General features: G+C 59.8%; 65 protein-coding genes (1 of these 65 cut by a window edge). 58 read left to right on the plus strand and 7 right to left on the minus strand.

Going from position 1 to position 56,149, the window contains the following annotated elements; translation table 11 throughout:
* The first annotated feature begins 280 nt into the window (after positions 1-280).
* From JQ604_RS30685 to JQ604_RS30700, 4 genes are all read left to right on the plus strand, one after another.
* Positions 281-1,033: a DUF4261 domain-containing protein gene (locus JQ604_RS30685; RefSeq protein WP_212364441.1), complete on the plus strand. Its 753-nt coding sequence runs from the start codon at positions 281-283 to the stop codon at positions 1,031-1,033.
* A gap of 83 nt (positions 1,034-1,116) precedes the next feature.
* Positions 1,117-1,743 (plus strand): imm11 family protein, encoded by a 627-nt coding sequence (locus JQ604_RS30690; protein WP_212364442.1) that lies wholly within the window; start codon positions 1,117-1,119, stop codon positions 1,741-1,743.
* 100 nt (positions 1,744-1,843) lie between these two features.
* On the plus strand, positions 1,844-2,482 hold the full coding sequence (locus tag JQ604_RS30695; RefSeq protein WP_212364443.1) for an imm11 family protein: 639 nt from the start codon (positions 1,844-1,846) through the stop codon (positions 2,480-2,482).
* Positions 2,483-2,837: 355 nt separating this feature from the next.
* On the plus strand, positions 2,838-4,505 hold the full coding sequence (locus JQ604_RS30700) for an AHH domain-containing protein (RefSeq protein WP_212364444.1): 1,668 nt from the start codon (positions 2,838-2,840) through the stop codon (positions 4,503-4,505).
* Positions 4,506-4,949: 444 nt separating this feature from the next.
* Here the strand turns inward: JQ604_RS30700 and JQ604_RS30705 are convergent, their stop codons facing one another.
* Positions 4,950-5,774 carry a hypothetical protein gene (locus JQ604_RS30705; protein WP_212364445.1) on the minus strand — a complete coding sequence of 275 codons (825 nt, stop codon included), beginning with the start codon at positions 5,772-5,774 and terminating at the stop codon, positions 4,950-4,952.
* 434 nt (positions 5,775-6,208) lie between these two features.
* Between JQ604_RS30705 and JQ604_RS30710 the strand changes: the two genes are divergently transcribed.
* From JQ604_RS30710 to JQ604_RS30750, 9 genes are all read left to right on the plus strand, one after another.
* On the plus strand, positions 6,209-7,387 hold the full coding sequence (locus JQ604_RS30710; protein WP_212364446.1) for a hypothetical protein: 1,179 nt from the start codon (positions 6,209-6,211) through the stop codon (positions 7,385-7,387).
* 526 nt (positions 7,388-7,913) lie between these two features.
* Positions 7,914-8,078 (plus strand): hypothetical protein, encoded by a 165-nt coding sequence (locus JQ604_RS30715; RefSeq protein WP_212364447.1) that lies wholly within the window; start codon positions 7,914-7,916, stop codon positions 8,076-8,078.
* A 1-nt stretch (position 8,079) separates the two neighbouring features.
* Positions 8,080-8,367 carry a hypothetical protein gene (locus tag JQ604_RS30720; RefSeq protein ID WP_212364448.1) on the plus strand — a complete coding sequence of 96 codons (288 nt, stop codon included), beginning with the start codon at positions 8,080-8,082 and terminating at the stop codon, positions 8,365-8,367.
* 402 nt (positions 8,368-8,769) lie between these two features.
* Positions 8,770-9,240 (plus strand): hypothetical protein, encoded by a 471-nt coding sequence (locus JQ604_RS30725; protein WP_212364449.1) that lies wholly within the window; start codon positions 8,770-8,772, stop codon positions 9,238-9,240.
* A gap of 123 nt (positions 9,241-9,363) precedes the next feature.
* Positions 9,364-10,650 carry a PBSX family phage terminase large subunit gene (locus JQ604_RS30730; RefSeq protein WP_212364450.1) on the plus strand — a complete coding sequence of 429 codons (1,287 nt, stop codon included), beginning with the start codon at positions 9,364-9,366 and terminating at the stop codon, positions 10,648-10,650.
* 664 nt (positions 10,651-11,314) lie between these two features.
* Positions 11,315-12,229, plus strand: a complete 915-nt coding sequence (locus tag JQ604_RS30735) for a hypothetical protein (protein WP_212364451.1) — start codon at positions 11,315-11,317, stop codon at positions 12,227-12,229.
* A gap of 240 nt (positions 12,230-12,469) precedes the next feature.
* The gene (locus tag JQ604_RS30740) at positions 12,470-12,703 is read left to right on the plus strand and encodes a hypothetical protein (RefSeq protein ID WP_212364452.1); all 234 of its coding nucleotides are present in this window, start codon (positions 12,470-12,472) and stop codon (positions 12,701-12,703) included.
* Between the two features lie 241 nt (positions 12,704-12,944).
* The gene (locus JQ604_RS30745; RefSeq protein WP_212364453.1) at positions 12,945-13,265 is read left to right on the plus strand and encodes a hypothetical protein; all 321 of its coding nucleotides are present in this window, start codon (positions 12,945-12,947) and stop codon (positions 13,263-13,265) included.
* Positions 13,258-14,466 (plus strand): hypothetical protein, encoded by a 1,209-nt coding sequence (locus tag JQ604_RS30750; RefSeq protein ID WP_212364454.1) that lies wholly within the window; start codon positions 13,258-13,260, stop codon positions 14,464-14,466. Before JQ604_RS30745 ends, JQ604_RS30750 begins: the two co-directional genes overlap by 8 nt.
* 51 nt (positions 14,467-14,517) lie before the next feature.
* On the opposite strand, the gene JQ604_RS30755 is transcribed toward JQ604_RS30750, so the two are convergent.
* Positions 14,518-15,396: a hypothetical protein gene (locus JQ604_RS30755; protein ID WP_212364455.1), complete on the minus strand. Its 879-nt coding sequence runs from the start codon at positions 15,394-15,396 to the stop codon at positions 14,518-14,520.
* Positions 15,397-15,920: 524 nt separating this feature from the next.
* On the opposite strand from JQ604_RS30755, the gene JQ604_RS42220 reads away from it, so the two are divergent.
* Positions 15,921-16,226: a hypothetical protein gene (locus tag JQ604_RS42220; RefSeq protein ID WP_433996300.1), complete on the plus strand. Its 306-nt coding sequence runs from the start codon at positions 15,921-15,923 to the stop codon at positions 16,224-16,226.
* A 414-nt stretch (positions 16,227-16,640) separates the two neighbouring features.
* Here the strand turns inward: JQ604_RS42220 and JQ604_RS30765 are convergent, their stop codons facing one another.
* Positions 16,641-16,955: a hypothetical protein gene (locus JQ604_RS30765; RefSeq protein ID WP_349631160.1), complete on the minus strand. Its 315-nt coding sequence runs from the start codon at positions 16,953-16,955 to the stop codon at positions 16,641-16,643.
* A gap of 220 nt (positions 16,956-17,175) precedes the next feature.
* Between JQ604_RS30765 and JQ604_RS30770 the strand changes: the two genes are divergently transcribed.
* Positions 17,176-18,084 carry a hypothetical protein gene (locus tag JQ604_RS30770; protein WP_212364456.1) on the plus strand — a complete coding sequence of 303 codons (909 nt, stop codon included), beginning with the start codon at positions 17,176-17,178 and terminating at the stop codon, positions 18,082-18,084.
* 70 nt (positions 18,085-18,154) lie between these two features.
* Here JQ604_RS30770 and JQ604_RS30775 read toward each other — a convergent pair whose 3' ends face one another.
* Positions 18,155-18,484, minus strand: a complete 330-nt coding sequence (locus JQ604_RS30775; protein ID WP_212364457.1) for a hypothetical protein — start codon at positions 18,482-18,484, stop codon at positions 18,155-18,157.
* 125 nt (positions 18,485-18,609) lie between these two features.
* Here JQ604_RS30775 and JQ604_RS30780 point away from each other — a divergent pair, with 125 nt between their 5' ends.
* From JQ604_RS30780 to JQ604_RS30790, 3 genes are all read left to right on the plus strand, one after another.
* Positions 18,610-19,755, plus strand: a complete 1,146-nt coding sequence (locus JQ604_RS30780; RefSeq protein WP_212364458.1) for a hypothetical protein — start codon at positions 18,610-18,612, stop codon at positions 19,753-19,755.
* Positions 19,756-20,846: 1,091 nt separating this feature from the next.
* The gene (locus JQ604_RS30785) at positions 20,847-21,422 is read left to right on the plus strand and encodes a portal protein (protein WP_212364459.1); all 576 of its coding nucleotides are present in this window, start codon (positions 20,847-20,849) and stop codon (positions 21,420-21,422) included.
* Positions 21,423-21,630: 208 nt separating this feature from the next.
* A complete protein-coding gene (locus tag JQ604_RS30790; RefSeq protein WP_212364460.1) occupies positions 21,631-22,053 on the plus strand; it encodes a hypothetical protein in 423 nt (140 codons plus the stop codon).
* A gap of 304 nt (positions 22,054-22,357) precedes the next feature.
* Here the strand turns inward: JQ604_RS30790 and JQ604_RS30795 are convergent, their stop codons facing one another.
* A complete protein-coding gene (locus tag JQ604_RS30795; protein ID WP_212364461.1) occupies positions 22,358-22,771 on the minus strand; it encodes a hypothetical protein in 414 nt (137 codons plus the stop codon).
* 460 nt (positions 22,772-23,231) lie between these two features.
* Between JQ604_RS30795 and JQ604_RS30800 the strand changes: the two genes are divergently transcribed.
* From JQ604_RS30800 to JQ604_RS30980, 37 genes are all read left to right on the plus strand, one after another.
* The gene (locus tag JQ604_RS30800) at positions 23,232-24,887 is read left to right on the plus strand and encodes a portal protein (RefSeq protein ID WP_249158912.1); all 1,656 of its coding nucleotides are present in this window, start codon (positions 23,232-23,234) and stop codon (positions 24,885-24,887) included.
* Positions 24,880-25,704, plus strand: coding sequence for a hypothetical protein (locus JQ604_RS30805; RefSeq protein ID WP_212364462.1), 825 nt, complete (start codon positions 24,880-24,882; stop codon positions 25,702-25,704). Before JQ604_RS30800 ends, JQ604_RS30805 begins: the two co-directional genes overlap by 8 nt.
* Before the next feature lies 1 nt (position 25,705).
* Positions 25,706-26,311, plus strand: coding sequence for a hypothetical protein (locus tag JQ604_RS30810; RefSeq protein WP_212364463.1), 606 nt, complete (start codon positions 25,706-25,708; stop codon positions 26,309-26,311).
* A gap of 126 nt (positions 26,312-26,437) precedes the next feature.
* Positions 26,438-27,148 carry a portal protein gene (locus JQ604_RS30815; RefSeq protein WP_249158913.1) on the plus strand — a complete coding sequence of 237 codons (711 nt, stop codon included), beginning with the start codon at positions 26,438-26,440 and terminating at the stop codon, positions 27,146-27,148.
* Complete coding sequence (locus JQ604_RS30820) at positions 27,141-28,406, plus strand: hypothetical protein (RefSeq protein ID WP_212364464.1); 1,266 nt, start codon at positions 27,141-27,143, stop codon at positions 28,404-28,406. Before JQ604_RS30815 ends, JQ604_RS30820 begins: the two co-directional genes overlap by 8 nt.
* Positions 28,407-28,778: 372 nt before the next feature.
* Entirely contained in the window at positions 28,779-29,084 is a 306-nt protein-coding gene (locus JQ604_RS30825) for a hypothetical protein (RefSeq protein WP_249158914.1), read from the plus strand.
* A 174-nt stretch (positions 29,085-29,258) separates the two neighbouring features.
* Positions 29,259-29,735, plus strand: coding sequence for a hypothetical protein (locus tag JQ604_RS30830; protein WP_212364465.1), 477 nt, complete (start codon positions 29,259-29,261; stop codon positions 29,733-29,735).
* Between the two features lie 218 nt (positions 29,736-29,953).
* A complete protein-coding gene (locus JQ604_RS30835; protein ID WP_212364466.1) occupies positions 29,954-30,856 on the plus strand; it encodes a hypothetical protein in 903 nt (300 codons plus the stop codon).
* Positions 30,853-31,752, plus strand: coding sequence for a M23 family metallopeptidase (locus JQ604_RS30840; RefSeq protein WP_212364467.1), 900 nt, complete (start codon positions 30,853-30,855; stop codon positions 31,750-31,752). Before JQ604_RS30835 ends, JQ604_RS30840 begins: the two co-directional genes overlap by 4 nt.
* Before the next feature lie 316 nt (positions 31,753-32,068).
* Positions 32,069-33,031, plus strand: a complete 963-nt coding sequence (locus JQ604_RS30845; RefSeq protein ID WP_212364468.1) for a DUF5309 domain-containing protein — start codon at positions 32,069-32,071, stop codon at positions 33,029-33,031.
* A gap of 66 nt (positions 33,032-33,097) precedes the next feature.
* Positions 33,098-33,460, plus strand: a complete 363-nt coding sequence (locus JQ604_RS30850) for a hypothetical protein (RefSeq protein ID WP_212364469.1) — start codon at positions 33,098-33,100, stop codon at positions 33,458-33,460.
* A complete protein-coding gene (locus JQ604_RS30855; protein WP_212364470.1) occupies positions 33,460-33,771 on the plus strand; it encodes a hypothetical protein in 312 nt (103 codons plus the stop codon). The genes JQ604_RS30850 and JQ604_RS30855 overlap by 1 nt, the downstream gene beginning before the upstream one ends.
* The gene (locus JQ604_RS30860) at positions 33,771-34,103 is read left to right on the plus strand and encodes a hypothetical protein (RefSeq protein ID WP_212364471.1); all 333 of its coding nucleotides are present in this window, start codon (positions 33,771-33,773) and stop codon (positions 34,101-34,103) included. The genes JQ604_RS30855 and JQ604_RS30860 overlap by 1 nt, the downstream gene beginning before the upstream one ends.
* A complete protein-coding gene (locus JQ604_RS30865; RefSeq protein WP_212364472.1) occupies positions 34,100-34,753 on the plus strand; it encodes a phage adaptor protein in 654 nt (217 codons plus the stop codon). Before JQ604_RS30860 ends, JQ604_RS30865 begins: the two co-directional genes overlap by 4 nt.
* Before the next feature lie 15 nt (positions 34,754-34,768).
* A complete protein-coding gene (locus tag JQ604_RS30870) occupies positions 34,769-35,200 on the plus strand; it encodes a hypothetical protein (protein ID WP_212364473.1) in 432 nt (143 codons plus the stop codon).
* A gap of 1 nt (position 35,201) precedes the next feature.
* On the plus strand, positions 35,202-36,023 hold the full coding sequence (locus tag JQ604_RS30875) for a hypothetical protein (protein WP_212364474.1): 822 nt from the start codon (positions 35,202-35,204) through the stop codon (positions 36,021-36,023).
* The gene (locus JQ604_RS30880) at positions 36,023-36,457 is read left to right on the plus strand and encodes a hypothetical protein (RefSeq protein ID WP_212364475.1); all 435 of its coding nucleotides are present in this window, start codon (positions 36,023-36,025) and stop codon (positions 36,455-36,457) included. The genes JQ604_RS30875 and JQ604_RS30880 overlap by 1 nt, the downstream gene beginning before the upstream one ends.
* Before the next feature lies 1 nt (position 36,458).
* Positions 36,459-37,064 carry a hypothetical protein gene (locus JQ604_RS30885; RefSeq protein ID WP_212364476.1) on the plus strand — a complete coding sequence of 202 codons (606 nt, stop codon included), beginning with the start codon at positions 36,459-36,461 and terminating at the stop codon, positions 37,062-37,064.
* A 77-nt stretch (positions 37,065-37,141) separates the two neighbouring features.
* Entirely contained in the window at positions 37,142-38,617 is a 1,476-nt protein-coding gene (locus JQ604_RS30890) for a hypothetical protein (protein ID WP_212364477.1), read from the plus strand.
* On the plus strand, positions 38,614-38,928 hold the full coding sequence (locus tag JQ604_RS30895) for a hypothetical protein (RefSeq protein ID WP_212364478.1): 315 nt from the start codon (positions 38,614-38,616) through the stop codon (positions 38,926-38,928). The genes JQ604_RS30890 and JQ604_RS30895 overlap by 4 nt, the downstream gene beginning before the upstream one ends.
* Positions 38,929-39,316: 388 nt before the next feature.
* The gene (locus tag JQ604_RS30900; RefSeq protein ID WP_212364479.1) at positions 39,317-39,751 is read left to right on the plus strand and encodes a hypothetical protein; all 435 of its coding nucleotides are present in this window, start codon (positions 39,317-39,319) and stop codon (positions 39,749-39,751) included.
* Between the two features lie 145 nt (positions 39,752-39,896).
* The gene (locus tag JQ604_RS30905) at positions 39,897-40,298 is read left to right on the plus strand and encodes a hypothetical protein (protein ID WP_212364480.1); all 402 of its coding nucleotides are present in this window, start codon (positions 39,897-39,899) and stop codon (positions 40,296-40,298) included.
* Between the two features lie 99 nt (positions 40,299-40,397).
* Positions 40,398-41,468: a tail fiber domain-containing protein gene (locus JQ604_RS30910; protein WP_212364481.1), complete on the plus strand. Its 1,071-nt coding sequence runs from the start codon at positions 40,398-40,400 to the stop codon at positions 41,466-41,468.
* Positions 41,468-42,019 carry a hypothetical protein gene (locus tag JQ604_RS30915; RefSeq protein WP_212364482.1) on the plus strand — a complete coding sequence of 184 codons (552 nt, stop codon included), beginning with the start codon at positions 41,468-41,470 and terminating at the stop codon, positions 42,017-42,019. The genes JQ604_RS30910 and JQ604_RS30915 overlap by 1 nt, the downstream gene beginning before the upstream one ends.
* Complete coding sequence (locus tag JQ604_RS30920) at positions 42,009-43,208, plus strand: hypothetical protein (RefSeq protein WP_212364483.1); 1,200 nt, start codon at positions 42,009-42,011, stop codon at positions 43,206-43,208. Before JQ604_RS30915 ends, JQ604_RS30920 begins: the two co-directional genes overlap by 11 nt.
* Positions 43,209-43,234: 26 nt before the next feature.
* Entirely contained in the window at positions 43,235-43,498 is a 264-nt protein-coding gene (locus JQ604_RS30925) for a hypothetical protein (RefSeq protein ID WP_212364484.1), read from the plus strand.
* A 5-nt stretch (positions 43,499-43,503) separates the two neighbouring features.
* Positions 43,504-44,052, plus strand: coding sequence for a hypothetical protein (locus JQ604_RS30930; protein WP_349631161.1), 549 nt, complete (start codon positions 43,504-43,506; stop codon positions 44,050-44,052).
* 206 nt (positions 44,053-44,258) lie between these two features.
* A complete protein-coding gene (locus JQ604_RS30935; RefSeq protein WP_212364485.1) occupies positions 44,259-45,230 on the plus strand; it encodes a phage tail protein in 972 nt (323 codons plus the stop codon).
* Between the two features lie 163 nt (positions 45,231-45,393).
* Positions 45,394-46,098 carry a hypothetical protein gene (locus tag JQ604_RS30940; protein ID WP_212364486.1) on the plus strand — a complete coding sequence of 235 codons (705 nt, stop codon included), beginning with the start codon at positions 45,394-45,396 and terminating at the stop codon, positions 46,096-46,098.
* Positions 46,099-46,100: 2 nt separating this feature from the next.
* Complete coding sequence (locus tag JQ604_RS30945) at positions 46,101-46,256, plus strand: hypothetical protein (RefSeq protein ID WP_212364487.1); 156 nt, start codon at positions 46,101-46,103, stop codon at positions 46,254-46,256.
* Positions 46,257-46,265: 9 nt separating this feature from the next.
* The gene (locus tag JQ604_RS30950) at positions 46,266-46,502 is read left to right on the plus strand and encodes a hypothetical protein (protein ID WP_249158915.1); all 237 of its coding nucleotides are present in this window, start codon (positions 46,266-46,268) and stop codon (positions 46,500-46,502) included.
* 1 nt (position 46,503) lies between these two features.
* Complete coding sequence (locus JQ604_RS30955) at positions 46,504-46,887, plus strand: hypothetical protein (RefSeq protein WP_212364489.1); 384 nt, start codon at positions 46,504-46,506, stop codon at positions 46,885-46,887.
* Between the two features lie 5 nt (positions 46,888-46,892).
* Positions 46,893-47,186, plus strand: a complete 294-nt coding sequence (locus tag JQ604_RS30960) for a hypothetical protein (RefSeq protein ID WP_212364490.1) — start codon at positions 46,893-46,895, stop codon at positions 47,184-47,186.
* Between the two features lie 53 nt (positions 47,187-47,239).
* A complete protein-coding gene (locus JQ604_RS30965) occupies positions 47,240-47,668 on the plus strand; it encodes a GNAT family N-acetyltransferase (RefSeq protein ID WP_212364491.1) in 429 nt (142 codons plus the stop codon).
* 198 nt (positions 47,669-47,866) lie between these two features.
* Positions 47,867-49,096, plus strand: coding sequence for an acyl-CoA dehydrogenase family protein (locus JQ604_RS30970; protein WP_212364492.1), 1,230 nt, complete (start codon positions 47,867-47,869; stop codon positions 49,094-49,096).
* Between the two features lie 10 nt (positions 49,097-49,106).
* Positions 49,107-49,661: a flavin reductase family protein gene (locus JQ604_RS30975; protein ID WP_212364493.1), complete on the plus strand. Its 555-nt coding sequence runs from the start codon at positions 49,107-49,109 to the stop codon at positions 49,659-49,661.
* Positions 49,658-50,344 (plus strand): TetR/AcrR family transcriptional regulator, encoded by a 687-nt coding sequence (locus JQ604_RS30980; RefSeq protein ID WP_212364494.1) that lies wholly within the window; start codon positions 49,658-49,660, stop codon positions 50,342-50,344. The genes JQ604_RS30975 and JQ604_RS30980 overlap by 4 nt, the downstream gene beginning before the upstream one ends.
* A gap of 6 nt (positions 50,345-50,350) precedes the next feature.
* Here the strand turns inward: JQ604_RS30980 and JQ604_RS30985 are convergent, their stop codons facing one another.
* The gene (locus tag JQ604_RS30985) at positions 50,351-51,226 is read right to left on the minus strand and encodes a polysaccharide deacetylase family protein (protein ID WP_212364495.1); all 876 of its coding nucleotides are present in this window, start codon (positions 51,224-51,226) and stop codon (positions 50,351-50,353) included.
* A 24-nt stretch (positions 51,227-51,250) separates the two neighbouring features.
* Positions 51,251-52,339 carry an LLM class flavin-dependent oxidoreductase gene (locus tag JQ604_RS30990; protein ID WP_212364496.1) on the minus strand — a complete coding sequence of 363 codons (1,089 nt, stop codon included), beginning with the start codon at positions 52,337-52,339 and terminating at the stop codon, positions 51,251-51,253.
* Positions 52,340-52,513: 174 nt separating this feature from the next.
* Between JQ604_RS30990 and JQ604_RS30995 the strand changes: the two genes are divergently transcribed.
* The 3 genes in view from JQ604_RS30995 to JQ604_RS31005 are tightly spaced (each overlapping or abutting the next) and all read left to right on the plus strand, a layout consistent with a single transcriptional unit that may run on beyond the window.
* Positions 52,514-53,395 (plus strand): FAD binding domain-containing protein, encoded by an 882-nt coding sequence (locus JQ604_RS30995; protein ID WP_212364497.1) that lies wholly within the window; start codon positions 52,514-52,516, stop codon positions 53,393-53,395.
* Complete coding sequence (locus JQ604_RS31000) at positions 53,392-53,877, plus strand: (2Fe-2S)-binding protein (protein ID WP_212364498.1); 486 nt, start codon at positions 53,392-53,394, stop codon at positions 53,875-53,877. The genes JQ604_RS30995 and JQ604_RS31000 overlap by 4 nt, the downstream gene beginning before the upstream one ends.
* Positions 53,874-56,149, plus strand: the 5' portion of a protein-coding gene (locus JQ604_RS31005) for a xanthine dehydrogenase family protein molybdopterin-binding subunit (protein ID WP_212364499.1). 118 nt of this gene lie beyond the right edge of the window; the window shows 2,276 of its 2,394 coding nt (coding positions 1-2,276); it begins with the start codon at positions 53,874-53,876; its stop codon lies beyond the right edge, outside the window. Before JQ604_RS31000 ends, JQ604_RS31005 begins: the two co-directional genes overlap by 4 nt.

The following is a 56,149-nucleotide window of genomic DNA, read 5'->3' on the forward strand; positions in this document are numbered from 1 at the left end:
ATCATCGCGAAATCCATCAAGCCCGCAGCGGAGCCATCCGCCGCGGGCTTTTTGTTTGCAGTTTACCCGATCGGACGGCGGCCGCTTCTGCGATGCCGCACCTCCCGCCGCCCCAGGGCGTCCGGGGCGCGCCGTCGTCCGAACCTTGTCTTTGGAAGCGGGCGGTCGGTGCAGGACCGTCCGTTCAACCGAAGCGGGAAACAGCGGTCGCGGCACGCGTTGACATTGTTCCTCTTTTGTTCTAAATGCTCTGACGATGTGAATTGAGGATGTGATCTTGATGAGCAACTCCTTGCTCGCAATTGTCTTGCTGGAAAATCCGGCGACACCAGACATGTCGGTGATCGCCAAAGCTCTTCGCACCCGATATCCAGGATTGCCGGTGGAGATGAGCGGCGATCCACGAAGCTCGCCGCTCATTCAGTGCGGCGGTGAACTTGTCGCAGTGATGTCGATGCCGGCCCCGATGCCCGATGATCCCGGCTTGTGGGCACGAACCGCATCGATCTGGCCGGAGGGCAAGACGATTGCGGCGCGATCTCGCGGTCATCTGATCGTTTCGGTGCTCGGGAAGGATCGGCCGCCGTTGGTCACCGCGCGTCTCAATACCGCCGTCGTCGGCGCATTGATTGCGACGATTCCGGGATGCTGCGGCGTCGTATGGGCTGGTAAGGTCGCGCGTCCTGCAAAGCTGTGGCTCGATATGTCCACGCAGTCGTTCGCGCCGTTTCCCGACTATCCCTTCACGCTGTGGGTCGACATCCTGCCGTTTCGTTCGGATCGAGGCATCGGTGCCGTCACGATGGGGCTCGATGCATTTGCCGGACGCGAGATCGAATTCGAGACTGCCAGGCTTCCACTGTCGGAGTTGATCGACAAGGTGACGGGCCTCGCCGCCTATCTCGTGGAGCACGGCAACGTGGTCAAGGACGGCGACACATTCGGCGGCGACGAGCGCGAGCGATTTACAGCGCGCCACAGGAAGTCCGAGCGGTTTGGTGGAATGCCTGTCCTCTTCTGCGCGACGGACTAATCTCAGGGGGCGGCGCATGCCGCTGGCGAGACCTCCTGAATGGATGTGCTATCAACTGGGCGTCCCAAAGCGCAGGCCAGTCCATGATCGCACTTTCCAATGAGAAGCGTCCTCGGAAAGCAAGGGCGCGAAAGTTCTATATCGTCGGTCCCAATGTTCGTCTCGGCAAGGGCGGCTGGGAAATGGAAAACCTTCCAGCCCTGTTGATGGGACCGCGCATACTGGCACCTACGCCAGGACAACGAGGGTTTCCGAACGTTCCTGAGATGCCATATCTCGTGTTCGACAAGAGAACGGGACGAGATCCCCGCGACGTCGAACAATTCCACGACTACTGGCTTGTGTCCGACCGGATCAAGACGGTGCTTGCGCGGCTGGATCCAGACGGCGTCGCATTCGTCAAATGTCATTCGAGTTGCAAGCACGGCGGGCCGGCGCCCACATACTGGCTCTGCGATGTCCTCCGGCTTCTGGAAGCTGTTGACGAAGAGAAGTCGCGCCTGACCATCAAGGGCGATTCACAAGGACACAAATGGTACAGTTTTGTCGGTGGCGCATCGCTGGTTATCAGAGAGGATGTCGTAGCTTCGGCCCACATCTTCCGACTTAGCTTTTCATTGTCCAACATAGTTTGCGATCAGGAACTGAAGGACGCGTGCAAGGACGCGGGCCTGAAGGGTATCACATTCGACGACGCTGCCGACTTCTAGTTGCGGCAGCAGGGGGGCCGCCGAAAGATATTGATTCACGCATGAATCGAATGCCGCTACGATCTGACCAACGAGCGTAAGTTAAGAAGAGCTGACTACAATGGCGGACAGAGCGTCGAATTCGATTGCAAACCGTACCAAAGCACACAAGCGTAGGTTTTACGAGATAAGCTCAAATTACCGCAGAGAAGCGGCGCCGGGCTTCTATTTGCAAGACGAGAGCGTGATCAAATATGAGGTGGATCGCCTCTCCGAAATAGCCGAGCAGCCATGCTATGTATTCGATAAATCAGCGGGGGCGCTTCCTCAGGATCTAGAGGAAGACGGTGCATTTTGGCTAGTTTCCGACCGAGCAAAGGTCGTATTCGAGGCGGTCGATCCGGGAGGATTTGTATTTTTGCCCTGTGCGGTGCGGGTGCCGCGAGGGGTTTGGGAGGGGCCGCGCTACTGGCTCTGCGAGGTTGTCCGCGTTCTCGATGCATTGGACGAGGTGCACTCGCGCTTTGTGAAGATCGGTATCGGCGACGATCCTAGCCATCGAGATTTCGGCAAGAAGTTTTACAATTTCTCCATGAGAACCCAGCTGGTCTTTGACGAAGAACGGGTTGGAGATGCGCGCGCGTTTCGCATGGCCTACTACGAATATTGTGTCATATGCAATCAGGACATGAAGGATGCCTGCAAGCGCGCGGGCCTCAAGGGGATATTGTTTCGGGACGTTCTGAAGTCGGCGTACTGATGCAGCCGATGGCGATTGCCATAACGTCAAGTATGCTCGTAGTTGTGTCTGTCCGGCCGCACCATCCTGTTGTTACGTAAGCTGGCCACACAAGCGCGGCTGTGACATTGGCGTTGCCACGTCACATTCTGCATTTTTTAGCAACAGCTCCTGCGCGATCTACATAGATCGCGAGATATTTTCCGTTTTCTCGATCTCTTAGATCTCTCCCTTCGAAGGCACTGATCGGTACGTCTGCCGCGCCGCCTCAAGTCCAATCGAAGGGGAGGCCTTCTCCCATGTCTGAGCTATTTCGCTCGATAGACCCCGCGCGGCCGAATTCTGCCTCGTCGGGAAGTAAAATATTGGATACACAATGGCGATACTTGCCGATCACCACATCATTTCGAAGCGTTTCAAGAGCCATCGTGCGTTTCGGGGTATCGACAAAGAGACATTTGAAATCAACTCTGCGCAAAATCGAATCTTTCTACCTAAGGATGTTCGCTTGGCTGAAGGTATGCGCATATCGGCTCATCCTGGCGGCCACGTGTCGACATACTACGGTGCCATTCGTCGAGTGCTGAACCAAATTGCAAAAGATCCCGACCCGATCGTCCGAGCCACGAAAATAGAGACTCTAGTTGATGCGATGCGCATCGGTTTCGATAATGGCGATCTCCACACGAATGAATCAGATGGAAGGTCTCGTCTGGTTGTGGATCAAGGCATCGAACAAGTCATAGATAATTACGAGTCTTATGTTGGAGCTCGTAAGGACCAGTTGAAGGCCATCAGAGAACGCAAACAGAGATGGCTTGATTCCGGACAGGGTCATCTGATCAAATTTTCTGCCATTCTCGGAAATGCCGACAGGGAAAGGTTGCTGGACGAGGAGATTGCAAAAAGGCCCGGTGAGAATATCACATCCGGCAACAGGGACTTGGGTGGAACAAGCTGGGCCGCCAAGTTTATAGCGGCTGATCCCGCTGGCGACCTCTTTACAACGCCAGGGCGGACGCCGATCAACCCAGCGGACTTTCCCTCGTCGCCGGGTCTTCGTGCACCGTCACTCGACAACTTGAATTACCGAGAGGGATACACTCAAAGTGATCCACATTGGGCTGAGGGACCGCGCGGATTTCCGGTGCCCGACCCAGCTTTGGCACAGCTTGGTCGACTACCCCCGAGCACGGCAACGCGGCAGGACCCGCTGGTCCTCAAATTCGATCCGGCCACCGGGGCGCCTCTCCCATTTTCCGAGCGCTCACCGATACTCGAACCTGAGGCTCCCTCAACCGGCACACCGCCAGCTGGTTTTTACCCCGCAGCGGGACTCGCCGCTCTTGCGGCAGTCGCTCCCGCACTCTCACCTCTATTGCTAAGGGTGATCGGCGGCATGGTGAGTGCTAGCGCCGTTCCAGCCTCTGCGGCCAGAGGTGCAAGCGATACCGGAATTCCTGGCAGGACCGTCGTTTCTGGCTCTCCTCACAACGGCGGGATCGATCCGCGTGCGTTCGCTTCCGACACGAAAGTCGGTGGCGGCTCAATTCTGGGATATCCGCCGGCGCCAATGCCGATCGGAAACGATCCGTTTGAGCAAAGAGCGGATCGTGCCTCGACCTTCGCCGACCGCTTTGGCAACTGGCCCGAGACCTCCGCGCGTACGATGCCTGATCGCGTGCCAGCCGAGGTCGACGAGCCTGACAGGCGATCGGCGCCAAGTGTTGCTCGTGAAGATGTTCGCCGTCTCGTGCGCGAGAACCCGCCGGCGTCGGCCAACGCGTTCGTGTCCGGAACATCGCCAATTCCTTACTTGTCTTCCTCCGAGTTCAACGACCGCTTTGGCGATTGGAGCGCGACGCCTGGTGGGCCACGGCTTTCTCAAGCGAGCAGGCCGGTGAGCCCATTCGCCGGCGAACCAACCTATTCCATCCCGCCGCCGATCTGGGGTGGCGAGCATCCAGGCGATCCGCAGAGCGATGCCGAGGAGTGGTTCTCGCGCTGGATACGACCACTTCTGCGGGAGAATCGCGTGGAGTGATTGTCGTCGAGCGTATGTGCTTCAGGCTAGGTTGCGCGTCCCTGAAAGTCGTTATCGATTTTTCAGAAATATCTCTTGACCCGTCGGGCAAATCAGCGCTATAACATGATCATCGCGAAATCCATCAAGCCCGCAGCGGAGCCATCCGCCGCGGGCTTTTTGTTTGCAGTTTACCCGATCGGACGGCGGCCGCTTCTGCGATGCCGCACCTCCCGCCGCCCCAGGGCGTCCGGGGCGCGCCGTCGTCCGAACCATATTTATCCATCACCCATTGTCCGGCACGCGCGAACGTGCCGGTCCATCGGCGCGGGCGCCGCGCGCGGCCCCGGTGTCCGGGATAAGGTTCGCGCCCCAAAGAGATGGACCGGCGAGGCGCCGATGTCGGCCTGTTTGATATCGTCCGTGCTCGGCAGGATGGCAGCGTTTGACCGATCGGATCGATGTTCAAGGCCGCGACGAGTTCGGAGGCCATCTGTGCAGTTGCCATTTCCCATTCACGCGCACAACTTCAGCAGGCCAGGTGGCAAGCTCGGGATCAGAGCCGACACGCCAAGTCACCTTCACCGATAGACGATCGTCGCTTTCCCAACCGACATACTCCCAAAGCTCATAGCCCTCAGACCTGTAGTGAAAGGCTTGCTCAATCGACTCGCCGCTCGCTGGCAGGATGTCGATTCCGTTGTTTCCGTCACTGGGGCCATCGGTCCAGAAGACCGACGCGAGCCATTTCCTGTCTGGTGAGTAGCGCGGTGGCGCGACGATCTGCTCCTGCCGGCCGTCTTGCTGTCGGACCAGCAGCCATTCGTCACTTTCGTAATACATCACGTGCACAAGCAGTAACCCATGTTCGGGGAAATAGTCATAGAGCATGTAGCTCTTGCAGCTCTCGTAGGACGCTCCAGCGCATGCTGCCTTGGTCTGATTATCTTTGTAGAGTTTCATTGCGCCGTTAGCCAATTTAAGACGAAGTTCGCCGCCTCGACGAGCCGTCAATGACTTGGTCTTCGCAATGCAGGCCTTTTCGGATGCGCGCGAGTAGGGGTCGCTCGCATAGCTTCCCGTTTTCGCCTTTTCGTCGAGAACGATCGCGGGATGCTGACAGGCACCGTCCTGCGGATAAGGCTTAACACAACTGAAACCCGGTGGACATGTTGTGCTCGAGACGGTTTCCGCGAAGACGGTACGTCCTCCTATCGACGAGAACAGAGCGCCAAGGAGAATTGCGGTCGTCGGCGAAACCAACGCGCGAATGGCCAAAACTGATCTCAACTTTGTCACCCCCCAAAGACTTTGAATTGAAGCGCGTTGCAGGTGCATAGGGCGACGCAATGGCCTGGCGTCCGGACGCAGCCGGAATATGACAACTGAAGCCAATGCTTCAGCTAGAGCAACTCAGAGTAGCAGCCAGCCGTTTCGGATATCAAGTCTGATTGTGCTGGGCCGCCGGCCTCGGAAGTCCAATCCAAGCAGCGTTAATAATCGAAGAGATCGAAAAATGCCCGAATACAAGTATCCTGGCTACGGACCAACCGGAGGAAATTGGTTGACGCCGCGCGCGAACACCAAAGGAGGTTATCACGGCGGAAGCGACAATCCGGCTAAGCCCGGAACACCGGTCTATGCCCAGCACAGTGGAGAAATATTCAGAAGCGGTAACATCGATGGATACGGCATGTCCGTTGTCGTGAAATCGAGAGCACCGGATGGTACAGTATTTTATCAGCTCTATGGCCATCTGGGTCCGGATCGTTACCGGCTCCGGGCACACGGATCACGGCGGATCAGCCGATACCGGGTGCATTCATCGGCCCAAAGAATATGTTAAGGGGCTGGGAGGTTTGACAACCGGTCCGCATCTGCATCGTGAGATCATTTCCGGCAGGGCGCGCTTGAATGCAGATCCGAACGAGAAGTTCGGAATCTATTCCAGCGACATCACATACAAGGCAGATCCGGACACGTTTGACATCAACAAGCCGGTCTTCCCGTACCAAAACGGAGAGCCAAAGCCGGCTCTTCAATCTGGTCAGACATCGCAGCCTCGATCTCCACAGGTGCGACCGTCGCTTCCTGGCAGCGCACTGTCGCCCGACAATCCCAAGCCGGTAGTTGCGCCTCGGCCCTTGCCCGATACGGGTATTCCCGGCGCAGGAGGCCCGACGTCGGTCGGTGGGCCGAATGGTCCAGCGCCATTGGTGCCTCCTGTTCGCTCGCGTTCACCGGCCCCTCCGAGTCCCGCGCCAGTTGCTGATCCGACTCTGCCGCCGCTACATTTCGCTCCTGAGGAGCCCCGGAATTTCAGTCCGTTCGCGTTGCCAAAACTGTTTCGCTCCGATGCTCTCGGCGGGTCCGACGTCGCGTCGGCGGTATTCGGGTCGAACGCGCCGGCTCTGATCACCTCATCGTTCGGTGCACCACGCGTGGCGCCGGAGGCGACGTCGCCTGCCGTGTCGGGCATCGATCCGATCGGAGACGGCAACGGGATCGGCGACTGGAAGACCAGTGTTGCACTGGCACCGTCTTCGAATCCTGCGCAGGCGCCGGTTCGCATGCTCGTCCGGCTTCCGAGCAGTCCGTCAATTGATCCAGGCCAGTCGGGTGAGGCTGCAGCGGCGCCGGCGATCACCGATCGTGCGCCATCGTTTCCTCCTGTGCGATTTCCACTCGAGGCGCTGCTTGCGCCCGACCGCAATCGTGCCTTGGATCAATGGGCCTCGTCCTCGCGGCGGAAAGATGCGCCTCCACCCACGCAACGTGCTTCCATCGGCCTGCCAGGTCTGTTCGCTTCGCTCCAAGGGGGCGATCCATCCAATCGCGATCAGCCGCCGGTCGGTGGATTGCTCGGCATGATCGAGGACTACATGCGCACGAACGGCTATTAGCCGCTGCTTGCCGATCAAACCAGGTACGCTCGCTTGCCCGCGTGGACGAACGGCCAGATCGTTTTTACAGAAATAACTGTTGACCCGTCGGGCAAATCAGGGCTATAACATCATCATCGCGAAATTCATGAAGCCCGCAGCGGAGCCATCCGCGGCGGGTTTTTTGTTTGCACCTCACCCGATCGGACGGCGGCCGCCTCCACGACGCCGCACCTCCGCCCACCGCCCGGGCGTCGAGGCGTGCCGTCGTCCGAACCATGTCGATCCATCATCCTTTGGCCGGTACGCGCGAACGTGCCGGTCCCGTGGCGCGGGCGAAAGCCCGGCGCCGCACGCGGCCCCGGCATCAGGGATAAGGTTCGCGCCCCAAAGATCGCGTCGTCGGCGATCTGCCGCACATTTAATTCGCGCAGCGTGAGGCTGCGATTTGCACATCAACACCAAACGGCGAGGCTTCGATGACCGCGTATCTGATATCGCTCGCGCTCGCAGGTCTCCTTGCCATCGTATTGTGGGAGACGTTCAATTGAGCGCAGAGACCATTCAATTCATCTCGCAGCCGCGCCGTCGACGTGATGACACGGATTTTCCGACCATCGCGTTCCGCTCGGCGCTCCCGGATGACGCGCGGCCGGATCCGCTCGATACCGCGCCGAGCGAATATCTGCCGTCCGACTGGCAGGAGAAGTAGATTGGCGAAGTCGATCACCCAAATTCGTTCTCTGGCGCGGGGCCATACCAGGACGGCGATCAACGTATTGGCCGGGATCATGCGATCCAAGGAAGCGACGCCGGCCGCGCGCGTCTCCGCCGCCAACGCCATTCTCGATCGCGGCTGGGGCAAGGTACCGCAGGCGATCGAGAACGGTGACGGCGCGCTGGAGCTGATCCATCGGATTGAGCGCGTGATCGTCGAGCCGGAGAATTCGGACAGCGAGGGGAGTGAGATCAGACAAGACCAGAGCGAGTCTCTCCGATAGCTGTTCGTTGTGAGTTGATCGCGGAGCCACACGGGCGAAGCGTCATTTGATGTTGTGCTTGTTTTGTTCTAATCTATCAAAGATGGTGGGTGGAATGCACGTGCTCCCAAGTCGCGAACGCTGTTGCGGGCATCGCAATGCTCCTGTGTTACGAACCGTGCAGAGTAGGCAATTTCTCGCGGCGGAGAAATGTATCTCCACCAACGCAACGTGCTTCTCCAGGGATATAAGGGCTCCTAGATGGCACGTGCGCGATGGGGCAAGCATTCCGACATCGTATCTCTCCCCCTTTGCCTGCTGCCCGATACTCGGCGGCCACCACGCTTTCTTGAGCGAGTATGCTGGCTGAGAATTTGGGAGTTAAAAGCTGCGAGCTGGCTCCGCTTGAGGAAATATTCAAGCATGCCTTGGTGTCTTCTTGCCGCCGTATATCTAGCAACGCTGGTCGTCCTGCCTGCACGCGGCAAGAGTTTGCCATCACCCGGTCAGACTATACTCGCCGTCACAACCTATGGCGACTTTATTACAAACGACGACGTCGAGCAGCGTACCAAGCTTGATTTCCTGATCACGCAAAAGCAGGCCAGTCAGGAAGAGGTGATCCGTCAATTGTCCATGGATATGGCCAAAAGTCACGAAGCTGAGGGCGCTGGTTTGCAGGCGGAGACCGAAGTCGACAAGGCCTTCGCAGATTTGTGCACGCGATTGAATGTCACGCCAGAACAACTGACGGAGTCCTTGAAAGACAAAGGCATCGGCTTCGATATTCTGAGAGAGCGCCTCAAGGCCGAAGTCGCTCGCGAAAGTCTAGCGCGAAAGAAAAGCCATGGCTTCGAAGACCGACTGGATCGACCTCTCATACCCCAAAAGTGAACGAGTCGCCGCATCATCGAAGGGCGAGTTAGCGCCGCTACGTCGTCTCAACTATATTGCCTTGATGCAACGGCCGCCTTGTGCGGACAAGCGGGCAGCCAACTCGTTTCTTCGAGAACAGCCTTGTCGATCCTGAAAATTCCAACCGCAAAAGTGTTCGAGCCGCTGCTGCAGCCCGCGCGCTACAAGGGCGCATTCGGGGGCAGAGGATCCGGCAAGTCGCACTTCTTTGGCGAACTCCTGGTCGAGATGTGCCAGGCTGAGCGCGGCATGCTTGCGGTCTGTGTCCGCGAGGCGCAACGCACGCTGGCGCAATCCTCCAAGCGGCTCATCGAAAGCAAGATCGCCTCGCTCGGCGTCGGAGCAGGCTTCAAGCTCTACTCCGACAGGATCGCAACGCCCGGTGATGGCCTCATCATTTTCCGCGGTATGCGGGATCATACCGCCGACTCGATCAAGTCGCTGGAAGGCTTCCGCATCGCCTGGATCGACGAGGCGCACAGCCTGAGTTCGCACAGCCTCTCGCTGTTGCGCCCGACGATCCGCGCCCGAAATTCCGAGCTCTGGGCGTCGTGGAATCCGCGTCGCAAGTCGGATGCGATCGACGACTTTCTGCGCGCGCGCAAGCCGCCGGGGGCCATCGTCGTCAACGCCAACTGGCGCGACAATCCGTGGTTTCCCGCGGTGCTGGCGGAGGAGCGCCAGGTTGATCTCGCGCTCTATCCGGATCGCTATGAGCACATCTGGGAAGGAGACTATGTGAGAGCCTTCGAGGGCGCCTATTTCGCCGACCTGCTCGCGCAGGCGCGCAAGGACGGGCGCGTCGGCAAGGTCGCGGCCGACCCGCTGCTGCCGCTGCGCGCCTTCATCGACATCGGCGGCGCAGGTGCAACGGCCGACGCCTTCACGATCTGGATCGTGCAATGGGCCGGCAACGAGGTCAGGGTGCTGGACTATTATGAGAGCGTCGGCCAGGTGCTGGCGTTCCACGTCAACTGGCTGCGCTCATACGGCTACCAGAACGCGATCCTGTATCTGCCGCACGACGGCGTCGCCACCAACAACGTCACCGGCAAGCGCTACGAGGATCATCTGCGCGAGGCCGGCTTCACCGTCGAGCCGCCGGTGAAGAACCAGGGTCTGGGTGCCGCCATGATGCGCATCGAGGCGCTGCGCCGGCTCGGTCCGCAAATCTGGTGGAACGAAGCGACCACCGAAGCCGGCCGCGATGCGCTCGGCTTCTATCACGAGCGCAGGGACGAGGCGCGCAATGTAGGATTGGGCCCCGAGCATGATTGGTCGAGCCACGCTGCCGACGCGCTTGGGCTGATGGCGATCTGCCACGAAGCGCCGGGGAGGGCGGCGAGCTTCAATCGCGTGATCCAATATCGGGAGCAAGGGTGGGTGTGAGGACGTTCTGGCCCTGAAAGTCGCGGTGCTAATAGCCACGACACCCACGTGATCGACAAATCCCCCAGTTCAAGAAGCCGGTTTCTCCTGCACAAAATATCCTGAGCCTCTGCGCAACAAATACTAGGGCGGCAAGAAACTGCCGCTGCTATTGCTGTTCATGCCGGGATAGAGCGCCACGATGCATTGACGGAAACGGACATACTTGGCACTACCACGAGAAGCTGCATTCCACGCATACACCTCGCGGATCTCATTCATGGACGCTTGCCGATTTCCCTATGCACTGGTTGAGATCAATGATCTCTCAACAGTTGTCTCCGTTGGATGCGTGCTTCCAACATACTTTATTCATCTTCGCCCTGCGACCTATAGATTCATCTTGTTCCTCGGCATCGTTTTCGGTCTTTCGACGTGGCTGATCGAGATCGCGGGCGCAATCTTGTGTCCGTTCTATCCCTTTTCGATATTGATGTTTTCGCCACTCAATATTGTCTTGATCGCGATACTCACGGGCATCACTCGGGTGACCCGCGTTGGCTTGTGGAGCACAGTGGTTTTGGTATGCGTCATTTTCGATTGGGTGGGAATTCGCGCTCTCGTCTGGTCTCTCTCGTAAATCACCAATCGATCTGAAACTCGTACCTCAACGAAGAGATCAACCATGGCTCCTGTTCCGTCATACAGCAAGAAAACTCTGGCTCTGGTTCAATCGATGGCGCCCGAGATCGCTGCAGCGGCAGCGAGGTACGGGGTACCAGCTGAAGCGATTGCCGGAAGTTTGGCTCAGGAGCAATTCGACCAGACCGCAAGCTCATGGAATGAGATGAAGGCGCGCCTCTCATCTTTCAATGCGGATGGATTTCTTGCTGCGGCGTACGCGGTAGGTCGGGCAACGAACCCGTCTAATCCGGAACAGGGAGCGTCGGATTTCATTCTTGGTCGATATAACAGCGACCCAAATGCGATAACGGTTGGATCGGATGTGCTCAAGAAAAGTACACATCCTCTGCTTGTCGACTATGGCCCGGCTGGCATGAAGTTCCACAATGCCATTCAGGAAATTCTAAAGAATCCAGATGATCCCGCTTTCAAGCCCTACGTGAAGAATCTGTATTCCGCGGGTGTCGCTTTGCATAAGGGCAGTGACAAAGCCCTCATGGCATCAGCGATGGCCGCATATTTGCGGCAGGGGCTTGAAGCTTATCAATCCAATATGAGCATCAACGGAGACCTCAAGACCGGGATCAACTCCTGGCATGGCTTGACTCCGGAACTCCAACGAGCATTGCTTGTTCAGTATTACAAGCAAGGCCCGACTCCAGAGCGGGTGAAGGCGCGACAGGAGATTGCTGCACAGAACGGCGTCCCCTATGTTCCGCAGATTGGCGTAGACGGCGCCGGTGCGACATACCTCGCAAATCAAGGTGCAATCACCAAGGCGCTGGCGGACGCGCCGGCCGACTTTGCAAGCCGCTGGGAAGCGATCCCGACATCCGGTTCGAAGAACGGTTCGGCACCACCCATTCCATTTCCGGGCATCCCTCAGCTCGCTGAGCGGCTCGCCACCGATCGGTAATTCGGGAGTTACACTTCAGAGTCTGACAGAGGGGGCGACACGCCAGTCGGCCTCGCCCGATTCGAGTCCCCTCGGAGCGCAACCTCCGGCCCCATCCCGTATCTAGACTCGGCAAACTCCGCGCAGCGGCTTTTTGCAAACGTGCCACCGTCGGACTTTCCTGCCTTTCCATCGTGGGCGAGCCCTAGTCGGACGAACGCTGCTGACCCGCGGCCTCCCAACGCTCGTCCAGGGGCTCCGTTGCTGGAAAAGCGATCGGCAGTTCCAGACAATTCGTCGCGGGCTTCTTCGCCGCAGCCAAATAAGGAATTTCGTTACCTCGCCCGAGTTGATGCCGGCAATCCGCAAGCGGCGGTGTTCGACGCCGGCGCGCCGGCCTTGCCCTTCGTCCGTTCGGATGACTTCAACGATCAAGAGGCCGTGGGCGGATTGCCGGGTTTGCTCGCCGCGGTGTTGGCGCGTCGCTCCGCATAGGATTCGAGCGAGCAAGGACGCTTGAACTAATTGACGCTGTTCCTATTTTGTTCTAGCAATTGGCCTTGCGCTTCAGTGCAACTCAGGGGTGTCTTGCTGCGCGTTTCCGAGATATTCGAGAAAGCAGTTGAGCAGCGCCAAGCCCGTCCAAGGAAGGTCGCTTTAGCCAGTGTCCAAATTGCTGCTACGACTGTCCGTCGTCCTCTCACTTCTTGTGCTCTGTCTCGCGGGCGCTGGAATATTGTACAGCCGTTACTTCGACGAGCCGGGTGGCGCGTTTTGTGGTGTGCAGCACGAGGCTGTGCAGCTTCAAAATGTGAGGATCTGCAATTGGACGGGAATGAGCTTCCCGGTGCTAAATTTGCTGCGCACCGATCTCCGTCATACCGGCGATTCGAGCAAAATCCTGATCAAATACACCAGCGGCATCGTCTACCAATGCTTTTGGTTTGACGACCGGGAGTTCGACTATTGGATCGACGGAATGAAGTCACCTGTTGCTGACGGTTGCGCGGATCATCCGCGCAATCTGATCATGAAACGGAAGACCAAGAATGACTGACTACATCGGGCTTATCCAGGGGCGACGGGCGACGACGGATGCGATCCTTGGCCAAGTGCTCTCTTGGTTGAACGACGTGCAGCCTGGAACAGCGAATCTGAGCGGTCACGGCGATCATATCGATGCTTGGCGACATGGTGGTACAGCCGCCCTTCTTGCGTATCATCATGGCTACGACAATGTGAAGCGCTGGGGCGATGCGCTCGAAGACTATAAGCCTGATAACGAGCAGGAATCTAGGCAGGACGCCTGGAACAATGAGGTCGGAGCCAAGATCGGCGCGCTTGCGCGGATCACCGGGATGACAGTCGACGAATTGGGAGATGCCGTAAAGGCTGCGTTCAAGGCCGGAGCCTTCCAACCCGATGCTTATGCTCCCTATTCACGCAACGCAACCTTTCGGGTTGGAGATATGACACTGTCACCTGATTCGGGTGTCGTTACTCTGCGCGACGGCTCGCGCTTCGATCTTACGAAGTCCGCTATCCTGTCGGCCGATGGTGTCGAATATCCGTTGCTTCATGTCATGCGAAGGGACGGAGGCACTCAAAACAATTGGACCAATATGGAGGATAGCCGCACGCTGTTTCGGAGCGGAATCGGAAAGTGGGATCCGCCGCCTGAGGCGACGCTCCCAAACTCCCCGATGATGTCATCACCAACCGGTCCCGTCGTGACGCAGCCCGTTCCATTTCCCGATGTCGCCCAGCAAGCTCAGCGGCTGACCACAGACCATTACTTTCGAAACTTCGCGCCAGCTCCCGGCACCGGAAGCGGTCCTGTCCCGTTGGCATCTCAACCAAATGATGCCACGGGTTCAATTCCATATGTTGGCCTGACGAATGCCGCGCAGCGGCTCTTCGCAAACGTGCCTCCGTCGGACTTTCCTGCCTCTCCATCGTGGGCGAGCCCCAATCCGACGAATGCTGCTGACTCGCATCCTCTGAACGCTCGTCCAGTGGCTCCCTTGCCGGAAAAGCGATCCGCAGCTCCTGGCAATTCGTCGTGGGCTTCTGCGCCGCAGACAAATAAGGAATTTCGTTACCTCGCCCGCGTTGATGCCGGCAATCCGCAAGCGGCGGTGTTCGATGCTGGCGCGCCAGCCGTGCCCTTTGTCCGTTCGGATGACCCAGATGATCAGAAGGCTATCGGCGGCTTGCCGGGCTTGCTCGCGGCGGTGTTGGCGCGTCGCTCGACATAGGATTCGAGCGAACTATCGTCCCACGTGATCGAGCGCCGATGACTGCAATCGCTATCTGCCCTTCCTGGATACAAGATACGCGCGCTGTGCTGTGTCCGGACAATAGGCAAGTGGTCCGCCGGCATCCTTCGTCTCCCCATTCTGCATTTTTTGTAACAGAACGGTCCTGTCGTCGCCCCTCTTCAGGATCACGGTTGCCGGACTTGGCGGCGTGTTGCAGGTGACGAAGACTTGAATGTTGTCGAGATTGTCGCGAATGGAGGTCACGCTGCACTTGTCAGCGCCGATGGTCACCGATCGTTCATCGAGGTCGATAACGGCGTCGCCCGCGTTTGCGCAGCGTTCGCTGAATGTAGCGCCCTGCGCTGCATAGACGCCCGGCTTCGGCCGCCAAGGGTTGCGCATGTAATCCTTCTCAGCAGCCTCTCGCTTGGCGGTGACCTTGTTTTCGGCATAGGTGCGCTGAAGCTCGACCGGACAGAAATCCGCCCGCCAAGCTGCCCCCTTGAATTTTCCGTTGACGGTCTTTCTGACTGATATCGACTGATCGCTCCTTTTGCTCAGTATCATGGTCTCCTTGAAGGTCCGTTCTTCGGCCTTTGGATCTTTCGGATAGAGCGTTTCGGCAAGATTGTAATCACTGCAGGTCATCTCGAGCTTGATGGCCGTCGGCGTGACGTCCGTAATTCTATTGATCTTGCAGCCCCACTCGTACCCGCTGACAGATTTCTCGGCGAGTTCGATCGTCAAGATCCCTGCCTCTGGGCATTGCTCCTCCGAGGCGGTCTTCGGATCTCCATAGAGACCGTCCGTCGGGCGCCACTTCTCGGCAGCGGGCTTGCCATCTTCCGCCGGCCACGCCGAGGCGCCGGTCAACAGGAAGAGGACGCCAGCGGTCGTCCGGGCAAGCGTTCGTTCTGTACGGCTCAAGGATGTTCTCTTGGATCGATGTTGAACCATGACGCGCCAGTTCGACTGGATATTCTTCGACGATAATATCGAAGCAGCTCCAGGTTGAGCAAGAGACACTCTGATGGCTTTCTCTGCTCGCGTTCGGCGGCCGGAAAACCAACTCTCGAGCAACTGCGGCGGGGCTTGCGCGAAATGCCACGACCTCGCGGCTCCTAAATCGTCCCAATACGTAGGAAGCCCATCATGTCGTGGAACGATATCATGTTGCGTATGCTGACTCCCATCGGAAGAGTTCAGCCGCATATCACCAGTCCATATGGCGACACGAACAGACCGGCGGGGTCGTCAAATCCTCATAAGGGGGTAGATTTCAACTACTTTGGCGGGCGGACGTCGCCGTTCAATCTAAGTCATCAGGCAGTGCGTGCGCCGATCGACGGCATTGTCGAGAACGCGGGCACCGGCACGGCTGGCCGAATAGCGATCCGGGACAAAACGGTTTCCTCCACGAAGTTCTGCACACACACAGTCGGCACGTCGCGGTGGGTGACCCAGTCGCCGCCGGACAGATCATCGGGACCATGGGCAATACCGGAGTTAAAGCTGCCAATGTGGAGAGTGGCGATCATCACGTCCACTATCAATTGAAGGATCCCGCGGGAAACGGAATCAGTCCGAGCGACTTCTGGGATGAACAAGGTCCGATCGATCCCAACCCGGCGCCACCGGCTTATCTTGATCAGCAGCAGCGATATCTGCGGGGCGTCGGCGGATACGCGGGGAATGCCATTGCTGCATCCCCAGGGGGGACGCATCCCCTGACGATCGCAAGAATGTCCGTCGTTTAGTGCGTGTGACGCCACCGACCGCGACCTTTCTCGCCGATCAGGGGACAAGACCGGTGGTTATGCCCAACGAGATTCCGTCCCGTCGTCCATCCTCGTTCGACGAACGCTTTGGGGATTGGACATCTTCGTCCAGCGGCACCGCACCACGCGGCCCATATCAGCCCAGGCCGCCGTCGGGAGCCAATCGGCCCCTCGGAATCGTCACCGGTGAGCCGATGCCTGACTGGCCTTTTCCTCCGCCGATCTGGGACTTTCCGAACAAGGAGGCCGCGACCGGCAGCGAAGAATGGACCGCAGGGAAGCGCAAGCGCGTCGATTGGGATAGGACGGGGCGATAGTGGGTAATCGTGCAGTCGGCCCGGCCCGAAAAGAAACTCAAAGCTCCAGCGGCCAGTCGGCAAACAACCGTGCCCCTCAGTTCAGCTTCGAGCCGCCGACCGGATTGGGATTCGGTTGCTCCAGCATCTTCAGCGATGCATCGATCGCGTTGCGCAGATGCACGGCCGCGGTCGCGCTGCACCGGAGGCGGCCGCACGAGACGAAGCGGACATCCACGGAGTCGTCGCCATGCGGGATCAGGATGCGCGCGCCCAGCTCGATCTGCACGATCCCGCTCATGACGCCGTAGGCCGGTGCGATATCGAAATAGATCGTCGGGACGTCGTTGCTGTTGTCGAAGGCTGGCACCGTCCCCTTGTCGGGTCGGTCGATATCGGCAGGGTCGGCCACGCGCGCACTCCCAGATCAGGATGGTGGATCGGAGCTTAGCCTAGCCGAGTCGGGTCGATCGATGCGACTGGCTTGTTCCGGTTCCGACAGGGCTGCAGGACCCGGCCTCGAGGCTGCGCCGAACCCGTGGTGTTGCCGACACGCGAACGGTCGGCCGCAGCGGGTAGCGCCCGTTCGACGGTTAGAAGCAAGCGCGAATCATGGACAAGGAATTGCGGTGATGGGTACGATCAATTTTCGCAGCGGGTATCAATTCGATCCCGAAACCTACGCGACGGGCGGCGGCCTGCTCGCCATGCTGAAGCGAGCCATTCAAGAGCAGGACTTGCAGCAGCAGGGAGGCGATTTCGGCTCAGCGCAGAGCCCTGGCGGACGAGCAGCTTCTCTGCCGCGAGATCCGGATTTCAGGTATTTTGCTCGACTTTCGAGCAATGATCCGCCGGTGGCATCTGACTCTTCTGGGTTGCCCACATCACCCTCACGATCAACCCAACAGCTCGAGGCCGATCAGGCGCAGCAGGCAAGAGAGGTTGCGGCCGCGCGACTGGCGCGCGGAGTTCGAAGCGCGGCCCGAGCGGCCGCAGAGCCGCCAGACTCGGTCGATATCGCGAGGTCGGCGGGCATTGGCGTTGCCCATGGTGTCATCAACACGCTGGGTCTGCCCGGCGAGATTCTGACGGGATTTGGATATCTGCCGAACAACCTGGCTGCAAATGCTGTTGGACGCACGATCGGAGTTGGGCAATTCGCCCCCGACAGGCCGGACTGGATCAGGCCGTACGCGGTCCCGGACGCCATTCAGCAAGGAATCGAAGGGAACGTCACGGGGGAGTTCTATCAACCGAAGACGAGGACTGGACGCTTCGCCGAGACGATTGGCGAGTTCGTGCCGGCTCTCCTTGGTGGGGCGGGGCTGGCGGCGGCTCGCGGCGGGCCTGCTGCGGCTGCGGCCCTCCGCGAATTGCCGGCGACGATCGCCAAGCATGCGGTCGCTCCCGGAGTTGTCGTGCAAGGCCTCGAGGAAGCCGATCCGGACGGCTGGGCGGGAAAGGCGCTGCAGAAAGGCTATGCCGTGGCGCGGCGCGTACTCCCGACCGTGCTTGCTGCGAAAAAGTACTTCGGTCGTTGAAACAGCAGTCTGTACAAGTGCGATCGATTTTCCGACCGCGCGTCACTTAAATCGAGCTGCGTGCGCCAACTCAATGGTGGTGCAGGAATGACTTTAGGAGAGAACTCAGGACTGCCCTGATGCCTTTGGCTGCCGGCCAGCGTGCTTCAGCCATCCTGAAAAGCTCATCGTAGATCCAGTACGCGGCCACGAGCCACGCCAGCCCTCCGAAAACAAGAAAGAGAAGTGCTGAGAGGGAGGGACCGGCGTCCGCATCGAAATCAGTCGTAAGAACGATGATTAATACCCACAAGACATGAAAGCTACAGAACCATACGACGGCGATCCAGAACGCCACGCGGCGGAAGATTGAGCTTTGCGGGAGCTGTCGCGGCGGTGCCTCCTGTGATTCGATCGTCATCCTTCGCACCAGCATCTGCCCCGTTTCACTGGACGGTGGACCATACAGACTCATCGTTGCGATTGACAATGTTCTTGTTATGTTCTAGAGAACTTTCTCTCAACTCGTTTGGTCAGGGCGGTTGAATGTCATTGGTAGCGCGCTGTCGAGAAACTCGAAAGACGCTGGCAATCGTCGGGATTGTCGCTGTTACCATTCTCCTGGCCGTTACGATCGCGAGCCCAGCTGCGTTGCAACTCGAGCAGCGTCCGCGGCAGGTGCAGGACACGTTTCGCATTGGTCTTGAGCGGTGGCCGTCGTCACCGGCAAGCGAGCAGAGCTGGATCGGTTATCGCATTGGCATGCTCGAGGGGTTGTCGTTCCGCGAGCAGCATCTGAATCAGGACGCGCTCGCCAGGCTGTTGAGTGAAGATGCGAGCCAGCTTCCCGAAATCAGGCCGTGTGGATTTAAGGTGCAATACAGCGACCCGTTCGGTCGTTTCGCAATCGGGGTAAGCCACCCCGATCTGGCGCGGCGCATCGCATGTCTTCGCGGTGTGGTCGCCTATCTGTTGCGACAGCCGATGAATGAGTTCGACTTCCGCGCGGCCCACATCGAGAACGCCTATGGGAATCGCATGGGATTCTCTTCGCTTGCTTACGCTCAGCAACTGGCTCTCCTGGAAATCTACCAAAAAGGATCCCCGCTTTTTCAGCTTCATTCGGTAGGTGCACGGGATTTCGCAGCGCTCGAGTTTGACGACTTCGCACGATGGCTGCGCCGTAGTCGTGAAAAGAGGCTGATCAGCTTCAATGGCAATCGTGCCCTTCTCGAGGCGGTCGGCCTGCCGGTCCCCGACCCGATGGTCATTCGGCCTGTCGCTTCATTGGACTCGCCGCGAGTTCCTGGCGGCGTTCTGTCTTTCGAAGGCGACGCGATCGGAGTACCCGGGCTCATCATGGTGAAGCTCGCTGAAAATGATCCGAGCTCGGTCGATCGGCAGGCAGCACAGCGCCTTGGCTGCATCGGGAACGACGAGGAGCCGCGTCACGGCTTGAATCCCGGCGGCAGCGCGATCTCTCACGTGTCCTGCGAAGTCTACGACTGGTACGGAGAGGTCTGGTTGAGCCTGGCCGTGCTCAAGTCTGACACGGCAAGCGATCAGGATTTTTGTCGGCAGGTGCCGGAGCTGATTGGAGATCCGATCGTCGCAGCCTTTGTGCGCAGCACGCCGGAAGGCAAGAACGGACTGTACGTCCTGCTGCCGCGACGTTGCGAAGTCCAACGCTAAAGCGCGATGAGATTAGGTTGAATCGTCATCGCGCTTTAGCTCTTTCTTTGAGCATGATCTTATCGGAAAACCGCGTCACACTTTTCCGGATCATGCTCTAGCTAGACATTACGCAATCGAGTCTGATCGATCGACGTCAGCTCTAAGCTGAAAGGTATTTCTCATGGTTATTGACGAGCCCTTTGAAGCCACCGACGACAAAGGAAACACGGTGACTGGGACTGGTCAGCGTGAATCGCGATCGCGACGGTGTACTACAATCCCGCGAAACCGGAATTCTATAAGAATAAGAGATTTGCAAATGCCCGTTTCGATTTTTTCAACACGAGGGATGTCGGCACGATCGATCGCGACGTGCTCCGCAGGGCCATGGAGGGAGCCCTCGCAACAGCCCTGACGAGATCCAGTTGAGATTGCGAAGCAAGTTGATGCGGCAATCAACGGAACGAGGGAGCAGTGTGCCCGGAACGGGGACAAGTACGTCTCCAATGAGACATCTCTTCCGCAAGCGCAGGCCTTGGCAGCGTCCCCGCCAGAATTTGACGGGTCTCAATCCAGCGCTGAACAGGGGGATGGTTCGATGCCTCCTGCGACACAGGATTTCCGTTATCTTACCCGGATTGTCCCGGTAGGCCGCAAGCGTCCAGAGCGGGCATCGGCACACCAGCAGCGTCGCTCGTTGGTCAGATTGACCAGACGCCCTGGGGTGGCTTGCCGGGTCGACTCGTAGCGGCTTCGGCGTTCACCACCTCACAGAATCCGAGCCGGCCCGCGCCGCCACGGCCGGCTCAACCGATCGGGCTCGTCAGCGGGGAACCGATGCCGGATCATCTTTTTCGGCTGCCGATCTGGGAACGATCCGAAAGCTCCGATCAGCGCGATGCGGATGACGCAGATTGGCTCATGCGCTTGCTCGGTCGCGGCCGCGCTCGTTAGTTTCTTCACCTCTGGCTCGATCGGCGGCTTTGCTGCGATCCGAACGTGGCCGTGTAGTTGTCAGAGATCCGAATGTTTCCATTGCACTTTCGCCACGCAGATTGCGTTCGTGGAATAGCAATCGCACGTCTGCGTTCAGACCTAGGGCTTTTACCATGACAAAAATGTCCACCTCCGATCTCAAGGCAATGCTCGCCTCCGAAAAGGCCAACGCGCTGGCCGCGATCACGGCTGCGCGTTTGGCCGAGGATCGCGCCGATGCGATGGACTATTATCTAGGTGACATGCGCAAGGACATGCCGGCGCAGGATGGCCGCTCGCGCGCCGTCTCGACCGATGTCGCCGACACGATCGAAGGGTTGATGCCCTCGCTGATGGATATCTTCGCCGGCTCCGACGAGGTCGTGCGCTTCGAGCCGGTCGGACCGGAGGACGAGGCGGCCGCGCAGCAGGAGACGGACTATGTCAATCACGTCTTCATGCAGCAGAACCCCGGCTTCATGATTCTCTATTCCTTCATCAAGGATGCGCTGCTGTCGAAGGTCGGCATCGCCAAGGTGTGGTGGGAGGAGCGCGAGGAGGAGAGTCGCGAGACCTACTACGATCTCACGGATGACCAGTTCGCGCTGTTGGCCCAGGCCGTGATGGAGTCGAATGGTGCAATGAAGATCGTCGAACATACCGTACATGGTGCCGCCGATCAGGTCGGTGGGACGGAAGCGACGAGTTGAAGATCCAAACCTGCCCGGAAGACCCCCGTGGCGGAATGCATGGAGGTTGGTGCATAGTTGGCGGCCGTCACTGAATTTCTCGAGGAACTACCATGGCTGCCGTTTTCTTTGTCATCGCTGCGATTGCCGCATTATGGTCCGGCATCAGGAGTGAAGTTCTTCGCCGTGAGCTCCTCGACTCGTCCCGACTCAGTTCCAGGACGAACTGATGTCGCGATATGCGCTTCATGTCTATGCGTTCGCGCGATCGACACCGTTAACGCTGCAAGCGACGTACATGAAGGTCTTGTACGGCGGCTGCGCGGCTGCCTTGAGCGGTTCGCTCGGCTTCTTCGCGGCAGGCAATGTTGTGTTCGGTTGCGTCGTGCTGATTGGCTTTCTCTGGTCCGCCTATCAGACTTTCAAATCCTGGAAAACCTTATCATGCGAACTATGCGCAGGCGGACGGCCGGGCACAGTAGGAAGACGGATGACGGCTGGGACTTGTGGCGGAGGGACGTTTGGCTGGCCGTGGGGCGGCGGGATCGGCGGTTACATCGACAGCCACGGCAGGCTGTATCCGCAGGCCTATGCAGGCACGCCTGGCTGGGGGTTGTCTGCCGGGATACGCCGGATCTTGAAGGATTGCTGACGGGAACGTCGGCATCGGGCAGCGTCGGACGCGGACGGGTTCGTGCCAATGTCGGGACAAGCGGAGGTGCCAGCGGTGTCGGCTTCGGGACGTCCGGTGTCGGCGTGACGTATGGGTTTGGACCCTACGAGATGTCCGATGACTATTCGCAACCCTGGAAGAAACCGTTCATCCGCGATACCGCTGCGGCTGCGGGAATCCCCAGCGGCAGGTAGGTCGTGTCAGCTTCCTCATCGCTTCGGAGGCCGTCGCCGTGATATCCTGTGGCTCGTATCGCATGGGGTATCAACTGCGCTCCAATCGATCATTGGTTCTTGAAATAGTAGACCGCATACACCAGCAGCACGCTGCCCGCGGCCATCCAGGCATACATGATCCGTTCGTTTCGAATTGCTCGCTTGAGATGTGCGCGACCCGCATCGGTCAGGCGCGCTGCGTCGATCTTTGTTGCACAGCCGGCGTCGTAGCCATCTAGATTGAAAATGCGTCCGAGCAAACGTACGGCGACAGCCAAGCCAGGACCGATAAATAAAGCGTCGATCAGCCAGAAAGAACCTTCACGCACTACGCGCGAGGGGGACGGCTGAACTGCCTCGTGCCGTTCGCCTGGGGCAATGTTTTCGAACACGGCCTCCGCGTCGCGTGCATTCAACGAGGCGAGAAAATACAGGCCACAAATCCAGACCACGATGGCACCGCAAAGTACGTTGGTCATCATCCTCCGGTTGCTCCGGTGATTATCGATATCGCAATGGATCATCACAACATGGCGCCACGCGCCGATCCATCCGTCTGATCTTGAGGATAGTGAGCGCCACCAAAGGTTTCAACTTGGGAGTTTGAGATGGCAGGAGAAGAAAGAAAGGTCCGGTGGCCGGACGGAGTGTCGCTCTCGATACCCGCCCCCTGGGGAAGAATCGGCGGCACCTATTATTGGAGCCCCGGCTCGCCAGATGCCCCACATCTTACGCTGATGCGCAGCTATGGCATGCCGGGGGCAGGGGCCAACGTAGTCTTCCGAAGACAGGGAATGACCTCGAGCGGCTGGGCCGTCACAAGGACCCGGCGGCCTTTATGGCCTAATGCTGGATTACTTACACAACCAGTGAAATCCGTTGCGTTTTGCGCCGCGGCAAGTCGCACGACATGACGCATCTTTCCACGTGAGAATATTGAACATGGCTGTATCCCTGCTTCCGGGGCCGGTGGCGAAGCCGCTCGCCCAACCCATTACACATGACGTCACCATCGTCACCACGCGCAAGCTCGCGCAGGCGAGGGTGATGGGCGTGCCGCCCGAGGAATTCGGGATCGAGCGCGGCGCGCGCAGCATCCGCGACTGCAATTATTGCTTCCATGAGGTGGTGACGAAGACCGAGGCGCAGCTGATCGCCGAAGGTTTTGATGCCGCACAGATCAAGGCGCTCAACGACTATACCGGTCATGCCAATGTCGAGACGCTGGCGCGCGATACGGCCGACGAGCATTTTGGCTTCACCGCGGGCGACGCGAACGCGGCGGCGCGATTGGTGCGGATCACCGAGCATTATGTGCGGATGGATTATGAGGGCAATGGAAGGCCGTGCCTCTACCAGGTGATCACCGGCGGCGACCAGGCCGAGATCCTGCGCAAGGATGGCAAAGACTGCATAGCGCCGTTCGATGCCATTCCCTTTGCGGCAACGACGCCGGTGCCGATGACGCACCGCTTCTTCGGCCGCTCGATCGCCGAGCTCGTCATGCCGCTGCAGCGCGAGAAGACGGCGCTGAAGCGCGGTGCGCTGGACAATCTCTACCTGCACAACAATCCGCGCGTCGAGGTCGCCGAGGCCAATGCCGGTCCGAACACGCTCGACGATCTCCTTGTGTCCCGGCCGGGCGGCGTGGTGCGCACCAAGACGCCGGGCGGCCTGAACTGGCAGACGGTGCCGGACATCACGACCTCGATCTATCCGATGATGCAGTATCTCGACGCCGAGCTCGAGAGTCGCACCGGCCTCGGCCGCCAGTCGCAGGGGATCGACGCCAACGCGCTGCAGAACCAGTCGGCGACCGCGGTGGCGCAGGTGTTCTCCGCCTCGCAGATGCGGATCAAGCTGATCGCGCGCGTGATGGCCGAAGGCGTGCGCGATATCTTCGCGCTGTTGCACGGTACGATCCGCAAGCACGGCCAGCAGCAACAGACCGTGCGGCTGCGCAACGCCTGGGTCAATGTCGACCCGCGGAATTGGAAGACGCGCGATGACATGACCATCAATGTCGGACTCGGCACCGGCGGCAAGGCGCAGCAATTTGCGCAGGTGATGGCGCTTGCCAACGTGCAGAAGGAATTGGTCACCGGCGGCAAGGTCAACATGGTCGGCGACCGCGAACTCTACAATACGGCGGTCGAGCTGACGCGCATCATGGGGCACAAGAACCCTGATCGCTTCTTCAACAATCCGACGGCCGTCAACCCGCAGACCGGCCAGCTTCTGCATCCGCCGCCGGCACCGCCGCAGCCACCGCCGGATCCGCGACTGCAGGCGCTGCAGGCAAAGGCCCAGGCGGATCAGCTCGCCGTCGCGCATCGTGCGCAGGTCGAGCAGCAGAAGGCCCAAGCTGATGCGATCCATCAGAAGCTCAAAGCCGAAGCCGAGATCGAGCTGGCGAAGATCAAAGCCGAGCTCGACGCGCAGATCAAGGTGTTCGATGCGCATCTGAAGGCTGCGACAGAAGCGCAGAAATCAGTGCGAGCCCTCGTACCAGGCTCGCGCAAGGCGAGGGACGGCCACCATTATGTTCCGGACCCGCAGCGGCCGGGCAAGTTCCTGATGGTTGTGCATCATGTCTGATTATTCTCTGGTGCCCGTCGATCATCAGCCGGACTTTGAAAACGTGTCGCTCGTTCCGGTCGAGCACGACCCATTCAGCGATGGCGGCGCGATCCAGCAGGCGCCCACGCAATTGGCGCAGATACCGATTCAACCTCCGCAGATCCAGCCGCAGGTTCAACAAGCGCAGTTTCAACAGCCTCAGGCACAGACTCAATCAACGCAGCCAGAGCCGCAACAGCTTGCGACGGGAGGGAACCAGCCAGGCGTCGATGGGGCGCCGACCGGCGGCGGCCCCAGCGGACCGAATACGGGCGCCGATCAGGAGGACCTCGTCAAGGTCGGCTCAAGCCGAGACCGCGGCCCAGGTGACGTACGTCAGAGAATAGTCGATCTCGCACGCGGTCATGTTGGCTCAGGCGCGTGGGACTTTTACGCCGCAAAGGGAAATTTTGGAGTAGGAAAAGACAAATGCAATCTGTTCGTGTATGAGGTTCTGAAGGACGCAGGAGCAAGCCCCGGTCTGCCGAATGGGCATTTTTGGAATCCCTATCCGCCTACAGCCGCGAATTGGGCTGATTCCTCATTTGCGATTCCGGGGTGGAGAGTGTTGAGTTCGGGAGAATCACCACAGCCGGGAGATGTGGTCGGACAGCGAATACAATGGCCGAACGGAGCGACAGGACACGTCATGATAGTGGGGCCGAATGCCAACTTCATCGGTGTTGGAGAGAGCGAAAAGGTCGAGAGCGTTGCATCAAAAATGATGGGAGGAATTTATCCTAATCCCAACGCTCGCCCCGGCGGCCTTCTGGTTTATCGTCGTTACGAGCCCTAGCATGCGGCGCTCTTTCATATGGCTTTTGCTATACTTCGGATGCTTTTTTTGTTCCTGTGTGGGAGCCGTTGCGGCTGAGCCATCCAAGGATGCTGGCGGTCTGTCTGACGCGGCCTTCCAATCTTATGCAGACAACGTGATTGCCTTCGAACGAAGTTACTATGCGATTTCACCAGTATCCGCCTATGGCTATATCGGCATGGAGAGCTTCGAGAGGATTGCTGACGCGAGTGTCGAGAACCCCGCGCTTTGCGTACGATTCCTCTCTGAAAAAAAGTATACGGAAAACCAGAGACGCGTGTCTCTTCTAGCGATGTATAAGCTCTCGGTTGATCAGTACGTGGCCTTCGTTCGAGATTTGGTTAAACTGCGCGACAATGGTCTGATATCTCCCGAAGAACTAAAGAGAGGCTTGTACCCGCGCTTGTCAGTAGACACGGTTTATGAGCACTACCAGGACGCGGGCGTGCGATTGCTTCTGACGGAAATCGAAGCGCGGGACGATATTAGTCCTTCCGACAAGGACGAGATACGCAGAATTCTTTCGGGCGAGGCGCTTGAGGAAAGACGAAGATTTGATCGAGAATGCTGTTCGGTGTTCCACTGAGCTGTTGTCCGTTCGCCGGCGCAAGCGGCGATAACGTGATCGACGCCGCGCCAACCGCAGTGGCGCAGGTGTTCTCGGCCTCGCAGAGGCGGATCAAGCTGATGGCCGCGCGTGATGGCGGAGGGCGTGCGCGATATCTTCGCGCGGCTGCACGGTACGATCCGCAAGCACGGCCAGCAGCAACAGACCGTCCGTCTGCGCAACGCCTGGGTCAATGTCGACCCGCGCGACTGGAAGACGCGCGATGACATGACCATCAATGTCGGCCTCGGCACGGGCGGCAAGGCGCAGCAATTCGCGCAGGTGATGGCGCTCGCCAACGTGCAGAAGGAATTGGTCATCGGCGGCAGGGTCAACATGGTCGGCGACCGCGAGCTCTACAATACCGCGGTCGAGCTGACGCGCATCATGGGGCACAAGAACCCGGATCGCTTCTTCAACGACCCGACGGCCGTCGATCCGCAGACCGGCCAACTTCTGCATCCGTCGCCGATGTCGCCATCGCCGCCGCCCGATCCGCGGCTGTTGGCGTTACAGGCAAAGGCGCAGGCGGATCAGCTTGCCGTCGCGCATCGCGCGCAGGTCGAGCAACAGAAGGCGCAGGCGGATGCGATCCATCAGAAGCTCAAGGCCGAGGCGGAGATCGAGCTGGCCAAGATCAAGGCCGAGCTCGACGCGCAGATCAAGGTGTTCGATGCGCATCTGAAGGCTGCGACAGAAGCGCAAAAATCGGTGCGAGCCCTCGTACCAGGCTCACGCAAGGCCAGGGACGGCCACCATTATGTTCCGGATCCGAAGCGGCCGGGCAAATTCCTGATGGTTGTACATCATGTCTGATTATTCTTTGGTGCCCGTCGACCACGAACCGGATTTCGCCGACGTTTCGTTGGTCCCGGTCGATCACGATCCATTCATTGCGGACGGAACTAATCACCCGGCCGGGATGCTGCCGAATGACCAGCCTCAACCGGCTGCTACCGGCGTTGATCTACCCGATGTCGGCGCGCCGGCCATTGGCAACGGTGGGCAATTTTCGGCCGGAACCGCGATCGGTAACAAGGCAGCTGACATCGCCAGTAAAATTGCCTTCGGAATGATGAAGCAAGTTGCCACGCTCCCGCAGCGCGCGATGGACGCTTCGAGAGAATCGTTTGCGCACACATATGGACCAGGTCCCAGCACGATCAGCGATTCCGACGTATGGGTAGATCCACTTGTCCCGATTGCTGCGGAGACGGCGATGATGATGGTGGGGCGTGTTGGAGCGCCTCGTGCTGGCACCGTTCTAACAGAAGCGAGGCCTTTGCTGGGTAGTTCGGATGCTCTGGCATCGCGATCGGCTTCGATCTATAGTCCGCCGACAAAATCGCCTCGTCCATTCGAGGCGGACTATCCCTCCGGAGCCTCGTCCGATGTCGCAGGAAAGCTCACCAAAGATATCGAAGGAAGAGATATTAAGGCGGGAATCGTTGTCGGCCGAAGAACGCTGGGCGGAGGGGATGAAGCCCTCACGCCAGCGCAACTTGACGCCGCAGCAACGGAAATCCTTGGCGGACCACCTTCGCAGGTGCCGGCGCGCGCACTTCCTCGAAATACAGTCGGGGCTTACCGAGACGCACGCGGACCGGACGGGCCGGAGCGTCGGATCGATATTCTCAGAGATCTGGAACCCGTCGCAAAAGACAGAGTAGTATTTCACGAGTTCGGTCACGCGATTGACAAAATCGCCGGGACGATCCGGACCAAGGGTCTGAGCAGAGAGCTCCGCGACGTCTATAACAGTCTCAACAATCCCACGCGAAACGCAGCCGGAACGGATGCAGTCGCCTACAACGGTACGGGCCGAACCCGGCCTTGGTCGCCCAAGGAGAGTGGCTATAAGGGTGACGATGTTGAGCGCGAATACGTGGCAGAAGCAATCCGCGCCTACATGACTGATCCCAATTACCTCAAGACGATCGCTCCCAAGACCGCTGCCGTCATCCGGAAGTTCGTCAACGATAATCCGCGCCTGAACAGAACCATTCAGTTCAACAGCGTCGCGGCACCTGTTGGCATCGGCGCAACGAACGGGGATTCCGACGATGACAGATGAATCGAGTTGACTCTACGGGTGGTGCTTTCGACGGCGCTGACGCGGATCATGGGGCACGAGGACCCGGATCGCTGCTTCAGCGGTCCGACGGCAGTCAATCCGCAGACCGGGCAGTCCGGCGCAATTGCTGACTTCATCGATGCGAAGCAACGTGGCGACTTGTCCGGAGCCGTGATAGCGGCGATCGGAATGATACCGGGTGCCAGAGGCGGAGGGCGCGCGGCGAAAACGCCCGCAATGGACCTGGAGTCGCGCTTGGCGCGTGCGCCGAAAGCTGCCGTCAGGCGCTCGCGCGATCCGTTGGGCTGGCCCGGTATTTAGCCTTGAGTATTGAACCTCCCAATCACGATCCCTTCACTGCAGAGCCTCACAATGACAATTGCCGATGAATCGAGACTGGACCAGGCGGTTGGCCGCGCGACCAGGGCCGAGTGCCTACTCGCCGACGATTTGCTGATCGAAGCATTCGAGACGCTCGAGGACACCTACACGACTGCGTGGAGATCCACCACGATCGACGATGTGTCTGCCCGCGAGAAGCTGTTTCTCGCGATCAACATCGTCGGCAAAGTGCGCGATCACCTCACCGCGGCGGTCACCAACGGCAAGCTGGCGCAGGCCGAACTGAAAGAGCTGGCGCAGACGGCTGAACGGAAGAAACGGTTTGGAATTTTGTAGTGCGCCGCAACCTCCGGGAGAGCGAATGACCTTGCTCCTGCATGGACCACGTTAGAGGATTTCGTATTCTCTTGGATGGGATGTAAGGGGCTTGACAATGTTCTTGTTTTGTTCAAGATGGGTGGATGCGCCAAGAGGTTGTGTCGTTGGTAAAATCTTGTCGGCGTCCAGCGCGTGCCGAGGCGTTCCAATCTTCCTGCTGAGGCGCGCTTCACGATGAATTTCTCCGCACGGCAATGGTGGGTCGGCTTTGCGTTGGATGTCGTTATCAAGGCCGCGCTGTTGTATTTCTCGGCCGTTCTCATCTCGCTTGGCGTCATCCTCACGGGCGGGATCGGACCTGCTATCCCCTTTGTCTTGATCGCGGTATCGATCTCTGGTCTTTATTTTCTTTGCCTCTTCTTTGGTGAGAGGTTCGTAGCCTGGCTTGGATCAGCCGATCCGGAACGTCGCCACGCGTTCAGACCTGCGCTCGTGCTGATCTTTACCAACGTCTTGTTCGTCGTGAGCTTCACGGTCCTCGTGTCGGCCACGGGTAACTTCTACGACAACGTGATCCTTAGCATGATTTTGACGGCGAGCAATTTGCCGGCGATCCTGCTTGTCGCGGCTGCTCGTGGTCTCGCAGGTCGTTTGAAGGGCTTACGCTGATGCCGGGATTGTCTGGTGAAATGCTCCGTGCTCTTTGTCGGCTCTTCTGTGTGATTTTGCTCGCGCTAGCGATGTCACCAGACCGAACGCATGCGCAGGTGAACGTCCAACAGTCCCGGTCCAGGGGCCTCTCGACCCTGGAAGGTCTGCCTCACTCATCGCTACCTAGGGGAGCCTTCAAGGGCTGGTGCGGCCAAAACGATCGGTTTCTCCTGGACGTGGACGGCCATCTCGAGGCCTACGACGCCAGAGCGGGGGTCAAGGCTGCGACGATCTCCGTTTCATCCGAGTGGACATGGCAATGTCGCAGCGACGGCCAGCAGTTCGTCTATCTCAGTATGGGAAATATGACCCGGATCGATATCCAGAGTGGAGACAGCCGATTGCTTGCGTCATTCGAAGCGCAAGAGCCTCAGAGAACTGTATTGTCACTGTCACCGGATTTTCGGAGTGTTGCGACAACCGTTCCGCTAAAGTTCATGACCGAAGCCGATCGGTTGAAGGTGATACTTGTGGGACAGGAAAAGTTGAAGGCAACGGGCGAACATGTGCAGTGGATCGGCTGGAGCGGGGATGGTTCGCGAATTCTCGTCGGATATCCTTCATCTCTCGAGATTCTTGATGGAAGCGGCGCAAAGATCAGTTCAGGGGCGCGACCTAAGGCGGAAGTTCTACATGATGCCTGGTTCGACGATCGTCAGGAGTCGGTCATCCTTCATATGGGGCCCGAACAACAACGTCAGGGAATGATCTTTCGTTGCCATGCGGTGCCGTGGAAATGTGATCGTGTCCATTCACGCGTCGAATCCGTTTCTGTCAGTGGACAGGGGATCGTGGGAACGGTCGAGCCTCTCGGCAAGACGATCGTGCCAGATGATGATTCAATCATCTTTTATCCAAGGTATGCCGCGGTGATCAGAAATCCTGCTTCTACCTCGTTGGTACGCCAAGTTTACACAACGACCAGGGAGCATTGGGGATTCGAATTGAGTATTTCGCCTTCCGGCAATTGGGCCATTCTTCACTGGAGAGACGAACACCAGCCTGGCTGTGGGACCGGCTTGCAGTCACGCAACTGTGCACAAGGGATCCTAGTAGACATATCAAAGGCATTTAAATGAACGAATCCTACCGCCCTTATATTCCTCCGAGGCCTCCTCGTCCGTTTCAACGTAACTCCGAATATGGTTGGCGTACGCATCCCGTGACCGGCGAGCAAAGGTTTCATGCCGGGGTCGACTACCGCGCACCTGCAGGAACGCCCATTCCGGCCTTGACCCCTGGCGAGGTAGTTTATTCCGGCTTGAATGAGGGATACGGCAATACTGTCGTCGTCAGGACGACCAATGGCTACAGTCTTTATGCCCACATGCAGGATGGTGCTCCGCTTGCACAAATCGGAGATAGAGTTTGGCCGGGGGATGTCATTGGTCACGTCGGAAGCACCGGCACGTACTCGACCGGAAACCATCTGCACTATTCCATCATCACCAGCGGAAAGTCGAAGCCTGACGGCAAGGGAGAAATTGGTTCCTACGGCAAAGGAGAAATTGGCTTTAACGTCGATCGGGACCACACGGCAAATCCCGACAAATTCGATACGGCAATCCACTATCCGAACGAGACCTTACAGGCCGGTCGCGCAATGTTTGGTCCCACCGATACGAACGATGCCCTGGCGTTCGGTAGCCGTCGTGGCCCCTTGATTGCTGCTTCTCCGCTTCATCAATTCGGCCTCTCTACACCCGACACCGGTATTTCGTTCGATGATCGCTTCGGAAAATGGACCCCGACTTCAGTGGATAATTCGGTCACCGCACCAGCTCAGGCCGCACCTCGGGGATTGCCGAGCCTGCTTCAGGACTATCTCGAGGCGAAAAGGGCGCAGGCGGACAGCGGGCCGGCGTCGGCGTTGCCCAATTTTCCCGATGACGACGAAAGTTCCTTCGCCAATCGCTTCGGCGGCAGGCCGCCGGTGCGGAGACTAGTTCGCATTTCGACCAGCTATCAGAAATAGAAGAAATTCGTATTAATCGATAAAACGCCATCATCCGACTTGACACGTCGGGCAAATCAGTGGCATACTATCACCATCGAAAGTTCTGAGCCCGCGCCGGCAACGGTCGCGGGCTTTTGATTGCGCCGACCCTGCGTGATGCGCAGGCGCCACGGCGGAGACGAGGGCAGGGCGAACCGGAACCGTGCTTCCGCGCCATCGTGCCTCCCGAGCGCTCATCCACCAGAGATCATCTCGTCCGCATCATCATAATCAGGCTGCCGCACGTTTGCGGCGCACCGCGTTGTGCTGCCGCGGACAACGCAAGGACCAACCTATGGCTCTCCCTACCAACACCGTGACCACCTATGCCGCGATCGGCAACCGCGAAGATCTCAGCGACATGATCTATCGCATCGATCCGACCGATACCCCGTTCATGAGCGGCGTCGACAAGGAGAAAGCGTCGGCCGTCAACCATGAATGGCAGACCCAGGCGCTAGCGGCCGCCGACAACACCAACGCCAAGCTCGAAGGCGACGATCCCACCGCCAACGCGCTGGTGCCGACCGTTCGTCTCGGCAACCTCTGCCAGATCTCCTACAAGATGGCGCAGGTGTCGGGCACCCAGCAGGCCGTCGATCATGCCGGTCGCGACAACGAGCTCGCCTACCAGGAAATGTTGCGCGGCCTCGAGCTCAAGCGTGACATCGAGACGATCGTGGTCGGCACCAACCAGACCAAGGCGGCCGGCGCCGTCGGCACCCCGCGCAAGACGGCGTCGGTGCTATCCTGGATCTTCAGCAATACGTCGAAGGGAACGGCGGGTGGCGCTGCGGATCCCGCGGCGGCCGACGGGACGGGTACCCGTACGGACGGCACCCAGATCGCCTTCACCGAAGTGCGGCTGAAGACCGTGCTGTCGTCGATCTGGACCAACGGCGGCAAGCCCGGCACGATCATGACCGGCGCCTTCAACAAGCAGGTGTTCTCGACCTTCACCGGCCGGTCCACCGCAATCGAAGAGGCGAAGTCCAAGAAGATCGTGGCCTCCGTCGACGCCTACGAATCGGATTTCGGCAAGCTCAAGGTGGTCGCGAACCGCTTCCAGCGCCCGCGCGACGTGCTCGTGCTCGAGATGGACAAGTGGGCGGTCGCCTATCTCAACGGCCGCAACATGGTCTCGATCCCGCTGGCGAAGACCGGCGATTCCGATCGCCGCCAGGTGCTCGCGGAATACTCGCTGGTGGCGCGCAACGAGAAAGCATCCGGCGGCGTGTTCGACAACACGACGTCCTGATCTTTCGTCATCGCCAGGTTCAACCGGGGCGGCCTCTGGCCGCCCTTTTTCTTTGGAGAGCGAAACATGCCAGTTCCCGGCAACCGTACCATCAACACGTCAGATCTGACGGCCTATACGCCGTCCTGCGGCACCACGCCCGTCGCCGCCTATATTCGCGTTCCCTTCCGTTGCCGGTTGCTGAAGGCAACGGGGATCCTGGGCGGCGCCATCACCACCGCCGACGGCACGATCACCGTCGCCGCCAACGCCACCACGCTGACGACCTTCGCCGTCACCCAGGCCGGTTCGGCCGCGGGGCAGCTGTTTTCGTCGACGCCGGCGTCGCCGACCTATCTCAACGAGGATGACGTGATCGTGCTCACGCCGTCGGGCGCCTCCGGCGCCTCGATCCCGATGCACTTCTCGATCTCGGTGAGGGCAGCCTGATGTCGTTCTTTCCCAAGCATCAAGCCTCGCGCACCGGCGTGACCCAGACGATCGCGTATGACTCGAGTGTCGGCGCCACCAATCCGTTCGGCGTCGAGACCTACCAGGTGCGGCTGGTCGCGAATTCGGCCTGCTGCTACCGGATCGGCGACGGCGTCCAGACGGCAACCGTTGCTGACAATTTCCTGCCGGCGAACGCCATCGAATACGTCATCGTCTCGCCGGGACAGCGCATCGCCGCCCTCAAGGCCGCGACCAACGGCCTGGTCACCGCGACCGCGGGCACGCTCTGGATCACGGAGATGTCGTGATGGACGGCGTTTTGATGCGGCCGCACTTCGACAGCAACGGACAGGATCTCTCGATCGAGCACGTTCAGGACGTCGAGCCGATCCTGCGCTGGAATCGCGAAGCGCGCCGCGACGAGCAGCACAGCGATTGGGGGCGTCACGTCGCGCGCATCCCCAACGTCATCTACGTCCGGTGGCTCAACGAGGAGCATGCCCGCGGCAACACGACGCTGCGGATGTTCTCGCCGGAATTCGACCTCGTGGTCCAGCGCAAGCTGGATGATCCGGAATGGGCCTATTTGCGGACCGATCGGCCGAAATTGCAGGCCGGATGGACAGCGGAGGCGTCATGACAGGAATCGTGGACTATGCGTCGCTGCAGGCGGCCGTCACCGAATATCTCGCCCGCGATCAGGACACGACCCTGATCGCGCGGATTCCGACTTTCATTCAGCTCGCCGAGGCGAAGTTCAATCGCCAGCTGTTCGTCCGCCAGATGGAGCAGCGCGCGACTGCACTGGTCAATCTCGCCTCGGACGAGCCGGAGTTCATATCGTTGCCTGGCGACTTCCAGTCGATGCGCCGGGTACGGCTGTCGAGTGAAGCGGGAAAGCCGTGCCTCGAGTTCAGGTCCGGCACCCAGCTTGACGAATACCGCTTCGGGATATCTGACGTTGCGGGGCAACCGCGCTACTTCACCGTGTTTGGCGACGAGATCGAGCTCGCACCGACACCCGACGATGCCTACACGATCGAGATGGTCTATCGCAGGAATATCCCGCCGCTCGCGAGCAATGACCCGAACTGGCTGCTCTCGCTCGCGCCTGACCTCTATCTCTACGGCGCGTTGCTGGAATCGGCTCCATATCTGAAGGACGACAGCCGCATCCAGACCTGGGGCCTGGGTTTCTCGACGGCGCTGAACGATCTCAACAATCTCGGCCTGACATCGACCTTCAACGCGGGGCCGATGACGATCCACGTGTCGGGACAGGTTGTCTAAAGGGAGAGCGAGCCAATGGCTGCATTCAACAAGTTCTTTTGCTTCGTGCAGGACGTCGCGAACGCGCTGCATGACATGAAGACCGGCACCGCGCAGGTGTACAAGGTCTATCTCACCAATACCGCGCCGGTGACATCCAACACCGTCTACAACACGCCTGCCGACCTCTCGACCGCCAACGGCTACACCGCCGGCGGCGCCTCGATCGGAACGATCACCGGCTCGCAGACCTCGGGTACGTTCAAGTTCATCGGCGGTACCGATCCGTCCTGGACGGCGTCCGGCGGATCGATCGGCCCGTTTCAGTATGCGGTGCTCTACAATTCGACGTCGTCGACCAAGCCATTGATCGGATGGTGGGACTACGGCACCACGCTGACGCTCACGAACGGCAACACGTTCACCGTCGATCTCGACCAGGTCGCCGGCATCTTGACGATTACCTGACATGGCAGCATTTCTCGATGCGTGCCGGTTTCTTCCCACGGCGGGTGGGACCGGCGACTGGACCTATTCATCCGCAGTCGGTGGTTATCTCAGTCCGGCCGGCGCGGGCGCGGCCAATGGTCAGGTCTACAAATACCGCGCCGAGAGCGCGGATCTCACGCAATGGGAGATCGGCGAAGGCTCCTGGAACAGCTCGTCTGGAATCCTGACGCGCATCACGGTGCTGTTCAATTCAGCCGGTACCACGGCGAAGATCAACTTCAGCACGGTCCCGCAGGTCGCCGTGGTCGCCTTGAAAGAGGATTTGCTCGCCATCAGCGAAGCGAACAGCTTTACGACGGCGCAAAAAACGCAGGCTCGAACGAACATCGGCATGTCCGATGGACATCTGCCGGCAGAAGCGAGCAGCGGCACGGCGAATTCGGGCGAGCTCGGAGAAGAGGGCCATACCAGCGCGTCGACGGCCAGCAACTATTCGTCCGGCGTTGCACAGAACGTTCTGAGCTTCACACTGCCTGCCGGCGACTTTGAGGTGACGGGTTGGAATGATTTCTCCGGCTCGGGCGCTACTCAAACATCGGACTGGAACACAATTATCTCGAGCCAATCGACGCCGACCGTCAGCAACAACGGTACGTTTCCGGGGGGCGTCAACCACACGCGCATGCCGGCAGACTTTGACTACTCCCTGCGGCAACAGATTGGACCGGTGCGCGTGTCGCTGTCGGCGTCAACGACGTTCTACATGCACGGCGCGGTGACGATCTCCTCCGGCACCGTCTACACCAGCTTTGGCTACGTGAAATGGAGGCGGGCGCGCTGATGGCATACAATCCTTCGCAGATTCTTTCGGCGGTGCTGAGCCTGAGACCCGGGCTGGAGGTGCACGCCGATTTTGAGCTCGCCGATCGCAACGACGGAAGAGGGCCCTTCATTGCCGTCTGGAACCGGGCGGACGTCGCGCAACCATCGCAAGCCGAGATCGAGGCCGTCGACACCCAGACGCTGGCTGGCGCCGAGCAGACCGTGTCGTCGCAAGACCTCATGGCGCAGTTCACGCCGGACGATGCAACACGCATTCAGGCGGCGATTGCCAGCAACGCATCCCTGTGGCTGTTGTGGCAGTCGCTGACGGCACAGCGCGACCCTATGCTCGTTGCTGGCGCGAGGTTTCAGCAGGGTTGGCAAGCCTTGGTTGCCGTGCTTGGTGCTGATCGCGCTGCAAAAATCGCCGCTGCTCTAACTATCCTGCCCTGACATGTCGTTACTCGGCTTTGATGCAGTCGGCCGATTGGCGCTGGCTCAACTGCCGGCGCTGCAGGCCAATGTCCTGCTGGCGTCGCCCGCGACTTACAGCCTTTCAGGTCAGTCCGCGCTGTACAAGACGATCCAGCCATCCAACACGGTCGCCTTTACGCTGACGGGCGCCAGCGTAGCGCCAAAGGTCGCGCTGACCGGAGTCGTTCAATCTTATGCCGTGGCTGGAAGCGCGATCACGGTCCGGTGCACGTGCCCGGCGGGTCTCGGCAGTTACGTCGTTGCGGGATCTGCCTCGAGGTTTGCCATACGTCAACCCTCCGCGTCGGGATCCTATTTGACGACAGGCAGGAATGCGCCGCTCGGCGCCTTCTTGTCGGCAGGCCGCGGCGCCTATCTCGTCACCGGGTATCCGTCCACCTACACGCGCGACTTTGAGGCGTGGTTTCCGCGTCCGTTCGACGCGGATGAGTGGAGCACGGCCGCCGTTGCGGATGAGATCTGGTCAGCGCGTGCGGCGCAGGCCGAAAGCTGGATTGCTGACGCCTCATCGGCCACGTCCTGGGCGCCGGCAGTCAAGGAAGCCGAGACCTGGTCGGCTGAGTAAGCAAACGGAGACATCCCGGTCTTCCGAGATGCCTCGCTTCACATCGCTGCACTCCCTCAATCCGGATTAATCAAACGATGCCGCTTCTTGCCACCGGCGATTATCGCCCCGATGTCAGCGACTATGAAGGCCAGGCGACGCGCAACATCCTCAACGTGATCCCGCGTGGCGATGGCTACGGTCCGTTTCCAAGTCTGTCGGTTTATACTTCGCCCTTGCCGTCCGCCTGCCGGGGCGCGTTCTATGCGCTGAAGTCTGACGGCACGGTCATCACCTTCGCCGGCACGGCAACAAAGCTCTATCGGCTCAACAATACCGATTTCAGTTGGACAGACGTTTCCAAGGGCGGCGGAACGTATACAGCTCCTACTTTTGCGGGGCAGGCCGCCAATTGGCAGTTTGCACAATTTGGCAATCTGGTCTTCGCGACACAGGCAAATACCGTCTTGCAGGTTTACGACCTGTCCTCATCTGGTGCCTTTGCTGATTGTGCCGGCTCGCCACCTCAAGCGGCTTACATATCGGTGGTTGGCCGTTTCCTTGTGTTGTCGGGCCTCTTATCAAATCAATACCGGATCCAATGGTGCGGCTTGAACGCCACGACGACATGGACAAGTGGTGTCAATTCGTCTGACTTTCAGGACTTTCCGGATGGCGGCATTGTCCGCGGAGTGGCGGGCGGCGAATACGGCATCATCTTTCAGGATCAGGCCATCAGGCGGATGTCCTATGTGCCCGGTTCGCCAATCATCTTCCAGATCGAACGCATCACGCAGGACAAGGGGCTCTATGCTCCATACTCAATCATCCGAGCCGGTGAAAAGATTTTCTTCTATGCCGGACAGGGCTTTCACAAGATCGAGCCCGGCGGCGTGCCTGAACAGATCGGTCGCGAGAAGGTCGACCGCACGTTCCTGGCCGACCTCGACAAGGGCAATCTCCAGCTCTTCATGGGCGCTGCTGATCCACGCAGCACACGCGTCTATTGGGCCTACAAGTCCGTCTCCGGCGCCGTCGGCACATCCTACGACAAGCTGCTTGGCTACGATTTCCTGCTCGATCGATTCTTTCCGATCGCGACCAGCGGAGAGTATCTGCTGGGCGTGTCGCAGACCGGCCTGACGCTGGAGAACCTCGACGCCATTTCGTCGTCCCTGGACGCGCTGACGCTCAGCCTGGACGCTTATGCCACTGCGGTGCAGCCGGAGATCGCGCAATTCAGCAGCTCGCATGTGCTCGGTTTCTTCCGCGGCCAGAATCTGGAAGCGACGATCGAGAGCGCGGAACAGGGCACCGATGAGAACCGCATCACGATCCGTGGCTTTCGTCCGGTCACCGATGCGGCCACGCTCTACGGCTCGGTCTCGTCCCGCGACACGCCGTCGGCAGTGCCATCGGCGGGCACCGAGGTGCTCGTCAACGCCAGGACGGGCCGTTGCGACCTGATGCAGGACACGCGCTATTCGCGCTTCAAGGTCCGCATCCCCGCAGCGACGTCGTGGACATTCTGCGCGGGCGTCGTGCCCGACGTCGTGCCGAGCAGCCCGCTATGACTGCATACGTTCCGGGCATTACCGAGACAGATCTGAAGAAGATCGTGCTCGCGATCCAGAACCTTGCTGCCGGCCGTTCGAACGCAGTTGGCACCGTAACGCTGGCAACGGGCGCAACAACCACCATCGTCTCAACGCCGAACTGCACATCCGGATCGACACCGATCCTGACGCCAGCCTCCGTAAACGCCGCGACCGATCTCGGCAACGGCACGCTCTATGTGAGCACGGTGGCGAACGGGTCGTTCACGATCACGCACGCGAATTCGGCGACGACGGGGCGGACGTTTTTGTGGGCGGTGTTGGGTTAGTTGATCGGAGCGCAGGCAGAGTCCGAGCGCTCACTTTTTCAGAATTCGTACAATGATTATGGAGTTTCATGGAATGCCTGGTTTTAGGTTTGGGCCTACATTTGGAAAGTCGCCTCTTCCCCCACCGCCTCCGCCATACGGAGAAGCCGACCCATCGTCGCCGAATCACGTGGCTTCTCCTGAAGCGCGCGCGCTGTGGAGGTTGTTGCGGCCTCTATTCGAAAGACCCGAGCCAACTGTCAGTCCTTACCAGCCACAACAAGAATCAGACTCGGGAAGATTGCCGAGTGGAGAGGGGAGTCCCGAGCCGGGTCCACCGCCTCGACCGAATGAGCCCGACGGTGGAATATTTGCGCTATTGCTTGCCGAGAGTCTGCGGCGATACGGCTTGGACTGGCCGAATAGGACTGCGCCGCCGGTCGATCCAAATCGTCGGACGCTCGACCGCGTTGATGTCACCGATGCGAAGCGAGGACCCAAGGTTGGTTCCCCGCCGTTAGTGCCGGACGGCACGCCGATCGAGTTACGAGAAGAGGAAGAAACTGTTCCTCAAACATCGGAAGGTGGCGGCAATAGAGATAGTAAGGAGTGCAAGAAAGAATGGGCCGACGCTATGGAAAAATGCGAAACGGCAAACAGAAGCGGGGAAGCACAAAGGATTCCTTCTCGGTATAGCTGGTTTCCCGACAAGCCTTTTGATGTCAAGAATTGTGCTGGCAACTTTGTCACAAAAGATTGTGGTGGGAAATTCTCGGTTCCACTGAGTCCGGAAGAGAGGGCGCAGCGCAACAACGAAATGATCCGAAGGATATTGGGGCGTTGACGAGCCCAGCCCGCGTACAATCCTTGGGACGTTGGTTATGTCTCCCCAGGCGGCATTAATGCTCGTCTGTGTCGACCCTGAGCGAGTCCGCGAAGTATGGCCTCTTGTCTCGGCGCTCTTGAGATCGGCATGTTGTCGAACTGAGTTGAGCGCATTCGGGGACATAGAGGCAGATGTCCTCTCCGGCCGCAGTCTGCTTTGGCTCGCATGGGACAGCTCCGCCATCAAGTCCGCGGCGGCGACGGTCTTAATCAACACCGAAGCCGGGCGCGTTTGCATCATCACCGCCTGCGGTGGCCGAGACATGAAGTGCTGGCTGCCGCTGATCGATGGGATCGAGGCCTATGCCAGCGACGAAGGCTGCACGCGTGTCCGCATCTATGGCCGGAAGGGCTGGCTGCGTGTGCTTGAGGGTTATCGCCAAAAGCACGTTATCATGGACAAGGAATTGATGTCGGTAACGGAAGCAGACGCCCGCAAAGATGAGCTGAATCCCTCGGCGGCATCGACTGCACCATCGATGCAGTCTCTACCAGGCCAGCGTTAGTATTCGACGACGACTTTGGTCCAACCGCGCGCCGGCGCGCGCTGGCGTATGACTGCCTGATTCACTGACCAAAATGACATCATCGAAAGGAATAGAATGATGGGTGGACAATCTTCATCGACCCAGACGCAGCAATCGCAAACGACGCCGTGGACGGCTGCTCAGCCGATGCTGCAAGGTATCCTCAGCCAGCTCAACACGGGCCTTGGTAACACCGGTCTGACGTCCGCAGAAACCGGCGCGCTCAACACGCTGCAGAGCAATGCGGCGCTCGGAAATCCCTATGCCGGGCAGATCGGCGGCTACGCGCAGTCGCTGTTTGGCGGCGGCGGTGCCAATGCGCAGGCCGGCAACGTCCGGGACAATCTGACGACGTTGCGGTCCCAGATCACGCCCTATGCGAATGGAAGCATGATCGGCAACAATCCAGCGCTCGCCGCGCAGCTGGCGCAGATCCAGGCTGACGTTGGCAACAGCGTCAACTCGCAATTTGCGGCCGCGGGACGCGATCTCAGCGGCGCCAATCAGATGGCCTATGGCCGTGGGGTCGCCGCGGCGGAGGCGCCGGTCATTGCCGCGCAATACAACCAGGACGTCAATAACCAGATCAATGCCGCGAATGCCCTCTACAATGGGGGCAATACGACGGCGAACACTTTGTCCGGCATGCAGCAGAACTATCTCGCCAATCAGGGGCAGGGCGTGACCGCAGCGCAATCCGCCCTCGATGCGCAAAATTACGGTGCTAATGCCACGCTGGCGGAAGAGGCCCAGCGCCGCGGCATTCCGGTGCAGGCGCTCAGCCTGCTCGCGCAAATCGGCGTTCCGATCGGCCAACTTGGCCAACAGTCGAATGGCACGTCAAATACCACGCAAGAGATGTCGGGGGCCGACCAGTTCGCGAAGCTCGCGGGCGGCATCGGCAGCATCCTCAAATTCACGCCGTCTGACATGCGACTGAAGGAAGACGTCGCGCCGGTCGGCCAGCTGTTCGACGGCACGCCGGTCTATGGCTATCGCTACAAGGGCGCGCCCGCCTACCACATCGGACTGATGGCTCAGGATGTCGAGCGAAGCGCGCCGCATGCCGTGATCGAGATCAACGGCTACAAGGCGGTCGACTATCGCGCCGCGACCGAAGCATCGCGAAAGATCGGCGAGGTCGGCTAATGGGATTGTTTGATAATTCCTTTGATTTTGATCCGGCGCAGTTCGCAGTTGGCGGTGGATTGCTGGGGCGGCTGGAGGCGATGCAGCCGTTCAATCAGTTCTTGCCGGGAGACGGCTTTCCGTCCCCACCCGTGTCGCCGAATACACCGGCAGCTGTTGCAGTTTCCGGCGGTCCGACCGGCCCGGCTCCCCAGAAGCCGGTTCAGTCGCCACTCCTGACACCTGACTACGGTCAGATCGCGCCCATGCCCATCGGTGACTATCTGATGCCCCGCTTCGGTCGTGCCGAGCAGCCGGCTCTTGCTCCCGATTTCGCAACGCGACTGAGCGCCGGATTTCAGAGTTGGGCGCATACGCCGGTCGGAAATCCCTTCGCTGGTCTCGCCAACGGCATTGCCGGCTTCAATTCAGGCCGGCGTGTGGTCGATCCCGGCGCCAAAGCGGCGGATGACGGTCCTGAAACGTTATCGCCGGCGCAGCCGTTGATTCCGAGCACCCGGATCTTACCACAGCCTGCAGACCCGCGACGGAGGTTCCGACATGGCCGATGAATCTGATCTCACTGGCGCGGCGTTTGATCTCGCAAGTGCCGGCTACAAATCCATGCCCGATCCAAAGCAGCGCGAGGAAGGGGACGCGATCGGCGGTGACAGTGGTTCATTGCGGGAGGCCGCGAGCCGCATTGCAACACCGGAGGATGAGGTCGCTGTCAGGCGATACAGAGATGCAGAAGGCAGACCGGCCGCTTCGAACGAGGCGGTGACGCTCGAGCGTGCCAGCCGCGACTATGCAGCTGCAGTCGCTGCCGAACAATTCATAACAGAGAGCGAAGACGCGCAGGACCTCGCGGCGCGGGTTGATGATCTGCGCGCCGAGGCCTTGGCGAACAATCCTGACGCGGCCGAGTTCTATGGTTTCGAATTGCCGGAGACGAAGGTCGACCGATCAGGATCTGCGCGTGGCGAGTCCGATCCGCAGACCGGCGAGCAAAATTCTCCAGGTTTTGGTGACGAGCTCGATCCGGAATTGGCAAGAGCGCTGCAGCATCCGCAGGTGCGGCGAGCCATTGAGGAAGAGATCGCCGCGATTCACGAGGTAAGACAGGATTATGCCGACGCACTCTCGGCGGCAAGCCAGGTCGCGCAGGCCAGCTTCATCAGCCAGTTTCCCGAACTCGCAGCCGTCCCGCCTGAGAGCCTTCCCGGCGTCCTTGAGCAAATGTCGCGGCAGGAGCCGGATAAATTTGCCCGAGTCCAGGCTGCCGTCGCGGCGACGGAGCAACTCAGCGCCCGACAACGGCAAGAGGACGCCCGGCGGACCGAGATCGCCCACCAGAACTTCCTGGCCTTTGCGAAGGCGGAGGACACGCGGTTCGACGGCATGCTGAAGGGAGAGTCGCCCGAGACCCAACACGCCGTGATGCAGGAAATTATTTCCTCGGCGAAAGCCAGCGGCGTCGAGCCTGCCGAGCTGAGGCGTCTCTTCAACAGCGAGCCATTGATGCGCAATGCGATCTTCCAGCGCATGATGTACGACGCCGGCAAATATCGGTTGATGATGAAGGCGAAAGATGCTGCGACCAGCAGACCGATACCTCCCGTGCAACGCCCTGGTGCGGCTTCGAGCCGGGCGGAGCGGGCAAGCGCTGACATGAAGGCTCTAAATGCCCGGCTATCGAGCTCGGGCAACATCAAGGATGCCGTCGCGCTCTACAATGCGCGAAGATCAAGCCGAAGTTGACACGTGCATTTTCCTGGAGAGATGAAATGCAAGACGATCGTAGCTTTATCGAGCGTGCTGACGCGGTAGCCAAGAAAGTGTATGGCGAACCGATGTCAGCTGACCGGATCGCCGATAACTTTGCGCTCTACGGACTGAACAAGCGTGCTGCCGCATTGGAGCAGCTGGATGACGAGCTGCGAGGCGACATCGACTCCGGTTCGCACAATCTGCGGCGTCACGTGAAGCTGGTGACGCTGCGTCGCAAGATGGCCGATGTCCATCACGCCCTGCGCAAGGCGCGGCGCTGACACGCGTGGCTGGTCCCGGCAATCCGGTGCTGGCGGCGCTGGCGCAAGCGCGCCGCGCGGCTGCGCCGATGTTCGTGCGCTGGTGCGAGTTGAGGGCGCTCTCGCCGTTCCCGGCCGCGCCTGCCACCGTTGCGCGATTTGTTGCTGATGGCGCGCCCATCGGCATCGCGCGGCTTTGGCCGGCGGTTCAGGAGATTTCGCGGCTGCATAGCTCGGTCGGGCTTGCCGATCCGACGCTCGGCGCGGCGATCAATAGCGCCATCAGCGACATTGCCGGAATCGATCCGCCGCGGTCCTGGCCGGACGATCAGAAGCGGCGCTTCAGATTGCTGCCATACGATATGCAGGCCTTCGTGGCAGCGCACGACATGCGTCGCGAGAAGGCGCTCCGGCGCGCACAGAACGAGGCCGCCGCCGCGCGACGGAGCCTGCTGGCCCATCAGAAGGCGCAAAGCAAAACGAAACCGGAGATCAACACTGATGAAACAGATGCGCACACCGCCACTCGAGGTTCGGATCAAGGAGATCCAGGCGGAAGTCGAGGCGATCATTGACGCACGCGCCCAAGCCGTCGCGCGCGATAGCCCCGGCGTTCCGATCGGCGTGATCCGCAACCTCCTGACGGCACGGGCGCCGGCCTGTCCCTGCTCGCAATATCTTCAACTGGGACGCGCCGAATAGCGTTTCCCGGAAAATCCGTGACATCAAACTCAAAGGCGATCACGCGGTGGTCGCCGGTTTTCATTGATGGGGAGAGCGCATGACGTTCTATAAATGGTCGCAGGTTGCCGCAGCCGACGCGACAGCCGACAGTTCGATCAATTGGCAGGAAGGCCAGGCGCCGTCGAGCGTCAACGACTCCGCACGCGCGATGATGGCGGCGCTCGCAAAGCATCGCGACGACATTGGCGGTCCGCTCACTTCGAATATAGGCAACGCCCTGTCGGTGTCGACCTATCAGCAGTTCGACACTCTCGGGCACCTCGCCAACCAGCTCATTTCATTTCGCTCGAATAATACCAACACTGGGGCTTCGACCCTCTCAATTGATGGATTGGGAGCAAAGCCACTGCGTCTTGCCCCGAATGTCGAGACGCCAGCAGGAACAATTCTTTCGGGCGTTCCGTACACGGTCGTCTACAATCTTGGCGATGACTGCTTTTATTTCTTCAACTTCTTCGGCAATCCGTACAATGTCCCGATCGGCGGCGGGATGGACTATTGGGGGACGACGACGCCGAACAGCTCGTTCGCTTTTCCCACGGGACAGGCGATCAGTCGTACCGTCTATTCGGCGTTATTCGCGATCATGGGTACGGCTTACGGTAGTGGCGACGGCACCACGACGTTTAACCTTCCGGACAAGACTGGCCGCGTCTCAGCGATGAAAGAGGGATCGGCTACCCGGTTGACCTCCTCCTACTTTGGCGGGAATTCCACGGTGATAGGCGCAACCGGCGGCCTTGAGAACCACACGCTGACAACTGCGCAACTTGCAGCTCACACGCACAATAACTCGCTGACTGATCCCGGCCACAATCACTCCGGCAACATCGGGGGCGCCAACATCAACGTAACCTCATCAGGCGCCGCGCTCGTCATGCAGCCTGGTGGAAGTGTTGGATCTAATACGACCGGAATCACAATTACTAACGCGAGCGCTGGTAGCGGAAACGCGCACAATAACGTGCAGCCGACGATCATCTGCAATTACATTATCCGCATCATTTAACGAACGAAATCTTGATGCACTTCCCTTCGAGATAGGAAAGGCACTTCCCGCCTTCTGGCGGTGGAACGAACCACCAGATAAGCAGCCAAGAAACGGTCGCAATCGCAACTAGCCAATAGCGCATTGCGGATTTCTACCACCCCAACCCAAGATAGAGCAACCCATGACAGACCTCGTAGCCCTCCGGGCAGCGAATGCGAAGCGCTGGCTGGATATGAAGGTCACGCGGAGCTTTAACAGCGTAGCCCAGCGGCTCGTCGCCCCTCAGGCCAGGGTGCGGTATCAGGTTGTGGCGGTCAAGACCAGAGTGCCCTGGTTCTTCATCGCTGTCGCCCACGAGCGGGAAGCGTCGCAGAACTGGAGCACCCAGCTCGGGCAGGGCGATCCGCTGAATAGCGTTTCCGTCCATATTCCGAAGGGCAGGGGGCCATTCAAGACCTGGGAGGATGGCGCTTACGATGCCTTGGTGAACTGTGCGCCTTTTGCTGCGCGCAACAAGGACTGGAGCGTCGGCGGAACGCTCGCGATGCTCGAGCAATATAATGGGCTCGGCTATGCCGCGCGTGGCAGGCCCTCGCCTTATGTTTGGTCGGGCACCGATCAGTATCAATCCGGCAAGTACGTGCGGGACGGTGTCTATGACCCTGATGTCGTCGACCGGCAACTGGGATGTGCCGGCCTGCTGAAGGCGATGATGGCGCTGGATCCAACGATCGCCTTCTCTGGCGCGGTGTCTGGAGCGCCCAAGTCCGTCGATGCAGTGAAGCCGCTGCCGGGCCGCGAGTCGGCGACGATTATGCATCCGTCTCCAGGCTCGATCGGCGCGTTCGTCGCGCGAATTCTTTCAATCATTTTCAGGAGGAAGTAACAATGTGGACCCTTTTTGACATCGTCGTTTTCGCCGTGGGCTACGCCGGCGCGATCTACTCATGGCCGACCATCAAGGTCTGGGCCAACGGCGCCGCCGCCGAAGTCACCAATCTGCGCGCGAAGGCCGCGGCGCTGGAAGCCAAGATCCGGTCTTGAGCCATGTGGATGCGCATCAAGGCGTGTTGCCTGAATTCGCTCACGGTCGCCTGGGGCTACTGCCTGGCGTTCGTTGGGGTCGTGATGCAGGGCATCGACGCGATCGCCGACGTCCTCGGCGATGCCACTTTCAAGGACCAGCTTGCGGCCGCCATTGGCGACGCCAGGACAGTCGGACGCATTCTGCTGGTCGTTTCCATTGTGACAATCATCGCTCGAGTGCGATCGATACGGAAGGCGGCCTGAGATGTGGATGACAATTCTCTCATTCCTGGGCGGCCCGGTGATCAAGGGGCTGATCGAGGCGTACAACGCCAAACTGCAGGCCGGCAATGTGGAGAGCAAGATCGCCGCAGACCTTGCCGCGACCGAGATTGCTGCGCAATCGGCCGAAGCCAACTCTATCCTGCAATACAGGACCGCCGAGATTGGGCACTGGTACGAGCCCGACAAGCTGATCGGCTATGCCGTCGCGGTCTACTTCGGCAAGTTGCTGGTATGGGACAAAGTCTTGGGGCTGGGCGTGACCGACCCGCTCGCCGGATTTGCTTCTACCACGTCGAACCTCGTGATTGCATTCTATTTTGCGAAGCGCGGGTTTGAGAATGTGGCGCGAATTATCAAGCGGTGACCGTGATGCACGAGGCGGACATCAAGGCCATCGTCGTCGAAACGCTGGCCGAACAAGAGCGACTTCATCGCGATGAGATCGACACAGTCGTCCTGAAGACCGTCGCGACTATCCTGAACTCGTTTGGTGTCGAGGACGAAGACAAACGTGAGCTGCGCGCCGATTTCCAGCACCTGCGTCGTTGGCGCAAGAGCGTTGAGCAGGCGCAGAGCTATACATTCAAAGCCGTCATCACCGTGATCGCCACCGGTTTCGTTGGGGCTGTTTGGCTGGGTGTCAAGGTCGCGCTTGGAAAATGACGGCGCTCTCGTCGAACTGCCTCGCGTCGAAAGCACATCGGAGTATGTAGGTGATGTATCGGATTCGTGAAGTTGACTGCAGTGACGACGAGACGACTGACCACCTCCGTGAGTTGCATCAGTCGACGTTCTTCGGTGCTGCCCGGCTCCCGGACTTCGACGATGGGCATTGGTGGCTGGCCTTTCGGGGTGAGGAGCCGGTAGCCTTCGCAGGTGTCATTCCCTCGACTTACGTTGCACATGCAGGCTATCTTTGTCGGGTCGGCGTGATTGCGCCTCACGTCGGAAACGGTCTTCAATTGCGTCTGATGCGCGCGATCGAGGGACGGGCGCGTCGGAACGGGTGGGATACCGTCGTGTCCGACACGACCGATAACGTATTCTCGGCCAACAACTTCATCCGGGCGGGTTATCGGATGTACGAGCCAACGTTTCGCTGGGGCTGGCCTGCAACGCTGTATTGGCGCAAAGAGCTTCAATGAGGCGGACACACCGTCGTTACTCCGTGATGCATCCAGAGCCCGGCGGCCGACGGCCGCCGGGCTCTTTTTCGTTTTTGCCGGGGTTGGACGCATTTGTGTGGACGGCATGTGTTTCGGGTGCCTTGATCCCGCTTGGCCAAGCGATAGACTGGGGGTCTATCTTGGTTTGACGAGTGCAGGCCGAACGAGGGAATGCCGATGGCCGGGGATAGCCGCAATCCGGATCTGGGAACGCCGATTGATCGTGGCGCCAACGCCAGCTATTCCGGTTTCGTTGCGCGCGCCAAGGCCCTAGTGCCGGAATTGCGCGACCGGGCGGCACGGACCGAAGAACTCCGCCGGTTGCCACCGGAGACCGAGCGAGCCCTGCATGAGGCCGGCTTGTTCCGTATCGTCCAGCCGAGGCGCGTGGGCGGAGCTGAACTGGATTACGTTGCCCTGGTCGATTGTGCGGATGCCTTGGGACAGGGCGACGCGTCGGTGGCTTGGAATTTCGCCAATCTGGCGAGCCATCACTGGATGCTCGGCATGTTCAGGCCGCAGGCGCAGGACGCGGTTTGGAGCCGCGACCGCGATGCGTTGATCGCGTCCTCCTTTATCTTTCCAGCTGGACGGGCCACAAAAGCTGACGGGGGCTATATCCTCAACGGCCATTGGCCGTTTTCGTCTGGCGTCGAGTCCTGCGAGTGGAACATGCTTGCCAGCATCGTCGCATCGGACGACGAGGCGGATGGCATCGAATATCGCCTCTTCCTGTTGAACAGGCGCGACTACATCATCAATGATACCTGGAATGCGACCGGGCTGCGCGGCACTGGATCGAACGACGTCGAAGTCAGCGAGGTGTTCGTCGCCGATGAGATGACCGTCGCCGTGAGCGATCTGACCGGTGGTCCGACGCCGGGGAGTGCGGTCAATGCGAACGCGCTATATGCGCTTCCCGTATTCTCCCTGTTTCCTTATGTCCTGTCGGGGGTCGCGCTTGGCAACGCGCAGGCATGCCTGGATGACTACGTGGAAATCTCGCGGCACCGAGCTTCGACCTATAACAGGGCGAAACTGGGTGACCTGCAAACCACCCAGATCAAGATCGCCGAGGCGTCGGCCAAGGTGGATGCGGCACGGCTGATCATGCGCGCGAACTGCATCAACGCGCTAGCGGACGTCCGACGCGGTGATGTCCCCGATATTTCGGCCAAGACCAGACTGCGGCGTGACGGTGCTTTCGCGGTCAATCTTTGCACCGATGCGGTGTCGCTGCTGTTTACGGCAAGCGGCGCGCGCAGCTTGTTTACCTCTGGCACTCTGCAGCGCCAGTTCAGGGACGCGCATGCGGTGAACTCGCACCTCGCCTTCAACTTCGATGCTGCGGGTACCAACTATGGACGGGTCGCTCTGGGGCTGCCGTCCGAAAATCTGACGCTTTGAGGCGGGATGCATGTCTGACGCGCCCAAGCACCCCGCCGATCCCGCAAACGAGCTCGCAAGCGGCAATTCGGCAATTGATCCGCGAGACTTCCGCAACGCGCTCGGGACGTTTGCGACCGGGGTCACCATTGTGACGGCCATGTCTGCGGAGGGAAAGCCGTATGGCGTCACCTGCAATTCGTTTGCGTCCGTGTCGCTCAACCCGCCGCTGGTGCTGTGGAGCCTCGGCATGTTCTCTCAGGGCCTGCCGATCTTTCAGAACGCAAGCCATTTTGCGGTCAATGTTCTCGGTGCCTCGCAACAGGCGCTGGCGTCGCAGTTTGCCAAGTCCGCAAGCGACAAGTTTGCGGGCGTCGCCTGGACGCCAGGGTTGGGCAATGCTCCCGTCCTTGCCGACGTTGTCGCCAGCTTTCAGTGCCGCGCCGCCAATCGCTACTACGGTGGTGATCACGTGATCTTTCTGGGCGCCGTGGAAGCCTATGTCTACAATGGAAAAGAGCCGCTTCTCTTCGCTCGGGGTGGCTTTGGCCGATTTCTCGCCGGCGACGGCAGCAAGGCACCATGAGCCGAAAACCACCAATCAAGCGCGAGCGCGTCAAGCAAAGGCGCTTGTCGCCCGATGACCGCCGCACTGAGATCATAGCCAAGGCGACGGAGTTCTTCTCGGAGGAAGGGTTTGGTGGCGGTACGCGTGCGCTGGCGCGAAAGCTCGGCGTGACTCAGCCGTTGCTCTATCGCTATTTTCCGAGCAAGGACGATCTGATCCGAGAAGTCTATCGGACGGTCTATCTCGAGCCGCTCAAGACCGGTTGGGACAAAGAGCTGTCCGACCGTTCGCGACCGCTACGGGTTCGGCTGCAGACCTTCTACGAGACCTATACGAATACGATTTTCACACGCCGGTGGCTGCGCATCTATCTCTATTCGGGCCTCAAGGGCCTCGACATGAATCGCTGGTATGTCGGCATGGTCAGGGACAAGATCCTGGCGCGGATCATCCGGGAATGTCGTCACGAGGCTGGTCTTGCGGTGCAAAGCAAGCCGACTGCCGCCGAACTCGAACTGGCGTGGGTGTTCCACGGCGGAATCTTTTACTACGGCGTACGCAAGTACATTTATGACGCGCCGGTGTTCGAGGACAAGTCGCAGATGATCAGCGATGCCCTGGACATTTTTCTCGCCGGATTCGAGCGCATGGCGGAGGCCTCGGCTGATCGCCGTCGGCCTCCAGTCAAAGTGGTCGGTTAGGCCCGGCTAAAGTCTGGCCATTTCTGCGCGATACCAGTCTCCGATCTCGCTTGCGGTCATCAGTGCCACGCCGTCATGGCCTATGACGTAGTCGAGCAGGGCCTCTAGATATTTGATCCGGTGCGGGACGCCCGTGATGTAGGGATGGACCGAGATTGCCATGATCCGCGCGTTGGATGCGCCTTCGAGATAAAGCCGATCGAATTGATCCGTGCAGCGCTTCAGGAATTGCTCGGACGGCAGATGCTGCAAGGCGTGGATCACGATGTCATTGGTCTCGACGGAATAGGGGATGGTCGTGATGGTGCCGTGCGGCGTCGCGATGTCCTGCGGGAGGTCGTCGATTACCCAATCGGCGACGTATTCAATCCCGTTGAAGCGGAGCAGGTCGAGCGTGTCCTCGGTCTCGGTCAGTCCCGGACTCTCCCAGGATCGCGGCGGCTTGCCCGCGAATCGCGCGATCGTATCCACCGACCGCTTGATCGCATCGGCCTGGTTCTCCACCTTGTGCATCGGGCCTTGAAGGAAACCGTGGCCCATGAACTCGAAGCCGGCCTCGAGCGCTGCAGAGGCCACGCGCGGATAGCTGTTGCAGACATTTGCATTGATGGCGAGCGTGACCGGAATCTTGCGGTCAGTGAGCGCCTTGAACTGCCGCCAGAAGCCGGCGCGCATCCCGTACTCGTGCCATGACCAGTTCGGGATGTCGGGCAGCAACGGTTGGCCCATCGGTGGACTCAATACCGTCCGCGGCATTGCATTCTCGATCAGCCATTCCTCGACGTTCAGGATGACCCAGACGGCAAGCTTCTTGCCGTCTGGCAATGTCAGCTTCGGCCGATCGACCTGGGCTTGATAGGCAATGCGGTCGCTGAGAGCCACAGCAAGGGTCCTTCCAAGAGCTACCTATCGGGGTGCGTTGGTGTTGACGCGTGGTAGAACCTGCTCGGCCATGAGGATCATTGACTGACGGCCGAGTTCGCGATCCTTCCAGTCCTTGCCGGCATAGAGCAGTGTGCCGAAGGTGCCAACCTCATCCTGAAAGGCGAGCAGTTGGTCGGCCACACTGTCCGGCGTCCCATGAATGATCAATCTGTCGCAGACTGATTCCAGGGTGACGTCGTCATCAGGCTGGTCACGCCGGGTCTTGAACAATTCGAGACGCCCACTGCGTTTCAGCTTCGTGAACAGCTGATGATAGTAGTAAACGTAAGGACCATTCGGATCGGTCGCATAGGCTTTGGCGGTGGCCGCGTCTTTTGCGACAAAGACGCTCTTCGCGACACGCCAATTGGCTGTTTCGACGGCGCGGCTGGCCCGTTCGCAACCCTCAACATATTTGGGCCAATGGCTCTTTACCCAGGCTGGCATCAGGAAGTTGGCGGAGATCGGATCCCAGCCGCGCGCGGCAGCTTCCGTGACGCCTTTTGAAAAGGGGGCGACGGCCGTCACGACGATAGGCGGGTGCGGCTTCTGCAGCGGCTGCGCGATGAACCCCTGGCCGATGTCCTCGATCAGCGTCCTGCTGACCGAGATGTTCCAGTACTTGCCCTGCAGATCGTAGGGTGGTCCGCTCGCCCAGATCGCAAGCACCTGGTTGATCGCCTCGAGGAACATCGCATTGCGATCGGCGTCGAGATTGCCGAACACTTCCGCATCGGAGAGCAAGCCGCCGGGGCTGATGCCGAGAATGAAGCGTCCGTCCAGCATGTGATCGAGCATCGCAACCGAAGCGGCGACGGCCGCAGGATGCGTGTTCGGCATGTTGATCGTGCCGGTGCCCAGTCTGAGCTGTTTGGTCGCGGCGGCGAGCCAGGCAATGAAAGCGATGCAGGACGTGATGTTCTCGGCGCGGTCGGTGACGTGCTCGCCGACATAGGCCTCGGTGAAGCCCAGTTCGTCCGCGAGCAGGAAGGCTTCCCGATCCTCGCGGAGTGATTGCCGCCAATCCTTCCCGATGGGATGGATGGGCATCGTAAAGAACCCTAGCTTCATGGCCTCGCTGCTCCCGGTCGGCAGGCCTCTTGTTGGCGGGAACGTGCGTGGTTCGCGCCGCGTTGACAAGCCCAATTGACGAAATAATCACTCGATAAACAAGCTTGACCTTTAAAAAGGACCGCCGTCTAATCCTGAAAAATACGACATCCGACCCGGGAGGTCTCGCTCTCCATGAAAGCCGCGGCTTTCGCCTATGCCCGTGCGACCAGCGTGGCGAATGCGCTGGAGCTGCTCGCCGCACACGGCGACAGGGCCAAGGTGCTGTCGGGCGGGCAGAGTCTGATGCCGGCGATGAATCTTCGGCTTGTCACGCCCGAACTGATCGTCGATATCGGCGCGCTTTCCGAACTCCGTGGTATCAGCGTCGAGGGCAAACTCCTTGTTGTCGGCGGATTGACACGTCATGTCGACCTGGAGCGATCGGCCGATATCGCCAAGCATGCTCCGCTGCTGTCCGAAGCGATTGCCCACGTCGCTCATCCCGCCATTCGCAATCGCGGTACCATCGGCGGTAGCCTCGCTCATGCTGATCCCGCCTCGGAATTGCCAGCCTGCATGCTCGCGCTTGGCGCGACAATTGTCGTGCGCGGAAGTCGCGGCGAACGCAGGGTCGCAGCCCAGGACTTCTTCAAGGGAATCTACGAAACCGTGCTGGCGCCGGACGAGTTGCTCGTGTCGGTTGAAATCCCGATAGCGCCAGAGGGCTCCTCGCACTTCTTCGAGGAGCTGGCGCGACGGCAAGGCGATTATGCGATTGCAGGATTGGCGGCACAAGCTGTCGTCCGCAATGACGTATTCGCAGATTTGCAGCTGGCGTTCTTCGCCGTCGGAGATCGGCCTCTGCTCGCTGAATGTGCCACCAGATTAATCAATGTGACCGTCACTGCCGACCTGCTGTCCGAAGCAGCAGATGCGCTTGCCCTGCAGCTCGAACCTCAGGAGGATCAACAGGCCTCTCCCGCCATGCGGCGGCATCTTGCGCGGGTCTTGTTGATGCGCGGCGTCGCGAGCCTTCTCGGTCGGCTGAATTTGAGGAACGGGGCAGGCGAATGACCGGTCCGATCGCGCTCTCGCTGGGTGTGAACGGAGAGCGCGTCGACGCCCATGTCCTGCCGCGTCTCAATCTTGCGGATTTTCTTCGAGAGCATCTGAAGCTCACGGGAACGCATGTCGGCTGCGAGCATGGTGTTTGTGGCGCGTGCACCGTCCGCGTCGATGGCGAGATCGTGCGCAGTTGTCTGATGTTGGCTGTGCAAGCACAGGGGGCTTCGGTCGAGACCATCGAGGGAATTTCAGACAGCGGAGAGATCGCCGATCTCCAGGCCGCCTTTCGTGCGCGGAATGCGCTGCAATGCGGCTATTGCACGCCCGGGATGCTGATTACGGCGCAAGATTTGCTGACGCATTCGCCACATCCTGATCGCGACGCGATCCGTGAGCACCTTTCCGGCAACTACTGCCGGTGCACCGGTTATCAGGCCATCGTTGACGCCGTGGAGTCTACGGCGAAAGCGCGTTCGGAGCGCTCGGCATGACCAGCGTCAGCGCAAATCCAGACGCGCTCTCGGTGCTCGATCGCCCGAATTCCTACATTGGCAAGACCGTGCCGCGCCCCAATCTCGACCGGCTGCTGCAGGGACGCGGTTCCTATGTCAGCGACATGGAACTGCCGCGGATGGCGCATGCCGTGTTTCTGCGATCTCCTCACGCGCATGCAAAAATCGTCCGGATTGACGCTGCCGCAGCGAGGCGGATGCCGGGCGTGATCGCTGTCGTAACGGGCCGCGAGCTTGCGGCCGTGATGACTCCCTGGGTCGGCGTGCTCTCGCACCTGAAGGGCCTGAAGTCGGCGCCGCAACATGCGATCGCGGTCGACCGGGTGTGTTGGCAGGGCGAGGCGGTCGCGGCGGTCGTTGCGACGAGCCGCGCTGGCGCCGAGGATGCCGCGGAGCATATTCAAGTCGACTACGAGGACCTCGACGCGGTCACGGATATGTCGACGGCGCTCGATCCCGGGATGCCGGTCATTCACCCTTCGCTCGGGGACAATCTGGCCTTTGAACGCATCCATAATGCGGGCGATGTGGACCGGGCCTTCGCGGAGGCGGATGCTGTCGTCGAAACGGAATTCGTGTTCGGTCGTCACACCGGCGTGACGCTGGAGCCTCGAGCCGTCGTAGCCGACTGGAATGTCGCCGAGGCCCGGCTCACGATCTACCAGGGCACGCAAGCGCCGCACATGGTGCAGAACATTGCTGCACTGCATCTTGGGCTGAAGGAGGCGCAAGTTCGGGTCGTCTGCAAGGACGTCGGTGGTTCCTTCGGGATCAAGGTGCACATCTATGCCGACGAAATGGCGACGTATGCGCTGTCGAAGTTGTTGCGTCGCCCGATCAAGTTCGTGGCCGACCGTATCGAGAGCTTCAACACCGATATTCACGCCCGTGACCACCGCTGCAAGGGCAAGATCGGCATCAAGCTGGACGGGGCCATCACCGCCTTTGAGATTGACGATCTCACCGGCATCGGTCCCTATTCAATGTATCCGCGCACCAGCGCGATCGAGGCCAATCAAGTCGTCAACCTTGTCGGCGGGCCCTACGTCACGACCGACTACCGCGCGCGCGCCAGGGTCGTGTTCCAGAACAAGAACGTGATGTGCCAGTACCGCGCTGTCGGTCATCCCATTGCATGTTCGGTGACAGAGGGGCTGGTTGATCTCGCTGCCGCGAAGATCGGGATGGATCCAATCGAGATCCGGCGGCGGAATCTGATTGCCGATAACGCCTATCCCTGCGCCTCTCCAACCGGGCTCAGATTCGAGCAATTGTCGCATCATGCCTCGCTGTCAAAGCTGCTTGCGATGATGGACTACGATGGGCTCCGTGCCGAACAGGCCCGGCTACGAACCCGCAACGTCCACCGGGGCATCGGCATTGCCAGTTTCATCGAGGTAACCAACCCGAGCGCCGCCTTCTATGGAGTTGGTGGCGCCAAAATCTCCTCTCAGGACGGGGTTGCAGTGCGGCTGGACGCTCAGGGTTCTGTGATCTGCCAGACCAGCATCACCGAACAGGGGCAGGGGTCCGAATCTCTCACCGCCCAGATCGTCGGCAGCGTCCTCGGGGTCTCGATGGAGCGTGTGCGGGTGATCCTGGGCGACACCGACAACACGCCCTATGGCGGCGGCACATGGGCGTCCCGCGGCGCGGGCATCGGGGGGGAGGCCGCGCTGCAGGCCGCAAAGGTTCTCCGCAAGAACATTCTGGATGTGGCCGCCGCCATCCTGCAGTCGGCGCCGGCTGAGCTCGATATCGTCGACAACAACGTCGTCAATGTCAGCGACGGTGCGCCGCGGATTGAATTGAACGAACTGGCGCGCATTGTGTATTTCCGGCCGGACACATTGCCGCCCGGCATCCAGCCCGAGCTGATGGCGACACGGCATTTCGTCGCGCGTGAGTATCCATTCGCTTTCACGAATGGCATTCAGGCCTCATGGCTGGAGGTTGACACCGACACCGGCTTCGTCAAGCTGCTTAGGCATTGGGTGGTCGAGGATTGCGGCACCATCATCAACCCGCAGCTGGTCGACGAGCAGATTCGGGGCGGAGTGGTGCAGGGGCTGGGCGCGGCGCTGTTCGAGAAGTGCATCTATGATGAGCGCGGCCAACTCACCAACGCCAACATGGCCGACTACCTGGTGCCGATGTCCGGCGAGATGCCCGATATCGATGTCGGCCACGTGATTTCGCCGATGCTGGAATCGGAGCTGGGAGCCAAGGGGGCTGGCGAAGCCGGCACGGC

Origin of the sequence: Bradyrhizobium jicamae (assembly GCF_018130695.1) — a bacterium.
Taxonomy (GTDB): domain Bacteria; phylum Pseudomonadota; class Alphaproteobacteria; order Rhizobiales; family Xanthobacteraceae; genus Bradyrhizobium; species Bradyrhizobium jicamae_B.

Bases quoted from the DNA above. Each gene is read 5' to 3' on its own strand.
- JQ604_RS30785 (WP_212364459.1), top strand. From the start codon at position 20,847: ATGACAAAAATGTCCACCTCCGATCTCAAGGCAATGCTCGCCTCCGAA.
- JQ604_RS30805 (WP_212364462.1), top strand. From the start codon at position 24,880: ATGTCTGATTATTCTCTGGTGCCCGTCGATCATCAGCCGGACTTTGAA.
- JQ604_RS30810 (WP_212364463.1), top strand. From the start codon at position 25,706: ATGCGGCGCTCTTTCATATGGCTTTTGCTATACTTCGGATGCTTTTTT.
- JQ604_RS30940 (WP_212364486.1), top strand. From the start codon at position 45,394: ATGACAGACCTCGTAGCCCTCCGGGCAGCGAATGCGAAGCGCTGGCTG.
- JQ604_RS30685 (WP_212364441.1), top strand. From the start codon at position 281: ATGAGCAACTCCTTGCTCGCAATTGTCTTGCTGGAAAATCCGGCGACA.
- JQ604_RS30925 (WP_212364484.1), top strand. From the start codon at position 43,235: ATGCAAGACGATCGTAGCTTTATCGAGCGTGCTGACGCGGTAGCCAAG.
- JQ604_RS30780 (WP_212364458.1), top strand. From the start codon at position 18,610: ATGTCATTGGTAGCGCGCTGTCGAGAAACTCGAAAGACGCTGGCAATC.
- JQ604_RS30935 (WP_212364485.1), top strand. From the start codon at position 44,259: ATGACGTTCTATAAATGGTCGCAGGTTGCCGCAGCCGACGCGACAGCC.
- JQ604_RS30895 (WP_212364478.1), top strand. From the start codon at position 38,614: ATGACTGCATACGTTCCGGGCATTACCGAGACAGATCTGAAGAAGATC.
- JQ604_RS30980 (WP_212364494.1), top strand. From the start codon at position 49,658: ATGAGCCGAAAACCACCAATCAAGCGCGAGCGCGTCAAGCAAAGGCGC.
- JQ604_RS30965 (WP_212364491.1), top strand. From the start codon at position 47,240: ATGTATCGGATTCGTGAAGTTGACTGCAGTGACGACGAGACGACTGAC.
- JQ604_RS30880 (WP_212364475.1), top strand. From the start codon at position 36,023: ATGGCATACAATCCTTCGCAGATTCTTTCGGCGGTGCTGAGCCTGAGA.
- JQ604_RS30800 (WP_249158912.1), top strand. From the start codon at position 23,232: ATGGCTGTATCCCTGCTTCCGGGGCCGGTGGCGAAGCCGCTCGCCCAA.
- JQ604_RS30975 (WP_212364493.1), top strand. From the start codon at position 49,107: ATGTCTGACGCGCCCAAGCACCCCGCCGATCCCGCAAACGAGCTCGCA.
- JQ604_RS30995 (WP_212364497.1), top strand. From the start codon at position 52,514: ATGAAAGCCGCGGCTTTCGCCTATGCCCGTGCGACCAGCGTGGCGAAT.
- JQ604_RS30825 (WP_249158914.1), top strand. From the start codon at position 28,779: ATGACAATTGCCGATGAATCGAGACTGGACCAGGCGGTTGGCCGCGCG.
- JQ604_RS30850 (WP_212364469.1), top strand. From the start codon at position 33,098: ATGCCAGTTCCCGGCAACCGTACCATCAACACGTCAGATCTGACGGCC.
- JQ604_RS30820 (WP_212364464.1), top strand. From the start codon at position 27,141: ATGTCTGATTATTCTTTGGTGCCCGTCGACCACGAACCGGATTTCGCC.
- JQ604_RS30920 (WP_212364483.1), top strand. From the start codon at position 42,009: ATGGCCGATGAATCTGATCTCACTGGCGCGGCGTTTGATCTCGCAAGT.
- JQ604_RS31000 (WP_212364498.1), top strand. From the start codon at position 53,392: ATGACCGGTCCGATCGCGCTCTCGCTGGGTGTGAACGGAGAGCGCGTC.
- JQ604_RS30950 (WP_249158915.1), top strand. From the start codon at position 46,266: ATGCGCATCAAGGCGTGTTGCCTGAATTCGCTCACGGTCGCCTGGGGC.
- JQ604_RS30695 (WP_212364443.1), top strand. From the start codon at position 1,844: ATGGCGGACAGAGCGTCGAATTCGATTGCAAACCGTACCAAAGCACAC.
- JQ604_RS30960 (WP_212364490.1), top strand. From the start codon at position 46,893: ATGCACGAGGCGGACATCAAGGCCATCGTCGTCGAAACGCTGGCCGAA.
- JQ604_RS30690 (WP_212364442.1), top strand. From the start codon at position 1,117: ATGATCGCACTTTCCAATGAGAAGCGTCCTCGGAAAGCAAGGGCGCGA.
- JQ604_RS30870 (WP_212364473.1), top strand. From the start codon at position 34,769: ATGGCTGCATTCAACAAGTTCTTTTGCTTCGTGCAGGACGTCGCGAAC.
- JQ604_RS30700 (WP_212364444.1), top strand. From the start codon at position 2,838: ATGGCGATACTTGCCGATCACCACATCATTTCGAAGCGTTTCAAGAGC.
- JQ604_RS30775 (WP_212364457.1), bottom strand. From the start codon at position 18,484: ATGACGATCGAATCACAGGAGGCACCGCCGCGACAGCTCCCGCAAAGC.
- JQ604_RS30970 (WP_212364492.1), top strand. From the start codon at position 47,867: ATGGCCGGGGATAGCCGCAATCCGGATCTGGGAACGCCGATTGATCGT.
- JQ604_RS30910 (WP_212364481.1), top strand. From the start codon at position 40,398: ATGGGTGGACAATCTTCATCGACCCAGACGCAGCAATCGCAAACGACG.
- JQ604_RS30770 (WP_212364456.1), top strand. From the start codon at position 17,176: ATGGGTACGATCAATTTTCGCAGCGGGTATCAATTCGATCCCGAAACC.
- JQ604_RS30875 (WP_212364474.1), top strand. From the start codon at position 35,202: ATGGCAGCATTTCTCGATGCGTGCCGGTTTCTTCCCACGGCGGGTGGG.
- JQ604_RS30885 (WP_212364476.1), top strand. From the start codon at position 36,459: ATGTCGTTACTCGGCTTTGATGCAGTCGGCCGATTGGCGCTGGCTCAA.
- JQ604_RS30990 (WP_212364496.1), bottom strand. From the start codon at position 52,339: ATGAAGCTAGGGTTCTTTACGATGCCCATCCATCCCATCGGGAAGGAT.
- JQ604_RS30845 (WP_212364468.1), top strand. From the start codon at position 32,069: ATGGCTCTCCCTACCAACACCGTGACCACCTATGCCGCGATCGGCAAC.
- JQ604_RS30840 (WP_212364467.1), top strand. From the start codon at position 30,853: ATGAACGAATCCTACCGCCCTTATATTCCTCCGAGGCCTCCTCGTCCG.
- JQ604_RS30855 (WP_212364470.1), top strand. From the start codon at position 33,460: ATGTCGTTCTTTCCCAAGCATCAAGCCTCGCGCACCGGCGTGACCCAG.
- JQ604_RS30750 (WP_212364454.1), top strand. From the start codon at position 13,258: ATGACTGACTACATCGGGCTTATCCAGGGGCGACGGGCGACGACGGAT.
- JQ604_RS30735 (WP_212364451.1), top strand. From the start codon at position 11,315: ATGGCTCCTGTTCCGTCATACAGCAAGAAAACTCTGGCTCTGGTTCAA.
- JQ604_RS30890 (WP_212364477.1), top strand. From the start codon at position 37,142: ATGCCGCTTCTTGCCACCGGCGATTATCGCCCCGATGTCAGCGACTAT.
- JQ604_RS30795 (WP_212364461.1), bottom strand. From the start codon at position 22,771: ATGATGACCAACGTACTTTGCGGTGCCATCGTGGTCTGGATTTGTGGC.
- JQ604_RS30860 (WP_212364471.1), top strand. From the start codon at position 33,771: ATGGACGGCGTTTTGATGCGGCCGCACTTCGACAGCAACGGACAGGAT.
- JQ604_RS30865 (WP_212364472.1), top strand. From the start codon at position 34,100: ATGACAGGAATCGTGGACTATGCGTCGCTGCAGGCGGCCGTCACCGAA.
- JQ604_RS30710 (WP_212364446.1), top strand. From the start codon at position 6,209: ATGGTACAGTATTTTATCAGCTCTATGGCCATCTGGGTCCGGATCGTT.
- JQ604_RS30725 (WP_212364449.1), top strand. From the start codon at position 8,770: ATGCCTTGGTGTCTTCTTGCCGCCGTATATCTAGCAACGCTGGTCGTC.
- JQ604_RS30790 (WP_212364460.1), top strand. From the start codon at position 21,631: ATGTCGCGATATGCGCTTCATGTCTATGCGTTCGCGCGATCGACACCG.
- JQ604_RS30915 (WP_212364482.1), top strand. From the start codon at position 41,468: ATGGGATTGTTTGATAATTCCTTTGATTTTGATCCGGCGCAGTTCGCA.
- JQ604_RS30945 (WP_212364487.1), top strand. From the start codon at position 46,101: ATGTGGACCCTTTTTGACATCGTCGTTTTCGCCGTGGGCTACGCCGGC.
- JQ604_RS30955 (WP_212364489.1), top strand. From the start codon at position 46,504: ATGTGGATGACAATTCTCTCATTCCTGGGCGGCCCGGTGATCAAGGGG.